Below are 41,719 nucleotides of genomic sequence, written 5' to 3'. Positions count from 1 at the left end.
CGACCACCGGCAGAGCACGAGCAAGCCCACTACGATCGGCTCCAACCCGTGCACCAACCAGAGCCGGCCCACCAATAACCGACCGGCCCGAAACCCGTGACGGTTCAGTGGTGACCGGTCGGCGGTTTGTACGGTTGGGGATGTGATTGAGGGGACGCTGGCGTTTCGGCTGCTCAAGGCGTCGAAGTCCGCCCGGCCGGCGATCTGGCCGGTGCTCGCCGAGGTGGGGCTGCACCCCGGGCAGGACCTGCTGCTGTCCCGGCTCTGGGAGGCCGACGGGATCACCCAGGCGGAGTTGATCGCGCGGATCGGCGTCGAGCCGCCGACCGTGACGAAGGCCCTGCAGCGGTTGGAGCGGGCCGGCTTCCTGCGTCGCGAACCGGGCCCGGGGCGGACCAGGACCGTTCACCTCACCGAGGCCGGGCGGGCTCTGCAGGCTCCGGTCGAGCAGGCCTGGCAGGAGGCCGACGCTCTCATCACCGCCCGCTTGGGCGAGGCCGACGCAGCCCGACTCGCCGAACTGCTCGGCCGGGTGGCCGACCTGGATTAGCCGGCTAATATAGCGGCATGAAGATCGGACTCCACGTCATGAAGTTCGGCATGCCCGACGGGCCGGCCGCCATCGGGCCGACCCTGAGCCGCGTCGTCCGCGACGCCGAGCAGGCCGGAATCCACAGTTTCTGGCCGATGGACCACTTCTTCCAGATCGGGATCGGCGGGCCGCCGGAGGACCCGATGCTCGAGGTCTACTCGACGCTGGCCTGGGCGGCCGGCCAGACCACCACGCTGCAACTCGGCGCCCTGGTCACCGGCGTGCACTACCGCCACCCGGGCCTACTGCTGAAGACCGTCTCGACGCTGGACGTGCTGTCCGGCGGCCGGGCTTGGCTGGGCCTCGGTGCAGCTTGGAACGAGCATGAGTCGCGCGGGCTCGGCGTACCCTTCCCGCCACTGGCCCAGCGGTTCGAGATGCTCGAGGAGTCGCTGCAGATCGCGCACCGGATGTTCGCCGGCGACGAGAGCCCGATCGAGGGCCGGCACTACCGGCTGGAGCAGCCCCTGAACCATCCGGCGCCGTTGCACCGCCCGCCGATCATGATCGGCGGCATGGGTGAGCGGAAGACGATGCGCCTGATCGCCGAGTACGGCGACGCCAACAACTTCTTCGAACTGCCGGCGCCCGGAGCGCTGAAGCAGAAGCTGGACGTGCTGCGCCGGCGCTGCGACGAGGCCGAGCGCCCGTACGACGAGATCGTCAAGACCACCACGGGCATGCTCGGCGAGCGCGATCTGGACGCGGCCCGGCGGCGGTTCGAGGCACTGGCCGAGCTGGGCGTCGACCTGGCGATCGTCGACCTGCCCGACCCGTCGGATCCGAGCACGTTCGACTACCTGGCCAAGCTCGTCGAGGAGGTCGCACCGCTCGGCCGTCCGACGCCCGCCCTGCTCGGATAGCCCTCAGAACAACCGCGGCGGCTCACCCGGCTCCAGCACGTCCGGACCCGCGTCGGGAGCGTCCTCCGGGACGGCCGGTGTGCCCTGGCCGGCCAGGTAGCCCTCCAGATAGCCGCGGGCCTTGGCGGCCTCCGGGTAGCGGTCGACCAGGGCCCAGAACTCGGGCGAGTGGGCGCCGTGGACGAGATGGGCCAGCTCGTGCAGCAGGACGTAGTCGACCACCCAGGACGGCATCGGCTGCAGCCGGTGGGAGAGCCGGATGGTGCCGGTGCTCGGCGTACAGGATCCCCAGCGCTGCTGCTGGTTCTGCACCCAGCTGACCCGGGTCGGCCGCGGCGGATAGCCGAGCGCCGGGGCCAGGAACCGCTCGGACAACTCGGCGGCCCGGCGGCGCAACTCGGCGTCGCCGGCCGGGGCCCGGTCCCGGGTCTCCCGGTCCAGCACCTTCTTGACCATCTCGCTGACGAACCGGGATTCGTCGGCCTTGGACATCCGCTGCGGGATCAGGACCACGATCGCGTCCCGCTCGCGGTACGCGGTGACCGTGCGCTTCCGCCGCGCGCTGCGCCGCACCACCACGTGCGGTTCGCCCTGCTCCACCCCGCCTCCTCGTTCAGAGAGCTCCCAACTGCTGCTTCAGATTGAACACCTCGGGTACGACAGTCGCAGCCTCGTCGACGCGCCGCTCGAGGTCGACGAAGAACTCCTGCATCGACGCCTCCCAGCGGGCGGCGACCTCCGACCGGGCCAGGTAGGCGGCGCTCGCCTCGTCGGAGTCGGTCTCGTAGTAGCCGATCAGCAGACCGTCATCACGCAGGAACAACGAGTAGTTGCGCCGGCCGGAGGCCTCGATCTCGCGCAGCATCTCGGGCCAGACCGGGTCGTGCCGCAGCCGGTACTCCGTCAGCCGCGCCGGATCGACCTGCACCGTGAAGCAGACCCTCGCCATCGCTCTCCTCCCATCGCCGGGTTCGGCCTCGTCCGGACACGGGCGAGGGGGCCGCCCGGTGTCGTCATCCGACACCGTACGACCCCCTCACACCGAGTTCCGCGCCGCTAGTTGGACGCCGCCAGCCGCTCGGTGGCGACGGGCGCCTCCTCGGCCTTCCGGGCCTTCTCGAGCTTCACAGTCTTCTCGGTCTTCTCGGTCTCCTCGGAGACCTTCGACTCCTCCGCAGCTGCGGATTCCTCGAGCCGAGCCTGCTGCTTCGACCAGACGTGGAGTTCGCCGCACCAGAGGCACTGAGTCGCACCCTGTTCCAGCTTCATGGCATCCCACGCCGCCTTGTCGAGGTCGATCCCGGTCGGGATGTCCTTGTGCGTAGACGGACAGTTGATCACGACCTGTGACATCGCCTCTCACCTCCTCCCCTGTTTCGGGGCCCCCGGTCATTCGATGTGTGAGCGCAAGCCGAAGGACCACCCTTGTTCGGGACCCCACCATCGACCAGCTCGGGGTCGCTTCCCCACCAGGCGCCGGTCCCGAATTCATCACGCGCGGAAGATTCTAATTGCTGGTCTCAGTCTGCAGGAAATTCCTTCGTACCACCGGTCCTAGAGGTCTTGAGTCTCCATTTGGCTTCTGACCAGCGAAGGCGCACCAAACCTCAAGATTGTCCACAGTCCGCGACGCTCAATTCACAGGGCTACCCACAGGATTGTCCACAGATTGTTCGGCGCCCGGCGGCGACGCGTGTTGACGGCAGCCGACCGAAGCCATAGCGTTCACTCCACGAAGCCTCCAGTTGGTCGGCGCGCTCGCAGGGGAAGGCAAGCGCACACCGAACTCTGGAGGCTTCGTTTTGCGTTGTTTGAGCCTGGATCCGCGCCCGATAACACGCCGCGCGCCAACACGCCAGTCCGCGTCCGCTCGCGTAAAGTAACCGGCGACCGAGCGCTGCAGGCCGCAACGCGGTCCCGCGGACAAACGACCAGGTCTGCGGAGGATTTCGAGCAAGGAGACGAACGATGGCTGCAGAAACCTACAGCGGTGAGTTCTACTGCGTGAAGTGCAAGGCCAAGCGTGAGGCGACCGGCGAGGTGCACGTCAACGACAAGGGCACCCGGATGGCCAAGGCCAAGTGCCCCGAGTGCGGCACCAACCTGAATCGCATCCTCGGGAAAGCCTGAGCAAACCTGGCTCCGGCCGGGATCTGCGGCTCAGGCCGCACCCGATGAACGGCCGCGGATCGCCTGCTTTCGAGCGACGTTCCGCGGCCGCGGCGTTTTCCGGGTACGAGATCGACCCTGTGGACAACCGCTCCCGGGTGATGCGGCCCGGGTGAGGATGGCTCCGTGAAGCCGTCCACCGTCGCGCCCGCCCGCCCGCGACTGGTCAGGTATCCGGGGCTGACCAGGTCGACCGTGTTCCTCCGCCGCAGCCCGGACGCCGTTCAGGTCGGCATCGACACCGACACCGCGCGGCTGCTCTCCGGCGTCTCCCCCGCCCTGGCCGACGTGCTCTCCCAGATCGACGGGCGGCAGACGCTCGGTTCGCTGCGCCGGGCCGCGCGACGGCTCGCCGTACCGGAACGGCAACTGGACGAGGCCCTGGCCGTGCTGCGGCAGGCCGGGCTGGTCGTCGTGCGGTCCTCGGCCACCCCGCCAGACCTCGCGAGTACGCTCTCGGGCGCCCGGATCGGCCTCGTCGGCAGCGGGCCCCTGGCCACCCGGTTGGCCGAGTCACTGGCCCGCTGCGGCCCCGCCGAACTGATCCGCTCCGCCGCAGAGATCCGGTCCCGCGACCCGGGCGCCGCGCCGCCGGACCTGACCGTGGTCGCCACCGGCACCGCAGAGCCGGACCGGGTGCTGACCGCCGGACTGGTCCGGGCCGACCAGCCGCACCTGATCGTCCGGGCGGCCGGGGACCTCGCCGTGGTCGGCCCGTTCGTGCTGCCCGGCCGGTCGGCCTGTCTGCGGTGCATCGACCTGACCCGGGCCGGCGCCGATCCCGGCTGGCCGGAACTGCTCGCCCAGCTCTGCCGGCACCGGTCGGATACGCCGGAACTGGCGGCCGGCTGGGCCGCCGGGACCGCGCTACTGCAGGTGCACGCCGCCCACCGGTACGTCCTCGGGCGGCCGGACGCCGAGCCGCCCGAGACGCTCGGTGCCACCCTCGAACTGGACGGCACCGACCTTGCGCCCCGGCTGCGCCGCTGGCCCGGCCATCCCGGATGCGGCTGCGGTTGGGGCGGCCCGGCAGAATGACCTCCATGACCACCCCACGGCCAGCCGACGACCAGCCCGGCCCTCCGCCGGAGAGCGGCCCCGAGGCCGCCGAGTCGGGCGACCTGGCCAGGTCGGCCTGGCGCCGCGGCGCGCGGCTCGCCTCGTTGCCGCTGGGGTTCGCCGGTCGGGCCACGGTCGGGTTGGGCAAGAAGCTCACCGGCACGCCGGCCGAGGCGGTCAGCGAGGAGATGCAGCGGCGGGCGGCCGACCAGTTGTTCCGCGTCCTCGGCGAGCTCAAGGGCGGCGCCATGAAGTTCGGTCAGGCGCTCAGCATGTTCGAGTCGGCCCTGCCGGAGGAGGTCGCCGCACCGTACCGGAAGCATCTGTCGCGGCTGCAGGACTCCGCGCCGCCGATGCCGACCTCGCGGGTGCAGTCGGTGCTGGCCCGCGAGCTGGGCGGCGAGTGGCGCAGCCGGTTCCGCTCCTTCGAGCCGCGGCCGGCGGCCGCGGCGTCGATCGGCCAGGTGCACCGAGCGGTCTGGCAGGACGGCCGCAAGGTGGCGGTGAAGGTGCAGTATCCCGGTGCCGATGAGGCGCTGCGGTCGGATCTGAAGCAGCTGCGCCGGCTGTCCCGGGTGATCTCGCCGCTGGTCGGTGGCCTCGACGTCGAGCCGCTGGTGGACGAGCTGACCGACCGGATCGCCGAGGAACTCGACTACACCATCGAGGCGTCGTCGCAGCACCAGGCCGCGGTCGGCTTCGCCGGCCATCCCGACTTCGCGGTGCCGGAGGTGATCGCACAGACTCCGCGGGTGATCGTCACCGAATGGCTGGACGGAGTCCCGATGTCGCGCGCCGAGGGCTTCGACGAGGAGCGCCGGAACCGGATCGCCCTCCGCTACGTACGGTTCCTGTTCGCCGGCCCGTCCACCGTCGGGCTGCTGCACGCCGACCCGCACCCGGGCAACTTCCTGATCCTGCCCGACGACCGGCTCGGCGTGGTCGACTTCGGCCTGGTCGCGCGGTTGCCCGAAGGGCTGCCGCCGGCGATGGGCCGGATCCTGCGGATCGCCCAACGCGGTGACGCGGCGACCGTCGCGGCCGGCCTGCACGAGGAGGGCTTCGTCGCCGCCGACGTCGACCCGTCCGATCTGCTCGACTACCTGAGCCCGTTCGTGGAGCCGGCGACCGTGCCGGAGTTCCAGTTCACCCGGGACTGGATGCGGGAGCAGTTCCAGCGGGTGAAGGACCCGTCGTCGTCGAACGGGGTCGCGGCCCGGCTCAACCTGCCGCCGACGTACCTGCTGATCCACCGGGTCTGGCTCGGCGGGATCGCGGTGCTGTCGCAGCTGAACGCCCGAGCGCCGTTCGCTTCCGTACTCGAGGAGTTCCTGCCCGGGTACGCGGAGCCGAGCCCGAACTGAGCGTCATGGAACGCTGTGCCGAGTGCGGCCGGGAACCCGAGACCGGTGAAGCCACCTGGACCTGGAGCCGGGAACGGCTCGAGGACGGCAGCATCGTGATCTTGTGCCCGGCTTGCGCGCGCGAGCATGCGCGGAGCATCGAGGCCAAGCTCGACCCAGAGTGGTGGTGATCAAGAAACCCGCCGTACGGCCATGGAAGGCCCGGGCCACCGTCAGTTGATCATGCTCGCGAGCGAGCGATGTCGATCATGACAGGGCCCGCGCCAACCAGAGCCGCACGGCGTGGACGAACCGGGCCGGCGCCGAAACGCCGGCCCCCGCGACGGCGGCGGACGGACCTGCCGATTCCAGGTCTACGTCCGCACGCCGCCGCTCGGCGATGCCGTTCATGCCGCCTGACCCGCCCCGGCTTCGGTGTACGGGTCGACCGGGTACTTCCGGGGACGACCACGCGGGCGCTTCCGCGGCACCACGACACCGGACACGAACAACTCGCCACCCCAGACGCCCCACGGCTCACGCCGCTCCAGGGCCCCGGCCAGGCACTCCGCCACGACCGGGCACGTCTTGCAGAGGGCCTTCGCCGACTCGACGTCCGCCGGGGACTCGGCGAAGAACACCTCCGGATCAACCTGCCGACAAGGCAGTTTCTCCAGTTCCTGCGCTGAACCAAGTGACTCCAGCACTGAGACAGTCACTTGTTCACCTCCTTGATCAATTCGGCCTACTTCGGATCGACCGGTGATGTCGATCCGGAACTTCTGGGCCGGGAATCACAAAGGCCGTGATTCCCGGTGGTCTGGGAGTCACGGCCTGGAGGCTGCGCGGTGTTTTGCTACACCGGCGGACTACAGGAACTTCGTCCCAGTTGGGTCGGCTTGGTGGCGGCCTTGCCACGGTTGGACTGCAGATGGGTCATGCCAGCGGAGACCCGGAGACCCTGCACCGGACCGCCGATCACGACCGTGCTCAGCGGAGCCGGCATGGTGGCGGTGGTGCGCGGGCCGTAGGCAGCCGGTGCGCCCATGTCCGCACCGGAATCGGCGACGCAGACTGCACCGGTGGCGATCGTGCGAACAGCGCCGACCTTGTCTTCACGACAATGGGTCGGCAGCACGACGGAGGCGCGCAGAGCAAGATCAACCTGGAAGGTGTTGATCTTGTTCGGGATGATCAAGGTTTTGGTATCCATCTGCGTGCCTCCTTTCGATGAGATTGTGTCTTCTGAGCTGTTGCTCTCCGGCCGAACCCGTCCGTACCGGCCGGTGAGCCTTGCTCAGCTTAGAGAACCGTCTGCCGCGGGTGCAAACTCTTTTCGCAACAATCTCAGATTATTTGACAAATCCCCGTCCGGCGCCGCGGAACCGCTCGTTCCGGGGGTCGGATCGGCCAGGACGGCAAGGACTTCCGGCCCGTACTTCTGGGCCTTAGCCAGGCCGAGACCGTGGATCTTGATCAGGTCGGCGGGCGTCGCTGGGCCTGCTTCGGCGATCGCCACCAGGGTCGCGTCGGTGAAGACGCAATAGGCCGGTACGCCCTGCTCGGCGGCCGCCTCCTTGCGCCACGCCTTCAGCGCCTCCAGCGTCGCCTCGTCATAGGTCGAGGGACAGTCGGTGTGGCGGCCGAGCTTGCGTTCGGCCGCGCCGGACAGCGGCCGGCCGCAGCTGCGGCACCGGGCCGACAGCTCGGACCGGCGGCTCCCGGTCGATCCGCCGGACCGGTTCGCCCGCCGGTCCCCCGGCGACAGCACCGGGGCGAGGAACCGGGACGGCTTGCGGGTCGCTCCGCCGCCGTTGCGGGTCCGGGCCCAGGAGACCCGGAGCCGGCGCCGGGCCCGGGTCACGCCGACGTAGAGCAGCCGACGTTCCTCGGCCAACTGGTCCGGGGTGTCGGCCAGCACGAACGGCAGCGACCCCTCCTGGATCCCGTACAGCGCGACGGCATCCCACTCCAGGCCCTTGGCCGAGTGCAGCGTGGACAGCGTGACGCCCTGCGCGGCCGGCACCTGCTGCGCCTCGGCCCGCCGTTCCAGCTCGGCCGAGATCGCGGCCAGGCCGACCGGCCCGCCCGCGGCGGTGGTCAGATCCTCGGCGACCGCGACCAGCGCGGCCAGCGACTCCCAGCGTTCCCGGACCGCGCCGGCACCGGACGGCGGCTCGGGCGTCCAGCCGAGCACGGAGAACAGGGCCTTCAGCCGATCCGCCCCGCCGACGCCGTCGTCCGCGCCGTCGAGGGTCCGTGCCTCGGTGCGGACCTGGAGCAGCGCCTGCCGGACCTCCGGACGCTCGTAGAAGCGTTCCCCGCCGCGGACCAGGTACGGGATCCCCGCCTCGGCCAGAGCCTGCTCGATCGGCGGGCTCTGTGCATTGATCCGGAACAGCACCGCCATGTCCCGGTAGGCGATCCCGGTGTCGGCCAGCCGGCGCAGCCACTCGGCGATCCCGGACGCCTCGGTCGGCTCGCTGGCCGCCTCCGCGTACTCCACCGCCGGTCCGGACGGCTGCTGCGCGATCAGCGTCACCGCGCCGAGCTCGCCGCGGCCGCCGCCGGCCGGGGCCGCGTCCATGATCGCGTTGGCGGCACCGACCACCTCGGGCGTCGAGCGGTAGTCGCGGACCAGCCGGATCACCGTCGCGCCGGGATGGCGGCGGGCGAACCCGGTCAGGAAGTCGGCCTGCGCGCCCGCGAAGGAGTGGATCGTCTGAGCCGGGTCGCCGACCACGCAGAGGTCGGCCCGGTCGCCGCGCCAGAGGTCGAGCAGGGCCTGTTGCAGCGGGCTGACGTCCTGATACTCGTCGACCACCAGATGCCGGTAGGTGCTGCGGACCTGTTCGGCGACCTCCGGGTTGTCGGAGATCAGGGCGGCGGCGCAGAGCAGGATGTCCTCGAAGTCGATCCGGCCCCGCTCCCGCTTGACCTCCTCGTAGCCGGCGAACACCCGAGCCACGGTCTCGTGGTCGAACGAGGCCAGCCCGCGGTGCCGGGCGGCGGCCACCTGGGCGTAGTCCTCCGGCCCGACGTTGCTGACCTTGGCCCAGCCGATCTCGCCGATCAGGTCGCGCAGCTTCGGGGTGTCGACGGCGACCCGGAGCCGGCCGGCCGCGTCGGCGACAGCACCCATCCGGTGGTCCAGCACGGCCGGCAGCTCGCCGCCGTACACCTTGGGCCAGAAGTACTGGGCCTGCCGCAGCGCCGCGGAGTGGAAGGTGCGCGCCTGAACGCCGGGCACGCCGAGCTCCTGCAGCCGCCCGCGCAACTCCCCCGCCGCGCGCTGGGTGAAGGTCACCGCCAGCACCGAGGTCGGGCGGTAGACGCCGGTGGCGACCCCGTACGCGATCCGATGGGTGATCGCGCGGGTCTTGCCGGTGCCGGCGCCGGCGATCACCGCGACCGGCCCGCGCAGGGTGGTCGCCACTTCCTGCTGCTCGGGGTCCAGCGCAGCGAGCAGACGATCGGGATCCACGGCCACCCGTTCACCCTAAACCGCCCCACTGACCATCGACCGGTCACCAACGCAGCGGTTCTCACGGCGCGTCGCTGCAGAACTGACCGGTCGGTGCGGCTTGCGGCCGACCGTTCGCCTGAGTGTCGGCCACGGGTCCTAGGGTGGCCTGATCATGAGCCTGCACCTCCATCGCGCGGAGCGCGCCGACCGCCTGGTCGCGGCCCTCGGTGACGTGCTCGGGCGGCCGCTGGCCGACCCGTTCGCCACCGAGATCGTCTGCGTGCCCACGCACGGCGTCGAGCGGTGGTTGTCGCAGCAGCTCTCGCACCGTCTGGGTACGGCGACGGGCAGCGCCGACGGGGTCTGCGCCGGGGTGGAGTTCCCGTCCCCGCACCGGCTCGCGGCCCGCGCCACGGCCGCGGTCACCGGCATCGAGCCGGGAGCCGATCCGTGGCAGCCGCACCGGGCCGTCTGGCCGCTGCTGGCCGAGATCGACGCGGCACGGTCCGAGCCGTGGGCGGCGCCGCTGTGGGCGTTCCTCGGCCCCGACCGCTCCGGCTCGGCCGAAGCGCTGGAGGAGGATCCGCGGGGCGGTCGGCGGTGGTCGATCGCTCAGCACCTGGCCGAGCTGTTCGGGGCGTACGCGAGCAGCCGGCCGACCATGGTGCTGGACTGGCTGGCCGGCCGGGACGCCGGCGCGGACGGCACCCTGCTCGGGGCCGACCGCCGCTGGCAGGCGGAGTTGTGGCGACGGTTGCGCCGCCGGATCGATCTGCCCAGTCCGGCCGAGCGGATCGGGCCCGTCTGCGAGCGGCTGGCCGAGGACCCGGGCCTGAGCGACCTGCCGGAGCGGCTGTCCGTGTTCGGCCCGACCCGGGTGCTGCCCGACCATCTGCGGCTGCTGACCACGCTGGCCCGGCACCGCGACGTCTACCTCTGGCTGACCCAGCCGTCCCCGGTGCTCTGGGACCGGATCGCCGCGGCGGCCGCGGAGGCGGAGGGATCGCTGGTCGGTCCGCGGGCCGCGGACCGGACGGTCGACCTGCCCCGGCACCGGCTGCTGGCGTACCTCGGCCGGGACAGCCGGGAACTCGAGCTCACCCTGCTCGAGGAGCTGAAGTCGACCGAGGTGACCCACGAGCACCACCCGGCGCCCGACCGGCCGGGTGAGCCGACGCTGCTCCGGCTGCTCCAGGACGACCTGGCCGGCGACCGCGAGCCGGACGCGGTCTCCGAGGATCGCCGGCTCGCCGAGACCGACGAGAGCATCCGGCTGCACGCCTGCCACGGCCCGGACCGACAGGTCGAGGTGCTCCGCGAGGTGCTGCTCGGGCTGCTCGCCGACGACCCGACCTTGGAGCCGCGGGACGTGATCGTCATGTGTCCCGACATCGAGACGTTCGCGCCGCTGATCTCGGCCGGGTTCGGGCTGGCCGACGCGGCCCCGGACCAGGCCCACCCGGGGCACCAGCTGCGGGTCCGGCTGGCCGACCGTTCGCTGCGCCAACTGAACCCCCTGCTGAACACGCTGTCGACGCTGTTCGACCTGGCCACCTCCCGGATCGAGGCGGCCGCGGTGCTCGACCTGATCTCGACCGAGCCGGTGGCCCGCAAGTTCTCCTTCTCCGACGACGACCTGGCCCGGATCGCCGACCTGGTGGAGCGGTCCGGCGTGCGCTGGGGGCTGGACGCGCCGCACCGGGCCGCGTTCGCCATGTCCGGCTTCGGGCAGAACACCTGGGCGGCAGGGCTGGACCGGCTGCTGCTCGGCATCGCGATGGACGAGTCCGGCCACCACTACCTCGGTACGGCGCTGCCGCTGGACGACATCGACTCCTCCGACGTCGACCTGGTCGGCCGGCTGACCGAGTGTGTGGAGCGGATCCGGAAGGCGGTCACCGACTTCGGCCGGCCGTGGCCGCTGCCGGACTGGATCCGGCTGGCCCGGGAGGCGATCCAGGCGCTCACCGCGGTCGGTCGCGTGGACTCCTGGCAGCTCGGCCACGCCTACGCCGAACTGGCCCGGATCGGCGACTCGGTCGACCCGGCGACGGCCGAGGACACACTGCTCCGGCCGGCCGAGATCCGGGCCCTGTTCGCCGACTCGTTCCGCGGTCGTCCGAGCCGGGCCAACTTCCGGACCGGGACGCTGACCATGTGCACGATGACGCCGATGCGGTCGGTGCCGCACCGGGTGGTGGTGCTGCTCGGCGTCGACGACGGGGTGTTCCCGCGGCACTCCTCCATCGACGGCGACGACGTCGTCGCGGCGCAGCCGTGGATCGGCGATCGGGACCCGCGGACCGAGGACCGGCAACTGCTGCTGGACGCGATCCTGTCGGCCGAGGAGCGGCTGGTGGTGATCTATTCGGGCGCCGATCCGCGGACCGGCGCCGACCTGCCGCCGGCGGTCCCGATCGGCGAGCTGCTGGACACCCTGGACCGGACCGCGACGCCGGCCGCCGGCCATCCCTCGGTCCGTTCCATGATCACCACCCGGCATCCGTTGCAGCCGTTCGATCCGGGCAACTTCGCCACGGATGATCATGGTCGCCCGTTCAGCTTCGACCGGCAGGGGCTGCGCGGCGCCCGGGCGGCGATCGGACCGCGGCAGCAGCCGGCCTCGCCGTACGCGATCGGCGAGCTGCCGCCGCGGCCCGCCGACGACGTGATCGACCTGTCCGACCTGTCCCGGTTCTTCGCCCATCCGGTCCGGGCCCTGCTGCGGATGCGGGCCGGCCTGTTCCTGTACGAGGACGACGAGCAGCCCGACGACCAGATCCCGATCCAGCTGGACGGGCTGGAGTCCTGGTCGGTGGGTGACCGCATGCTCCGGCTGCTGCTGCAGGGGGCCGACCTTGATCAACTCACGGCGGCCGAGTGGCGCCGCGGCACGCTGCCGCCGCAGCGGTTCGGCAGCGCGGCGCTGGGCCCGGTGGTCGATCAGGTGCGGGAGCTGGCCGCCGGTGCCGAGCCGTACCTGACCGGGCCGGCCCGCGGAGTCGACATCACGGCCGAGGCCGGCGGCGCGGTGATCACCGGAACCCTGCCCGGGATCCGTGACGACGGTCCGGTGTCGGTCAGCTATTCCCGGCTCGGGCCGAAGCACCGGCTGGCCTCCTGGATCGACCTGCTCGCGCTCACCGTGACCGAGCCCGACCGGCCGTGGCGGGCCGTGACGATCGGCCGGCGCGGTCGTTCGGTGCTCGGGCCGGTGCCGGCCAAGATCGCCGGGCTGCTGCTCGGCGACCTGGTCGACCTCTACCGGACCGGGCTGCGCGGGCCGCTGCCGCTGCCGCCGAAGGCGTCCTGCGAGTACGCCCGGCTCAGCCTCGCCGGGCGCCCGATCGCTCCCCTGCTGAGCAAGATCGGCCAGCTCTGGGCCGAGGACCTTGATCCGTCCTACGAGCAGGTGATCGGCCCGACTCTGGAGGACTTGATGGCGGAGCCGGCCCGGCCCGAGGAGCGGCGCGGCGACATCGACGAGCAGAGCCGGTTCGGCACCCTGGCCCGGCGGGTCTGGCAGCCGTTGCTGCGCGGGGAGGAGCTGCGGTGATCACCGAGGCGTCCGACGCGCCGGCACCAGCCGAGGCCGTACCGTTCGATCTCACCGGCCCGCTGCCGACCGGGACCACGGTGCTCGAGGCCAGTGCCGGCACCGGGAAGACGTACACGATCGCGGCCCTGGCCGCCCGCTACCTGGCCGAGGGTCTGGTCGAGCTGGATCAGCTGATGCTGGTCACGTTCGGCCGGATGGCCACCAACGAGCTGCGGGACCGGGTCCGGGAGCGGCTGGTCCAGGTGGAGCGGCGCCTGGCGGCGGTCCTGGCTGGCGCCGACCCGGCCGACGGCGACCCGGTGGAACGCCTGATCTGTACCGGTCCGGAGGCCGAGCTACGGGTCAGGCACACCCGGATCGCCCGGGCCCGGGCCGACTTCGATGCGGCCACGATCGCGACCACACACGAGTTCTGCCTGCGGATGCTGGACGGACTCGGCGTGATCGGCGACCGCGAACCCGACGCGATCTTCGTCGAGCACCTGACCGACCTGGTCCGGCAGGTGACCGGCGACTGCTACCTGCGCCGGTACGCCAGCGGTGCGCGGATCGCCCCGCTGCCACCGGACCAGGCGCTGCGGCTGGCCGAGACCGTGGTCAACGCGCCGCACGCCGGGCTGGTGCCGGAACGCGCGATCGGCCTGCCCGTGGACGCCGCCGCGGAGCAGGTCGACTTCGCCCACGAGGTCCGCGCCGAGGTGGCCCGGAGGAAGGGGCTCGGCCGGCTGTTCAGCTACGACGACATGCTGACCCGGCTGCACCGCTCGCTGACCGACTCCGACCAGGGCGAGGCGGCCTGCGCCCGGCTCCGGCAGCGCTACCGGGTGGTGCTGATCGACGAGTTCCAGGACACCGACCCGATCCAGTGGGACATCGTCCGGACCGCCTTCCACGGCCACGCGACGTTGATCATGATCGGCGACCCGAAGCAGGCGATCTACGCGTTCCGCGGCGCCGACGTGTTCAGCTATCTGGACGCGGTCGGGGTGGCCGACCGGATCGCGACGCTGGACGTGAACCGGCGCAGCGACGCGGCCCTGGTCGACGCGCTGCAGTCGGTGTTCGGCGGCGCGGCCCTCGGCGACGAGCGGATCGTGGTCCGGCCGGTCCGCGCCCACCACACCGAACGTCGGTTGATCCCGGCCGAGGCTCCGGCGGCGCCGGTCCGGCTGCGGGTGCTGGAGCACGATCCGGAGGCGACCCGGATGCCGATGGTGCGGTCGGTGCGGCCCATGATCACCAAGGACCTGGTCGCCGACGTCACCCGGCTGCTGAACTCCGGGGTACGGCTGCGCGACCTGGAACCGGGCCGGGTCGGGGACGACGAGCGGGTCGGGCCGGGCGACATCGCGGTGCTGGTTCGCCGGAACCGGCAGGGCGAGGAGATCCGCGACGCGCTCACCGAGGCCGGGGTGCCGGCGGTGGTGCTCGGGGCGACCAGCGTGTTCGGGTCGCCGATGGCGCACGAGTGGCTGACCTTGCTGCGCGCGCTGGAGCAGCCCCGGCAGGCCCGGGTCCGGCAGGCGGCGCTGACCTGCTTCGTCGGCCGTACCGTCGACGATCTGGTCCGGGCCGACGACGTCGCGCTGACCGAGCTGTCCCAGCAGCTGCGCTGGTGGAGCCGGACGCTGGAGCGGCGCGGCGTGGCGGCCCTGCTGGAGACCGTGATCACCGACACCGCGGTCGGCGCCCGGCTGCTCGGCCGGACCGACGGCGAGCGGCAGCTGACGGACCTGCGGCACATCGGCCAGACCCTGCATGCGGCGATGGTGTCGGGCCGGCTCGGCGTCAGTGCCCTGGTCGAATACCTGGTGGACCGGATCGCCGACGCGCAGCGCGACGGGACCGAGGGCACCCGCCGGCTGGAGAGCGACTCGAAGGCCGTGCAGATCCTCACGGTGCACCGCAGCAAGGGCCTGGAGTTCCCGATCGTCTACCTGCCGGAGGCCTGGGACCGCCACGTCGGGGACGACGAGGGTCAGGTCCTGCAACTGCACCAGCCGACGAGGCCGGCCGACGGCTCCGGCCGGCTCCGGGCGGTGCTGGACGTGGGCGGACTGACCGGGCCCGGCCGGTCCGAGCGGCTGGCCCAGGCCCGGCGGGAGGACGGCGGCGACGACCTGCGGCTGTTCTACGTGGCGGCGACCCGGGCCAAGTGCCAGTTGATCACCTGGTGGGCGCCGACCCGCAACACGGCGCCGTCCGCCCTGCAACGACTGCTCTACGGGCCTCGGATCGAGGGCGTCGAGCCGGAGCCGGCGTATCCGGTGTCCGGTGACCCGACCACGCTCGACCACCTCGGGCCGGGCGTCGCGGTCGAGGTCGTCGAGCCGCGCGACGCGCTGCCCCCGCCGGCCCGCCCGGTGCCGCCGGAGCGGCTGACCGTCCGGTCCTTCGACCGTTCGCTGGACCTGCTGTGGCGCCGGACCTCGTACTCGGGGCTGACGGCGGCCGCGCACGGCCTGGCGGCCGACGGGGCCGGGGTCGGCAGCGAGGCCGAACCGGCCAAGGAGGACGACGAGACCACGACCGCGCTGCCGGTCGGCGACGGCCCGGACGCCGCGGAGCCGCACGCCGAGGAGGCGGCCGGCCTGGACCGGGCGTCGCCGATGAGCGGGCTGCCGAGCGGCGCCGACTTCGGCACGGTCGTGCACGCGATCTACGAGGACGTCGACCCGGGCGCCGACGACCTGGCCGCGGAACTGCGCCGGGCCGCGGCCGAGCAGCTGAGCCGGATCCCGGCCGGGACGATGACCGTCGAGGGCCTGGTCGAGGCCCTGCTGCCGACGTACCACACGCCGCTCGGCCCGCTGGCCGGTGACCGCACGCTCGGCGACTTCGGCGCCACCGACCGGCTGGCCGAGCTCGACTTCGAGTTCCCACTCGCCGGCGGCGACCGCCCGACCGGCGAGCTGATGCTGCCCGAGCTGGCCGGACTGCTCCGGCGCCATCTGCCGGCCGACGATCCGCTGGTCGACTACCCGCGGCACCTGGAGCTGCCCGAGCTGGCCGGTGAGTCGCTGCGCGGTTACCTGGTCGGCAGCATCGACGCGGTGCTGCGGGCCGGCGAGCCCGGCGATCCGCGTTATCTGGTGGTCGACTACAAGACCAACTGGATCGGTGAGCCGACCGACGAGCTGCCACTGCGCCGTTACCGGCCACGCTCGCTGGCCCGGGCGATGATCGGCGCGCACTATCCGCTGCAGGCGCTGCTCTACTCGGTGGCGCTGCACCGCTACCTGCGCTGGCGGCAGCCCGGCTACTCCCCCGATGATCATCTCGGCGGCGTGCTCTACCTGTTCCTGCGCGGCATGGCCGGCCCGGACACCCCGGCGATCGACGGCGTCCGGTGCGGCGTGTTCAGCTGGCGACCGCCGCCGGCCATGATCATCGAACTGTCCGACCTGCTGGATCGGGGGCGCGCATGACCGAGACGGTGATCTTGGACCCGGCCGACCCGAGCCTGGTCACCGGCGCGACCGGACTGTTGCAGACGTTCAACGCGGCCGGCGTGCTCGGCCCGGCCGACGTCCACGCGGCGACGGCCATCGCGCGGCTGGCCGGCGAGACCGACGACCGGGTCCGGCTCGCCCTCGCGCTGACGGTACGGGCAGTCCGGGCGGGATCGGTCTGCATCGACCTGGCCGACGTGCACACGACCTCGTTCGACACCTCGGAGGTACGGATCGACGTCGCCGGCCTGCCCTGGCCCGAGCCGGCCGCCTGGCTGGACGCCGTCCGGGCCAGCCCGATGGTCGCCGACGGCCATGATCACGAAGGCGGCCGGCCGCTCCGGCTGGCCCACGGCCTGCTCTACCTGGAGCGCTACTGGCTGCAGGAGGAAGAGGTCCGGACCGAATGGCTCAGCCGCGAGGAACGGACGCCGCCGGAGCTCGACCGGGACCGGCTGACCGGTGCGCTGGACCGCCTGTTCACCGGCGAGGGTCTGCCGGTCGGTGAGCCGGACCAGCAGCGCCGGGCCGCGGCGGTCGCGGCTTTGCGCTGGGTCAGTGTGATCGCGGGCGGTCCCGGCACCGGCAAGACGACGACCGTGGCCAGGGTGCTGGCCCTGTTGCTGGACCAGCCGGGGCTGGACCACCGGCCCGGCCGCGGGCTGCGGATCGCACTGGCGGCGCCGACCGGCAAGGCGGCGGCTCGGCTGGAGGAGGCGGTCCGGGAGGCCGCGGCACAGCTGCCCACCGCGGACCGGGACCGGCTCGGTGAGCTGAGCGCCTCGACCCTGCACCGGCTGCTCGGCTGGCTGCCCGGGTCCCGCGGCCGGTTCCGCTATCACCGCGGCAACCACCTGCCGTACGACGTGATCGTCGTCGACGAGACCTCGATGGTGTCACTGACCCTGATGGCCCGGTTGCTGGAGGCGGTCCGGCCGGACGCGCGGCTGGTGTTCGTCGGCGACCCGGACCAACTGTCCTCGGTCGAGGCCGGCGCCGTGCTCGCCGACATCGCCACCGCGCCCGGGCCGGACGACGCCGCCCTGGCCGACGGGCTGGCGGAGCTCGGCCTGGACGGCGAGCCGGCTCCACCGCACGGCGTCGTCCGGCTCAGCCACACCTGGCGGTACGGCGGCGCGATCGACACCCTGGCCCGCGCCATCCGGGCGTCGGACGCGGACGCCGCGATCGACGTCCTGCGGTCCGGGGCCGACGACGTGATCTTCGTCGAGAGCGACCTGGCCTCCACGACGGCCCTTCGCGCCGACCCGGCCGGGCTCGAGCCGCTCCGGGAGCGAGTGCTGACCGCCGGCCGGACCAGCCACGACGCGGCGGCAGCCGGCGATGTGGAGGGCGCGCTGCGCGGTCTTGATCAACATCGGCTGCTCTGTGCCCATCGGCAGGGCCCGTACGGGGTGGCCCGCTGGGGTGCCGAGGCCGAGCACTGGCTGATCGAGGCGTACGGGTCGTGGGCGGTCCCGGCCGCGCCCGGCAACCCGGTGACCGGCCGGGACCGAACCGCGGAGTGGTATCCGGGCCGCCCGTTGTTGATCACCGCGAACGACTACGAGCTCGGGCTGTACAACGGCGACACGGGAGTGGTGGTCGCGACCGAGCACGGTCCGCGGGCCGCGTTCGCCCGCGGCGCCGAGCCGACCGTGGTGTCCCCGGTCCGGCTGGACGCGGTGCAGACGGTGCACGCGATGACCGTGCACCGGGCCCAGGGCAGTCAGTTCGGCTGCGTCTCGTTCATCGTCCCGCCGCCGGACTCCCCCCTGCTGACCCGAGAACTGCTCTACACGGCGGTCACCCGGGCCACCGACAAGGTTCAGGTGTTCGGCACCGTCGAGGCGATCCGCCGCGCCGTGCTGCACCCGGCCAACCGAGCCAGCGGCCTACGTCCGAGGCTGCGCCGCGCCGACCCCTGAGCCGGTCGCCCGGCCGTGGTCGCCACGGGTCAGCGGCCCCGCCAGGGCGTCAACTCCCGGAGCCGGTCGACGGGACGCACGGACCCATCGCCGACGGCGGCCGCCAGTTCGGTCTGGGTGGGGAACGGGTCCTCGAAGTGGTCCAGCCAGTTCACGGTGAGTTCGTGCAGTTCCCGCTGCGCCTGCTCGACCCCGACGATCCCCTGCTGATCGGTCTGGCCGAACAGGTTGCGCAACTGGTGCGGATCCTCGTGCCGGTCGTACAGCACGTCATAGGTCCGGAGCAGCCGGGTCCGCCCCAGATCGGAGGCGATCGAGTCGACCGCTCCCGGACTCCGGTCGACGTTCTCGATCGCGTACGTCCAGCGGCGGGTGACCACGCCGCGCCACGGCGTCGGGAAGTAGAACGTCGGCACCGACTCCACGGCGTCGTCGTCGCCGGCATGGATCGCTGCCGTCAGGTCCGCGCCCTGGCACTCGGCGGGCACCGGCAGCCCCATCAGGCCGAGAATCGTCGGCATCAGGTCGAGCGTGCCGACCAGGAGTTCGCGACGCGTTCCGGCCAGCTCCGCACCCGGGAGCTTGATGATCAACGGGACCACCAGCGAGACGTCCTCCGGTGTGCTCTTGTGCCAGTGGGCCAGGTAGGCGCCGAACGTCTCGCCGTGATCACTGGTGTAGACCACGATCGTGTTGTCCAGCAGTCCGCGCTCGGACAGCCGGTCGACGATCCGGCCGACGTGATGATCGACTTCGCTGCACATCGCCAGGTACCCCTGCACCATCCGCCGGGTCCGCGGGTTGTCCGGGATGGTCGGCCGCAGTTCGAGCTCGCCAGGGTCGTACAACGCCTTGAACTCCGCCGGCGCGTCGTACCAGGAGTAGGTCTCGGCGTCGCCGCCCGCGTGGTTGTGCGGCGGGTGGTACGACACGAACAGCGCGAACGGATCGTCCGCGGACTGATCGTCGAGGAACGACAGCGCCTGATCGGTCTGGCCCTCGACCTCCCAGGTCCCGAACAGGTGCCGCCGGTCGTCCTCGCCCCAGTAGAACGCGTGGTCCGGGTCGTAGTTGACGTCGCAGTTGTTGGACAGGAACATCGCGTCGAAGCCGTGCCGGTCCGGACCGGGCGGCACCGGCCGGTTCCGGTCGCCACCGTAGAGGTGCCACTTCCCCACGTACCCGCAGGCATAGCCCGCCCGGCCGAGCACCTCGGCGAAGGAGTCGCCGATCTCGGTCGCCAGCCGGCGGTCGTTGTCGAAGCAGTTGTTCCGTAGCGGGTGTTGGCCGGTCATCAGGATTCCGCGGTACGGCGTGCAGACCGGCGAGTTGGAGATGCAGTTCTCGAAGACGACGCCCGCCTCGGCCAGCCGATCCAGGTTCGGCGTCCGCACGCTGCCGACACCGTACGTTCCGACCATGTCCTTGGCCTGCTGGTCCGAGAAGACGAAGACCAGGTTGGGCCGGTGATCACGCGTCATGGATTCGGCTGCCCTGTCAGGGCAGTTCGTCGTCGCGCCAGGCCTGCACCAGCCGGGACGCGATCGAGCTCCGGCCGGGCAGCGCGATCTCGCCGGACTCCAGCTTGGCGGTGAGTTCGTCCCGGGTGAACCAGGCCGCGTACGCGATCTCCTCACCGTCGATGCTGATCTCGGCGCTGAGTGCCCGGGCCGAGAAGCCGAGCATCAGCGAGCGCGGCATCGGCCACGGCTGGCTGCCGAAGTACGTGACGTCGGTGAGCCGGACGTCGACCTCCTCCGCCATCTCCCGGTGTACGGCCTGCTCCAGCGACTCGCCCGCCTCGACGAAGCCGGCGAACACCGAGATCCGGTTGCCCCACTTGGCGTTGCCGCCGAGCAGCAACCGGTCGTCCGGGTCGCGGATCGCGACGATCACGGCGGGGTCGGTGCGCGGGAAGTGCTCCTGTTCGCAGGATGGGCAGAACCGCGCCGAGCCGCCGTTGATCACCGACGTCGGCCCGCCGCAGCGCGGGCAGTGCGGCTCGCTCCGATGCCAGTTGATCATGGCGGCGGCGGTCGCGGCGATGTCCCGCTCGTTGTCGGTGAGCTGGTGCGCGACCTCACGGAAGTCGTGCACCTCCCCCTCGGTCAGTGCCTCGACGGCGAAGATCGGCGCGTCGTCGAGCAGGCCGAGCAGCCGGTGCCGCTGCGGGTCGTACTCCACGAACGGCTTCACCAGCCGGAGCTTGCTGCCGCCCGAGTTGGTGGTGAACCGGCTCTGGTCGTCCAGCTTGAGCAGCTTGGCGTCCGGGGATCGCCACAGGTGGGCCACCCATTCCGTGGAGCGCCGATGCTCGTCCACCCGGTCGAGGTCGCTGCCCGTCGCCCAATTGATCACGACATCCAGCCTAAGGGAATCGCCCGGCCCCTGCCTCGGCCGCCACAGCCGGCCCTGTTCCATGATCAAGTCTGATTTATGAGACAATCAGTCTCTTGATACGGACGGAGAAGAGCGTTGAGTACGTACACGCACGGACATCACGAATCGGTGCTGCGGTCGCATCGCTGGCGTACCGCGGAGAACTCGGCCGGCCACCTGCTGCCGTACCTGAGTCGGGATCAGCAGCTGCTCGACGTCGGCGCCGGGCCCGGAACGATCACGGTCGACCTGGCCGGCCGGGTCGCCGGGGTGACCGCGACCGAGGTCGGCGAGACCGAACTGACGCTGTCCCGCGAGCTCGCGGCAGAGCGCGGCGCGACCAACATCGCGTTCTCGGTGCAGGACGTGCACGCGCTCGACCTGCCCGACGACGCGTTCGACGTCAGCCATGCGCACCAGGTGCTGCAGCACGTCGCCGACCCGGTGCAGGCGCTGCGCGAACTGCGCCGGGTGACCCGGCCCGGCGGGCTGGTCGCGGTCCGGGACAGCGACTACCGGGCGTTCGCCTGGTGGCCGCTGCTGCCCGAGCTGGACGAGTGGCTGGACCTCTACCAGGCGGCCGCGCGGGCCAACGGCGGCGAGCCGGACGCCGGTCGACGGCTGCTCGGCTGGGCCCAGCAGGCCGGCTTCACCGACATCACCGCGACCTCGTCCACCTGGTGCTTCAGCACGCCCGAGGATCGGGCCTGGTGGGGTGGCATGTGGGCGGACCGGATCCTGCAGTCCGCGCTGGCCCGGCAACTGGTCGACACCGGCCTGGCCACGACCGACGACCTGACCCGGATCTCGGCCGCCTGGCGCACCTGGGCCGGCCGCGAGGACGGCTGGTTCTCCATCCTGCACGGCGAGATCCTCGCCCGCGCCTAGGGATCGGTGATCCGGGCCAGGAAGAGGATCGCTCCGCTCGGCCGGTCCCGGATGATCGCCAGGAACGGCCGGTCGACGTGCACCGGAATCGGCGGCGCGACGGCCATCCCGGCCCGCCCGATCATCGCCGTCGCCGCCGCGCCTTCGGCGCCCTCCTCGTCGACGGCGAGGACGGCCCGGTGGACCACTTCACCGATCTTGATGGGTACGTCACTGAGACCCGACAGGTCGGCGTCGGCGAACAGGGTTCGGATGCCGAGGCCGGCGAGCTGCCGTGCCAGCAGCGCGCTGCCGCTCGCCTCGAAGCGGGGCAGCCTGAGGTCGACCTGCTCCGGCCGGACCGAGTCGTAGACGGCCTGCAGGTCGCCGGCGCTCGGCTCGGTCAGTTCGCCGTCCGGCAGCAGGACGTCCAGCACCAGGTCGCCCGGACCGCGGCCCGAGTCGGCCCGGCTGACGTACGTGACGAGCTGCCAGCCGCCCGCCGCCCCGTAATCGAGGCGACCGCGATGCATCATCGTCGACACGTCCCGCGCGCCGGCAGGGGTCTGGAACGGCAGCAACCGGGTGGCCGACCGAGCGAACGGCTGCAGCCAGCGCAGCCGGACATGAAGCGCGTTGACCAGGACAGCCAATGTCCCGCTGTCGATCATGCCCTGGCCGAGCAGGTCCTTGATCAATCCGGCCGTGGTCTTCGCCACGTCGGCGTTGATCGCCGCCCGGGCGCCCTCGGGATCGCCGGCGAAGTCGGCCACCCGCAGCACGGCGGCGTCGTACGACGGCTTGATCGGGACGTTCGTGTCGACCCAGACCGTGTTCGCGATCCGTACGCCCTCGGGAAAGTCGACGCCGCCCGGGGTGTCGTCCAGGACAGCGATCAGTTCGTCCCGGGTCCGGCCAGCTGCGCCGGCCAGGGCCAGCCGCAAGGCCTCGGTGATCGAATACGGCGACCAGGCGAGGTTGCCGTGCTGGGAGGCGGCGATCAGAGCGTGCAGCCGGGTGACGAACCCCAGTCCGGCCGGCCCGCTCACCGCTGCACGTCCCCGGTCCGGCCTCGTTCCTCCGGTACCGGTTCCGGTTCGTCCAGCAGCTCGTCGGCCTCGAAGTCGTCCAGCGTGAACCCGCCGGTCCGCTCCGCGGTGAGCGCCCGCTGCTCCCGGGCCGTGTCGTCCAGCGGGTGCGCGGACGGTTCGGTGACCTCGGGCAGCGGCTCCATGCTGACGCCGGGCAGCGTCACGATCGCGGGATCGAACTCGACCGGCACCAGGTTGGGCTGGTGCTGCCCGCGCTGCGGCTCCACCAGCAGCATCGCGTGCTCGGGAAGGTTCTGCAGCACGCTCGGTTCGACCACGTACTCGTGCACGCGCTGGTTGGCCTTCGCCTCGCTCCAGTTGGTGCCCTCGGCGAAGGACCGGGTCGCCGACCAGTTCCGTGACGACGACCAGTTGCGGCCCTCGTTGGTGTTCTCGCTCTTCGAGTAGCCCTTGGACGAGTTGTGCGACTCGTCCGGCGCGAACAGTTCCGCCTTCCGGTTGGAGCTGCTCCCCCAGTTCCGGTTCCAGCCGACCGAGGTGCCGACGTTGACCCCCATCGACTCGCTGTGCCCCCAGGAGTCGCCGGTGGTCCGGGTCTCGTTGGACCCGACCGACACCGTGATCTGGCTGATCACGAACTTGTGCTCACGGCCGATGTGGTCGGCGGCCCGGCCGGCCTCGGTGGCGTTGCCGAGCCGCATGAACCCTGCGATGCCGCGGCCGATGAAGTTCTCCGCTTCGCCGCGCAGGTTGCGGAACATCAGCGTGGTCCGGATCCCGCGCCGTTCGCAGGCGTCCGAGAGCCGCTCCAGGTGCCGCAGCTTGATCGCGTCGGCGCCGACGACGATCACCTCCGGCACGCTGAGGTACGGGTTCGCGGTGATCCGGTGGGTCAGCCACTGCACCAGCAGGTCGGTCAGGAAGTCCGCGGCGGCGTTGTTGCCCTCGCTGGCCAGCGCCATGCAGGTCAGATAGCCGAGGTCGCGCGGCTGGGCCTGCGCGCCGAGCTGCTCCAACGGCTGCAGGTACGACTCGAGCCGCTGCAATCGCTCCGCGGCCTGCCGCCGGTACTCGGCCGGGAACACCTCGTCGGCGATCCGGTTCCGCTCCCGGGCCGTCAGCACGCCGTCGTCGTCCGGGTGGTCCATCAGTGCCCGCAGCCCGGCCGCCAGCCGGGCCAGCGTGACCGACTCGCCCAGCTCGGCGGCCAACGCGTTGAGCACCCGGCCGTCCATGGTCCGCTCGGCCCGGGCGGTCGCCTCGTCGTCGCCGTACATCGACTCGATCAGCGCATTGACCAACTGGCTCGGGTTCAGGTCGGCCAGCAGGGTGGTCGTGGCCAGGTCCTTCGGCAGCAGTTGCGCGTCGATCGGGACCTGCGCCGCCTCCGCGGCCCGGACCAGTTCTTCGCTGACCACCTCGCGGGACAGGTCGAGCAGGATCACCGGATGCCGGGCCAGCGCCGACGTCCCGTACACGGTGAGAAAGGCCTGCCAGGACCAGATGTTGCCGCCGAAGATGTCCAGCCGCCGGGTCTCCGGCGGCGTCGTGACGGCGCCCCATTCGGGCAGCTTGCCGACCCGCTCCTGCTCGGCCAGGTCCCAGTCCAGCTGGCGATCCAGCCAATCCGCCCGACGCCGTACGTCCTGCTCGGCGACCTCCGTGCTGAGCCTGGACGCGGACTTGACCAAGCGGCTGCGCCCGGTCCAGCCGAAGATCACCGTTCCGAGCGCGAGCACGACCGAGACGACCACGCCACCGAGGAAGAAGCGGAAGAAGTCGCCGCCCGGGACGAACAGAGCGTTGTAGAGCCCCAGCCCCAGCGAGATCAGCGTGCCGACCCAGAACAGGATCGCCGCCAGATTGCGCCGGCTCCGGAAGCGATCGGCCGCCGCCTGGGAGACGTTGCGGATCCAGTACGGCAGCGGCGTCGGAGCGGGTTCCGGCTCCGTGAACGGCTGGCTGAATCCGGTCCGGTCGCGGAACTGCCAGCCCAGCCGCTCGCCCGGCTCGAACAGCCGCGAGCGAGCCTCGAGGTCGCGGTCGCTCGAGTTCGCAGAGGTCATAACGGGACTCCGGATGCCGGGTCAGGGACTATGGATTCACAAATTATCAGTCGCCGGGACCCGTCGGGGAGGTCGATCGAGCGGCGCCCGGCGGGCTATCGTGCCTGATCATGACGAGCGGGAGCCGACGGTCGATGGCGGGCGGCCTGGACGGCTTGGCCGGCTGCATCCTGTCCGAGATCCCCCGGCCGACCGGTGCGGCAGACGGCGCGGGCGACGCGCCGCCGACCGACCGGCAGCGACGACTCGCCGCCCTGGTCTCCGCCTATCACGCCGAGTCCGGGCCGGTGGCCGTGAGCTGGCACCGGGCGTCGGCCGCCGGCCCGGTGGAAGTACGGATCGCGGGCGCCGGGCTGGTCTCCCCCGCGGTACGGGACGACGAGCCGGCCCTGCTGAGCCTGCCGGCCGGTGGTCGCGGCCGGTCGGAGCGGCCCGGCGAGTTCGCCGAGGTGCTGCGCGGAGTGCCGGCCTGGACCTCGATCTCCGTGGTCAGCGACCCGTTGCTGGTGCAGGACCGAGCCGAGCCGTCCGGCCCCGAACCGCTGCGCCCGTCGCTGGAGGACTGCCTGCTCGGTGTCTGGCACGGGCCGTTCAGCTGGGTGCTGGTGGCCGAGCCGGTCGCCGGCGAGGACCTCGACGAGGCGATCGCGGCGGTCGGCAACGAGAAGCGGCGGGCCGCGGCACGGGGCGAGGCGTCACCGGACTACGCCGTGCTGACCAGCCGGCTCGAGGCCCGGCACCGCGAGCTGTCCCAGGCGGTGACCACCGGACTGTGGCGGATCGGCTTCGCCGCCGGCGGCCGGACCCCCGAGGCGGCCCGGCGGATCGCGGCTCTGGTCTGCGCGTCGGCCGACACCGTCGAGCTGCCGTACGCGCTGAGGCCGGGGCGCGCCGCCACCGACCTGGACGAGGCACTCGCCCCCGACGAATCGACCGGGACCCTGGTCGGAACGCCGATGCTGGCCGCGATCGCGACGCCGCCGTCGATCGAACTGCCCGGCGTACGGTTCCGGCTGCGGCCCGAGTTCGACGTCACACCGGAACCCCTGATCGGCGGTGAAAGCACCGGGCCCGGTCTGGCGCTCGGCACCGTGCTCGACCGGAACCGGCTGCCGGCGGGTCCGCTGGCCGTACCGCGGTCGAGCCTGAACCGGCACACCTTCGTCTGCGGCGCGACCGGCGCCGGCAAGTCGCAGACCATTCGCGGCATGCTGGAGAACGCCGCTGGCGCCGGTCTGCCCTGGCTGGTGGTCGAGCCCGCCAAGGCCGAGTACCGGCTGATGGCAGCCCGGTTGGCCGGCACCGGTCAGCGAGTGATCGCGATTCGGCCCGGTGATCCGGACGCCGTGCCCGCCGGGCTCAATCCGCTCGAGCCGGGCGTCGACGCCGACGGCCGCCGCTATCCCCTGCAGACCCACCTGGATCTGGTCCGGGCCCTGTTCCTGGCCGCGTTCGAGGCGGACGAGCCGTTCCCGCAGGTGCTGTCGGCCGCGCTGACGCGGTGCTACGAGGAGGCCGGCTGGGACCTCGCGCTCGGCGAGGCGGCCGAGCCGGGCACCGATCCGGCGTATCCGACTCTGGGCGATCTGCAGCGGACCGCGATGGCCGTGGTCGAGGACATCGGGTACGGCCGCGAGATCACCGACAACGTCCGCGGCTTCATCTCCGTACGGCTGGCCAGCCTGCGCCTCGGCACCACCGGCCGTTTCCTCGAGGGCGGTCATCCGCTCGACGTGGACGCACTGCTCCGCTCCAATGTCGTCTTCGAGATCGAGGACGTCGGCGACGACCGCGACAAGGCGTTCCTGATGGGCACCGTGTTGATCAGGTTGGTCGAGCACCTGCGACTGCTGCAGAAACATGATCAACAACGACTCTCCGGGCTGCGGCACCTGAGCGTCTTCGAGGAAGCCCACCGCCTGCTCCGCAACGCCACCGAGGGACCCGCCGCCCATGCCGTCGAGATGTTCGCCGACCTGCTCGCCGAGATCCGGGCGTACGGCGAAGGCTTGATCATCGCCGAACAGATCCCGTCCAAGCTGCTGCCCGACGTGATCAAGAACACCGCGATCAAGATCGTCCACCGCCTCCCCGCCCAGGACGACCGCGACGCCGTCGGCGCCACCATGAACATCACCGAGGCCCAGTCCGACTACCTGGTCACCCTCACCCCCGGCCAAGCCGCCGTCTTCACCGACGGCATGGACTACCCCCTCCTCGCCGCCATGCCCGACGGCACCGCCCGGGAACAGGCCGAGGCCGTCCCCGACGGCCCCGCCGCTCTGGTCGGACGCCGCAGCTCCTCCTGCGGCGCCGACTGCCGTGACCGATCCCCCTGCACCCTGCGCCAACTCCGCACCGCCGAACGCCTCCTCGACACCGACCCCTTGATCACCATCTGGGCCGAACTGGCCGTCGTCGCCCACCTGACCGGCTGGCCCACCCCGGAGCCGAGGGAAGGCCTGCGTGATCGTCTGATCACGATGGACGCTCGTACCCGCGACTGCGCCCTCTCGCATGCCGTCGATCGAGCCGTCGCGGCTCGCTCCTCCATGCTGCCGGCCGGAACTGCCGTCTTCGGCGAGCGAGTCATCGCCACGCTGCGGACCATGATCGACAACGGCGACGGCCCGGTCAAGGACGAGCTCGACCTGACCTGGGTCGCCCGCCCGTACCGTTGGTCGGCCGTTCACGGCGAACTGGTGGTCATGGCCAGGGAACAACTTGCTGACGGCGAAGTGAGGATCCGCCAGTGGGAGCAGGCACTCGGCGAACCGATCCTCGGTGACACCCTCGCCGAGAAGCTGCGACTCGCGCGCGAGCGAGCCGAGCGCGACCTCGACCACCGCGACGAGGTCGCGTTCCGAGTCGGCATCGGGGAAGAGGCCGAGCCGCGGCTCTTCACCGCCATCGGAGCCGGACTCCATGATCCGGACTGGAAGGTGCGGCTCGACGCGGCGTTGACCGAGTTCTCCGATGCCACATGGCCCGGCGAACGCTTCGCCGAGGCGGCTCGAGCGGGTAATCCGCGTGGTACGGAGACGGAAGCAGGTGTGTGATGCCTCTCGACACGAACGGACACAGCGACAAGCCGGATGATCCGGCAGGCAAGGCCCCCGACACGACGGTTCTGAACGCCCACGTACGCCCACGCACCGCCGTCATGACAGACGCGAACGGTCTGACCGCTGCAGAGCTCCGCTTCCTGCGTAACCAGCGCGTGGAGGAGGCCAACGCAGATTCAACGGCAAAGGACGACATACAGAGCGCGCGCGAACATCCGGGCCCGCGGAACGCCGAGAACGTGCGCCCGGATCGGCCGATCACCGAGCGCGACGATCCTTCGGACGAGCCGGTGAGACGCGACGACCGCGACTCCCACCACGAGGAGTCGGACTCGAGTCCTACGCCTTCGAGTGATCAATATCGAACGGCCATCATGACCGACGCCAACGGTCTCACTGCCGCCGAACTCCGGTTCCAGCGCAACAAACGAATAGATGAGGCGGGGGCAAGATCCGCCGGGTACGCCGATGCTAACCGGGAGCGGACAGACTTCGGGACGGAGTCGGCCACAAGTCCAGATGGATCAGCCCCAGATCCCGATAAGTCAGCGGCCGAAAACTCCGGCTCCGGGAAACCTGACCGCCTTGGACAGGAAGTCCATGCCGACCCAAGATCGCCAAGTGACCGACCGGGCACTTTGGCAGCAACCGACGACAATGATGATCCCGAGGAGGCATCCGAAACCGACATGGAGCCGAGGGCTTACGCGGCAGGGGCCGCCGAGGTGGATGGATTCGGCATCGAAGTCGACACGGCCCCCGGCCTGTCTGCAGGCGAGCCGCCGCAGGAACCGCACTCGCAAGACTCTCGGCAAGCCGACGGCCCGACCGCAGGCCTGACGGAAAGCCACGCTCAGGCTGGACGTGCGGTTGACACCGGCGCCGACCATTCAGCAGTCGACGAGATCGATCCGGCTCGGCCTGCCCCTGCCCAGCCCGACAGCTCTGTGCCAGATGAGCATGACGAGGTGCGGCCGGATCCGGAACACGGCTCCACCGGACTGAGCGAACTCGAGGCCGAGCTTCCATTGGAAGGCGCCGACCGGAAAGTCGACGCCATCGATCCACATGCAACAACTGACTATTATCCAACTTTCCCTCCGACGACCTATGACAGGTATCTCGTCCGCGATCAGCAACATCCAATTCCGTTGTTCGACGGGCCCCCGATTCGCGAACAGACCAAGCAAGGATCACTCGGGGATTGTGGCATCGTCTCGACCTTGGGGGCCATAGCTGGCCACCGACCCGAGGCAATTCAGAACTGCATCAAGGAAGCCGGAGCTGGGGAGTACAGAGTCACACTTCACGAGGTCACCCCGGCGACCTTCAGTGATCCGGTGGCAAGACCGACCGGCAACACCGTGACCTACAAGCTCAGCGACGAACTTCCTGTTCGGAGCGACAGGTCCGGACAGCCTCTTGCGGGCATGAAGGCCGAAACCTCAAGCTGGGCAGCCCTCCTGGAGAAAGCCGTCGCCGCACAGGACCAAACATGGACCGGAACCGAGCAAGCAGCCTGGGACCAGGCATGGCTCGATTACCGCAAGGCCGCTGTCGACACCGCACGGACTCGAGCCAATCTCCAGCCGTCCCCCGCGAAGGGCCCGTCCGGCTACAACCGACTCGACATAGGCTCGAACCCATTCCAACGAGCAGATCTCCTCGCACAGGTCACAGGTTCCGAGGCAGAGGTTCGATCGATACCCGGCGAAAGCGAAGGCGAGCAGACCCTGCTTGATGAGTTCAAGGATCGTCTTTCGGATGGCAAACCGATCCTCGTAGGATCGAGAGGGAAGATCCCAGGTGAAGCACATCCATTCTCTCGGCGCGTGTTCGCTTTTAGCCATGCCTACGAGGTCGTAAAAATCGAGGACGACAAGATACACGTCCGCAACCCCTGGGGATCTGACGAGTATGGGAATTCATCCGATCCCCCTCCCATGGATGCCAGGACGTTCTGGAATTACTTTCGACGATTCCAGTCCGACGGCAGTCAAGCCGGCTACTACACTACCTTGAAGTGAGGAACACGATGAGTGATGGCCTTCCCGAGACGATCGTCCTTCGGGCGACAATCCGCGAAGATTTTCCTGACCATGGGAGCATCGTCGGCGACAGCGACGTGGATGAGAGTGGGCATCGAGTCATCGGATTGGGGATAGCGGACAAGGCTGGAGCCCGTGACCTCGAGAACCTGACCGAAGGAGATTCCTTCGAATTCGCGGGCGCAACTTGGCAGGTGGCGAAGATCTTCGGGTCAAGGTCAGTTGAATCCGGTAACGATGACACGGTCGGCGGCGGAACTGCCGTGGCTGAGCTCACGCGGATCCCAGTGGATCACGGCAGCAAGTAGGACAGCTGCCGAGGGCGGGAATCAGTGGTCAGCACCGAACTGCCAGGCGGGCCTTGGTCGTCGACCCACCCCGGCCGCCTGAAGTTCAACTCTTCAGCACCCCGGTCAGGCGGTCGTACTCGTACACGGTGCTCCGGCTCTGGCCGGGCCGCTGGCGGTCGGTGACGGTGAAGACCATCAGGCCTCGTTTGACGTCGTCGGAGGTCCGGATGGTCAGCCAGGGTTTGCCGTCCCGGGTCACGTTGATCTCGTTGAGGAAGGTCGCGTCCCGGCCGGGCTTGATCGAATAGGTCCGGTTCTCCGGATTGATGATGTCCAGGCCGCCGTCCTCCCGGATGACGGTGGTGGCGACCAGGTTGCCGGCGAAGTCGTACATGGGGGCCGGGTCGCCGACGTAGAACTTCAGGCGGCCCTGGCCGCTGACGTCCATGCCGTTGTAGAAGTTCTTGCCCAGCTGGTCGAACCAGAAGTGCGGGAGGTACGCCTTCGCGCTGGTGTTCGGGCCGGCGTAGTAGGCCAGGTGCCAGTGCGGCGGGTTGTCCGGGTGCAGCGTGTTGTTGGTCTCGAAGCCCATCAGGTACCAGGTGTGACCCTTCCCGGCGGCGGTGGCGGCGAGCCCGGAATCCCTCAGGACCGCCTCGGTCGCGACCAGGTAGCTGATCACCGAGGTGACCTGGCCGGCCGGCCAGGCGACCGTCGTCCACGGACCGGTGACGCGGTCCGGATCGTTGTGTTCGATCCGCCACTGGACGCCGGGCACGGTCGGGATCGAGCTCCAGACCTGGATGGTCGGCTGCTCGGCGTTGGTCGTCGCGGCGGTCACCGGCACGGTGAAGGTCACCGTGTCACGGTCCGGCCGGGCGAAGCTCAGGTGGCTGTCCCGCCACACGATGTCGCTGATCTTGATGCCGGGCCACCGCACGGTCACCGTGATGCCCGCCTCGCTGCGCGGCCCCTGGATGAACGTGTAGTACTCGGCCCGGCTCGCAACGTGGAACTTCTCCCCCGCCACGAACGCGTAGCCCTCCGGCAGGGTGACCTCGGGGACGCTCGGTGTGCCCGGGCCGGCCCGCACGATCCGGATTCCCGCGTACGAGAGCTCGGCGGCCGACGACAGCGTGGCCGGACCGACCATCCCCAGCACCATCGCCAGGGCAGCGCCAAGAACCAACAAGCGGCTTCCCATGGAGGAAAAACAATCACATGCCGCGCCCCCGTTCAATGGGTACGGCGAGCGCGCGAGACAGGGTTCGGCCGCCGTTCACCGGAAGACTCGGCGGCCGACATGCGTGGCACCCGGCGCCGAAACCTGACCGGCCGCGTACGCTCGGAGCCCGTGAACCGCGATCTTCTCGCCGAGTTCGGACTCGATCCGGACGTCCTCCATCTGAACCACGGCGCCTTCGGCTGCGCCCCGATCGTCGTCCGCCGCGCCGCCGAGGCCTGGCGGGACCGCGCCGAGCTCAACCCGCACCGCTTCAACGGCCGCGAACTTCCGACGTTGATCAAGAGCTCGCGGGAACGGGCCGCCGCCTTCCTCCGTGTCGAGCCGGACGCGATCGGCCTGGTCCGCAACGTGTCCGAGGGCGTCTCCTCCGTGCTCGCCTCGCTCGACCTCGCCCCTGGCGACGAGCTGGTCCTGTGCAACCACGGCTACGGAGCGGTACGGATCGCCGCCCAGAACTGGGCCGACCGGCGCGGCGCCGTGATCAAGATCGCGGAGTTCGATCTTGGTGCGAACGACGCCGAGATCGTCGCCGCGTACACCGCGCAGGTCGGTCCGCGGACCCGCCTGGTGGTGGTCGACCAGATCACCGCACCGACCGCGACGGTGCTGCCGGTGGCCGAGATCGCCGCGGCCGTCGACGCACCGGTGCTGGTCGACGCCGCCCACGTGCCCGGCACGCTGGACACCGACATCGCCGCTCTCGGCGCCGCGCACTGGGTCGGCAACCTGCACAAGTGGGCGTTCACGCCCCGCGGCACCGCCGCCCTGTGGACCCGGTCCGACCTGCGGGAACGTACCTTCCCGAGCACGATGAACTGGCAACTCAACGAGGGTTATGCGCCGGCCTTCGACCACCCGGGTACCTGGGACTACGCCGGCTGGCTCGCCCTCGGCGACGGTCTCGACTTCTGGGAGCGGCTCGGCGGCTGGGACCAGGTGCAGCGCCAGGCCGAGCTGGTCGGCACCGGCCAACGGCTGCTCGCCGAGGCGTTCGGCACCTCGCTGGACGGCCTCGCCGCGCACCCGGCGCCGACGATGCGGCTGGTCCGGTTGCCCGACACGCTCACCGACGCCGAGCAGACCGGCCGGCTGGCGACCCGGCTCGCCGAGGAGTACGCGATCGAGGCCGCGGTATCGTTCCGGGACGGGCGGCCCCAGGTGCGCCTGGCCGCGGCGCCGTACAACACCGTGGACGACTACGACCGACTGGCCGCGGCGGTGACCAAGATCATCGCCGACTGATCCCTCGCCGACCGGGGTCTTGATCGATCAGGAATCGAGAAGTGCCCGGCTCCTTGCCGCGGTTAGCGTGAACGCGTCGTCCACGTCAACCACACAAGGAGAATCCGATGACCGACTCGTCGAACGAGGGCATCAAGACCGTCCTGCATCCCGTCACCGATCTGGCCGCCGCCAAGAAGGTGTACGCCGCGCTGCTCGGCCTGGAACCGCAGGCCGACTCCCCGTACTACGTCGGCTTCGACGTCGCCGAGCAGCACATCGGGCTGGTGCCGGCCGGCGGGCCGCAGAGCCTGGCGGCGCCGGTGGCCTACTGGCACGTCGGCGACCTCGAGGCGAAGCTGGCCGAGGTCGTCGCGGCCGGCGGCACCGTGCAGGAGGAACCGCACCAGGTCGGCCCGGGCCGGCGGGTCGCGACGTTCACCGACCCCGACGGCAACGTCCTCGGCCTCCTCGAGGACGAATGACTGATTAGATCGGCACCAGGACCCAGCTACCACGATGGAGACACGATGAGCACGGCGACGAGGACCCGGAAGCAGACCGCCGGCACGGCGGCCCCGGACCGGCACCCGGCGGACAGCCATGATCTGATCCGCGTCCACGGGGCCCGGGAGAACAACCTCAAGGAGGTCAGCCTGGAGATCCCGAAGCGCCGGCTGACCGCGTTCACCGGCGTCTCCGGGTCCGGCAAGAGTTCCCTGGTCTTCAACACGATCGCGGCCGAGTCGCAGCGGATGATCAACGAGACCTACAGCACCTTCGTGCAGGGCTTCATGCCGACCTTGGCCCGGCCCGAGGTGGATGTCCTGGACGGGCTGACCACGGCGATCATCGTCGACCAGGAACGGATGGGCTCGAACCCGCGCTCGACCGTCGGCACCGCGACCGACGCCGACGCGATGCTGCGGATCCTGTTCAGCCGGCTCGGCAAGCCGCACATCGGCTCGCCGAAGGCGTACTCCTTCAATGTGGCGTCGATCAGCGGCGCCGGCGCGGTCAACTTCGAGAAGGGCGGCCGCACGGTCAAGGAGCGCCGTGACTTCAAGATCATCGGCGGCATGTGCCCGCGCTGCGAGGGCGTCGGCCGGGTGTCCGATTTCGATCTCAGCCAGCTGTACGACGACACCTTGTCCCTCAACGAGGGCGCGCTGCTGGTGCCGAACCACACCGGGGACAGCTGGTACGGCACCATCTACAAGCAGTCCGGCTTCCTCGACGCGGACAAACCGATCCGCAAGTTCACCAAGAAGGAGCTGGAAACCCTGCTCTACAAGGAGCAGACGCGGATCAAGGTGAACGGGGTCAACGTCTGGTTCATGGGCCTGATCCCGCGGATCCAGCAGTCCATGCTGTCCAAGGAGCGGGAGGGCATGCAGCCGCACATCCGCGAGTTCGTGGACCGGGCGATCACCTTCCAGACCTGTCCCGAGTGCGACGGCTCCCGGCTGAGTGAGCTGGCCCGGTCCTCCAAGATCAAGAAGATCAACATCGCGGACGCCTGCGCGATGGAGATCACGGAACTCGCCGACTGGGTCCGCGGGCTGAAGGAGCCGTCGGTCGCGCCGCTGCTGACGAAGCTGCAGGAGACGCTGGACTCCTTCGTCGAGATCGGCCTCGGCTATCTGTCGCTGAACCGGTCCTCCGGCACCCTGTCCGGCGGCGAGGCGCAGCGGACGAAGATGATCAGGCATCTCGGCTCGTCGCTGACCGACGTGACGTACGTCTTCGACGAGCCGACCATCGGCATGCACCCGCACGACATCCAACGAATGAACAACCTGCTGCTCCGCCTGCGGGACAAGGGAAACACCGTCCTCGTCGTGGAGCACAAGCCGGAGGCGATCGCGATCGCCGACCACGTGGTCGATCTTGGTCCCGGTGCCGGCGCCGCGGGCGGTGAGATCGTCTTCGAGGGTACGGTCGAGGACCTGCGGAAGAGCGACACCCTGACCGGCCGGCACCTGGACGACCGGGCCTCGGTCAAGGAGTCGGTCAGGTCAGCGCAGGAGTTCCTGGAGGTGCGCGGAGCGAACGCCAACAACCTCCGCAACGTCGACGTGGACCTCCCGCTCGGCGTCCTCTGTGTGATCACCGGCGTGGCCGGCTCCGGCAAGAGTTCCTTGATCAACGGCTCCGTGTCCGGGCGGGACGGCGTCGTGACGATCGACCAGGGCGCCATCCGCGGCTCCCGGCGGAGCAACCCGGCCACGTACAGCGGACTGCTGGAGCCGATCCGGAAGGCCTTCGCCAAGGAGAACGGGGTCAAGCCGGCCCTGTTCAGCGCGAATTCCGAAGGCGCCTGCCCCACCTGCAACGGTGCCGGCGTGATCTACACCGACCTGGCGATCATGGCCGGTGTCTCGACCGTCTGCGAGGAGTGCGACGGCAGGCGCTACCAGGCCGAGGTGCTCGAGTACAAGCTCGGCGGCAAGGACATCAGCGAGGTGCTTGCCCTGTCCGTCGCCGACGCGGCCGAATTCTTCGCGACCGGCCCCGGCGCCACCCCCGCCGCGCAGAGGATCCTGGACCGGCTCGCCGACGTCGGCCTCGGCTACCTGACCCTCGGCCAGCCGTTGACCACGCTGTCCGGTGGCGAGCGGCAGCGACTGAAGTTGGCCACGCAGATGGGCGAGAAGGGCGGCGTCTACGTCCTGGACGAGCCCACCACCGGTCTGCACCTGGCCGACGTCGAACAACTGCTCGGACTGCTGGACCGGCTCGTCGACGCCGGCAAGTCGGTGATCGTCATCGAGCACCACCAGGCCGTGATGGCCCACGCCGACTGGATCATCGACCTCGGCCCCGGCGCCGGCAATCAGGGCGGCACGATCGTCTTCGAAGGCACCCCGGCCGACCTGGTCGCCGCCCGCTCGACCTTGACCGGCGAACACCTCGCCGACTACGTCGGCGCCTAGCGCCGCAAGGCCATCCCCGACCGAGGGGTCAGGGCGTTGTGGGGTCGCCGGCGAGGAGGTGCTCCAGTTCGGGGCGGCCGGGGAGGTCGGCGGGGTGCTGCAGGCGGTCGTCGCGTACGTAGTAGAAGGCGGCGTCGACCCGGTCGAGGGAAAGGCCGGTGAGTTCGGCCCACGCGACGCGGTAGATCGCCAGCTGCAGCGGGTCGGCGTCGCCGATCCGGCTGGTCTTCCAGTCCAGCACCTGGAAGCGCGGCCCGTCCTCGTCCTCGGCGAGGCGATAGACGGCGTCGATCCGGCCGCGGATCAGCCGGCCGCCGAGGAGCAGGGTGAACGGCGCTTCGAGCGCGTACGGGATCACGGCGCCGAACCGACCGGCGGCGAAGCGCTGGCAGAGCTCGCGCAGCTCGTCGTCGTCCGCGGCGCCGCTGTCGGCGCGGTCGGGCAGCTCGTCGGGGTCGATCAAGGGCAGCTGGCCGACGCCGCCGGTCCGCAGGGTGCCGGAGAAGTGCTGTTCGACCCACTGGTGGAAGCGGGTGCCGAACCGGGCGGCGCGCGACGGCGGGCGCGGCATCGGCCGGGCCAGGTCGGCGGCGAAGCCGGTGGGGTCGGCGTTCAGCCGCAGCACCGCCGACGCCGACAGGGTCTCCGGCAGCCGTACCGAACGATCGGGGGTCCGGGCCGCCCGCTGCTCGGCCAGCAGCCGCTCGATGTCGTCGTCCCAGGCCGCCACGATCTCTTCGTGATCAAGGAGCAGCGGCTCGGTCGAACCGTCGTATGTCCCGCTCCGGGCCCTCCGCTCCCGGGCCTCGCCGACGGCGGTCGCCGCGGAGCGGCGCCGGCGCAGGGCATCCGGATCGTACGGCTTCGGCCACGGCTGCGGCGCCGCGGCGACGACCAGCGGATTCGCCTCGCCGGGCGGCGGCGCCTCGGCGACCAGTTCCCCCTGCCGGGCCGCCTCCGCCATGATCGTCTGCAGGTAGGTCGAGATCACCCGGGGCTTGATCAACTCCGCCCGCCACCAGTGGCCGGACCCGATCAGCAACTGCTTGGCCCGGGTCGCCGCCACGTAGGCCAGCCGGTCCTCGGACAGGAGTTGCTGCTCGGTGAGCTCCCGCTTGTAGCTCGCCATCGCCGAGTTCGTCGTGTCGCCGAGCTGCGGGATCGCGTCGGCGTCGCCGCGCAGGTCGGCCGGCAGCACGGCCGGGTTGGTCACCCAGTTGTCGGTCACCCGGTCACTCGGGAAGGTCCCCTTCACCAGCGCGGGCAGGAAGACGACCTCCCACTCCAGGCCCTTCGCCTTGTGCACGGTGAGCAGCTTGACCGCCTCGCGGTCGGTCGGCACCGCCTGATCGAGCCCGTTTCCTTGATCGATCTCGGCCTGCAGGTACGCCAGCAGCCCGGACAACGACGCCTCGCCGTCGACGTCCACGTAGTCCGCCACCGCATCGAGGAAGGCGCCGAGTTGATCACGGCGGGCGGACCGGGCGAACTCCGGCGTCGCGGTCAGCTCGACGTCCAGGCCGAGAATCCCGATCACCCGACGGACCAGATCGAGCACCGGCTCCTCGGCATGCCGACGCAGGTACGCCAGCTCGCCGGACAACTGGCGGAACCGGGTCAGCGCGGCCGCCGAGTAGCCCGGGTTCCCGTCCGACCCGAACCGCGGCTCGGCATCGTCCGGCCGCGTGCCCGGCTCGTCGAACGGACTCTCCAGGGCGTCCAGCAGGCTGACCACGTCGGTCGGGTCGACGTCGGCGACGGCGAGCTCGAGCGACGAGACCAGGTCGTCCCCGTCCTCGGCCCCGGAATGATCATGGTCGCGGGCCAGTGCCTTGGCGCGCCGGCCGAGCAGGGCAAGATCACGAGGACCGAGATTCCAGCGCGGGCCGGTGAGCAGCCGGATCAGGTCCGGGTTGGCCGTCACGTCGTCGACCGCCCGCAGGGTCGCGATCACGTCGGCGATCTCGGGCAGGTTCAGCAGGCCGCCCAGGCCGACGATCTCGACCGGGATGTCCCGGCTGGTCAGCTCGGCATAGATCGGTCCGATGTCGGCGTTGCGGCGGGTCAGGATCGCGATGTCGGCCCAGGCCTGCACCTGCTGTTCGGACCTGATCATGATCACCTGGTCGGCGATCCAGCTGACCTCCTCCGGCCACGACTCGAACGTCGCCGCCCGTACGGTGCCGGGCCCGGCGCTCTCCGGTGCCTGCAGCAGGCCCATCCCCTGCGCGGCGTCCTCGGCGCCCGGAAGCGTCTCCGCCCGCAGGGGTCGGCTGAGCACGTTGGCCACGTCGAGGATGGTGTGCCCGCTGCGCCGGTTCACGGTCAGCGCGTAGCGCGGGCTGCGCTGGCCCTTGACGGTACGGAATTCTCCGGCGAACTGCAGGATGTTGCTCGCCGCGGCGCCGCGCCAGCCGTAGATCGCCTGGAACGGGTCGCCGACCGCGGTGACCGGGTGGCCCAGCCCCTCGCTCGGCGTACGGCCGGAGAACAGGCCGCGGAGCATGATCGCCTGGGCCGCCGACGTGTCCTGGTACTCGTCCAGCAGCACCACCTTGAACGCGGCCCGTAGCGACGCCGACACCTGCGGCACCTCGGCGGCGAGCCGTGCCGCGATCGCCATCTGGTCGGCGAACTCGACCACGCCGAGATGCCGCTTCAGCTCCTGGTAGTCGCGGACCAGGCTGGCCAGCTCGAGCCGCTCCTCGGTGGCGATCATGGCCCGCTTCACGTCGGCGTACACGTTGCCGCGGTTGTTCAGCGGTGCCGACGCCAGCCCGGTCAGCACGTCCCGGGCGTGCCGGTCCAGCTGCCCGGAATCGACCAGGTGCTGCTGCAGGTCGGCGTCCAACCGGAGCACCCGATCGGTCACGGTGCCCGGCCGCAGCCGCGAGATGAACTCGAACGGACCCGCGGCGGCCCGGACCACTCGCGAGGCCAGCCGGTAGCGGGTCGCGCCGCTGATCATGGTCGGGTCGGAGTCGACGCCGATCCGCAGGCCGTGCTCGGACACCAGCCGGGCCGCGAACGCGTCGTACGTCATGATCAACTGCTCGCCCGACTCGTCGATCCCGCGATCGCTGACCACGCCGGCCCGGACCAGGGCCGTCCGGACCCGGTCGGACAGCTCGGCCGCGGCCTTGCGGGTGAAGGTCAGCCCGAGCACCTCCTCCGGGCGCACCGCGCCGATTCCGACCAGCCAGACCACCCGGGCCGCCATCACCGTGGTCTTGCCCGAACCAGCGCCCGCGATGATCACGCTCGGCTCCAGCGGCGCCGTGATCGCGGCCAGCTGCTGGTCGGAGAACCGGATGCCGAGCGCCTCGATCAGGTCGTCGGTGCCCTCGAACCGGCGAGCGGCCGCCACCGGGCGCAACGCGTGAACCGTCATGGAATCACTCGCTGCCCACCGGACTGGGCCGGGCAGCTGCCGGCGAACGGGCAGTACCGGCAGGACCCGTTGACCGTCGCATGGAAGGTCTCGGTACGGATCGTGCGGGCCGCCCGGAGCAGCCGTCGGTGCACCCAGGTCGGCTGCCCGGCCAGTTCCGGATCGCCCTCGGGTTCGGGGTCCGAGACCGGGAAGGGTACGTCGTCGAGGGAGGCCTGCTGGAACACCTTCGGCAGCTCGGCCCCGTCCGCCAGCCGCAGGTAGACCAGCTCTGCGCCCGCCGGCCGGGCATCCGGGCCGGCCACCTCGGCGAACGCGCCCTGGGCGACGGCCAACTGGTACGCCCCGAGTTGATCTTGCAGTGCGACGTCGACCGCGGCCGGCTGGGACCGGCCGGTCTTGAAGTCGATGATCCGGATCCGGCCGTCGGGATCGCGTTCCACCCGGTCGGCGACGCCGGTCAGCCGGACCCGGTCGGGTCCCAGGTCGATCTCGGTGCTGAACTCGACCTCGGTGCCGAGCAGCTGCTGACCGGTCCGGGCCTGCTGCCAGGCGGCGAAGCGTTCCAGGGCCGACTCGGCCTCGACGCGTTCGGTGGCGGACAGCCACTTGGCGTCGAAGTCGAGCTGGTCCCACACCGTCTCCAGGTGGTCGGCCAGCCGGTCCGGGTCGACACCGTCCCGGGCGCCGTGCTCGGCGAGGACGTGGATCACCGAACCGAAGCCGGCGGCCGAACCACGGGCCTGCTCGGCCTGGACCCGACGGGACAGGAACCACTGCCGCGGGCAGGCCAGGGCCGAGGCGAGCTGGCTGCCGGACAACTGGATCGGCGCATCCGGCGCGACAACCGGCGGAACCGAACCTTCGTTCCCTGAGCTTGTCGAAGGGCCCGGGCGATCCGGGCCTGGCCCTTCGACAGGCTCAGGGGACGGGTTGTCGTCGCTGAGCGGCAGCATCCCCCACCAGCGCTGCGGATCGGCGGCGGGCACCAGCGGCCGGCCGTCGTCGTCGCGGGCGTCGGCCAGCCGGGCCAGCCGGAGCGCGGCCTGCTCGCGGAGCACCGGCGGCAGGTCGGCGTTGACGCTCGCGGCGCGCAGCTCGCCGACCAGGGCCGGCAGCGTCAGCGGCCGGCGGGGCCGGCCGGGCAGGTCCCGTACGGTCACGCCGAGCTCGGCCAGGAACCGCGACGGCTGGTCGCCCTCCCCCTCGGTGCCGGCGACCGCGGTGATCACCAGCCGGTTCCGGGCCCGGGTGCAGGCGACGTAGAACAGCCGCCGCTCCTCGGCGATCCGGATCGCGGTCGGTACGTCGTCGGCCAGGCCGTGCCGGGACAACCGGTCCGGTTCGAGCAGGGAGCCGCGCCGTCGGACGTCGGGCCAGACGCCCTCCTGCACGCCGGCCACCACGACCAGCGGCCACTCGAGTCCCTTGGACCGGTGCGCCGTCAGGACCCGTACTGCCTCGCCGCGCAGATCCGCCTCGCGCAGCGTGTCGGCCGGGATCTGCTGCCCCTCCACCTCGGCCAGGAATCCGGTGACGCCGCGCAGTCCGACCACGTCCTCGGACCGGCCGGCGACGTCGAACAGCGCGCAGATCGCATCCAGGTCACGGTCCGCGCGGCGGGCCGGCTCACCACCGCCGGCCGCCTCGCGGCGCAGCTTGTCCGGCCAGCCGGTGCCGGTCCAGAGCAGCCAGAGCGCCTCCTCCGCGGAGCCGCCGTTCATGATCAACTTCTCGCAGTCGATCAGCAACGCGGCCAGGCCGGCGGCCCGGTCGCGCTCCGGCGCGGCGGGCAGCTCGGCCAGCAGGTCGGGGTCGTTGAGGGCCCGGGCGATCAGCTCGGCCGACAGCCGGGGCAGGCCGGCTCCGGCGAGTTCGGCCCGTTCGGCGGACCGGAGCGCGCGACCGAGCCGGCGCAGGCCGAGGCTGTCCAGGCCGCCGAGCGGCGAGGTGAGCAGGGTCTGGGCCTGCTCCTGGTCGATCCGGCGGCCGGTCGCCGCGACCTGCAGCGCCAGCAGCAGCGGCCGGACCGCGAGCTCGGCGGACAGCGGGATCTCGTCGCCGGCCACCTCGATCGGGATCCCGGCCGCACTGAGCGCCCGGCTGAGTGGCGGGATGCTGCGCCGGCCGGACCGGACCAGCACCGCCATCTCGGACCAGCGGACCCCGTCCCGCAGGTGCGCACTGCGCAGGATGTCGGCGATGTGCTCCGCCTCAGCTCCGGTGCTGGCGCAGGTGAAGACGTCGATCCGGCCCGGTGGCAGGTCCGGCGTCGGCTCGGGGTGCCGGTAACTCTGGTACACCTCGGGCGGCAGCGGCCGCGGCAGGCTCATCCGGTCGGCCAGGTTGCGGCTGACCGACAGCAGCGCCTTGCCGAACCGCCGGGTCCGGCCGAGCGCGATCACCGGTGCCCGGTCACCCGACGCGGTCGGGAAGGCGTCGCCGAAGTCGAGGATGCCGCGCGCCTCGGCGCCCCGGAACGCGTAGATCGACTGGTCCGGGTCGCCCACCGCGACGACGTCGCGGCCGTCGCCGGCGATCGCCTGCAGCAGCCGGACCTGGGACGGGTCGGTGTCCTGGTACTCGTCGACGAACACGGCCGCCAGTTCGGACCGTACGGTGTCGCGGATCACCGGGTCGGCCAGCAGGATCCGGCACCGGTGCACCAGCTCCGCGTAGTCCATCACCCGTTCCGAGTCGAGGACGTCGAGGTACTCGTCGAAGAAC

Annotated in this window: 29 protein-coding genes (1 of these 29 only partly in view); 16 read left to right on the top strand and 13 right to left on the bottom strand. The window is 71.0% G+C overall.

The genetic code is table 11. The features are described 5' to 3' along the window. The first annotated feature begins 142 nt into the window (after positions 1 to 142). Entirely contained in the window at positions 143 to 550 is a 408-nt protein-coding gene (locus tag AC6CCG_RS32940; protein WP_496659091.1) for a MarR family winged helix-turn-helix transcriptional regulator, read from the top strand. A 17-nt stretch (positions 551 to 567) separates the two neighbouring features. Then, positions 568 to 1,455 carry an LLM class F420-dependent oxidoreductase gene (locus tag AC6CCG_RS32935; protein ID WP_496659090.1) on the top strand — a complete coding sequence of 296 codons (888 nt, stop codon included), beginning with the start codon at positions 568 to 570 and terminating at the stop codon, positions 1,453 to 1,455. A gap of 3 nt (positions 1,456 to 1,458) precedes the next feature. Here the strand turns inward: AC6CCG_RS32935 and AC6CCG_RS32930 are convergent, their stop codons facing one another. From AC6CCG_RS32930 to AC6CCG_RS32920, 3 genes are all read right to left on the bottom strand, one after another. Next, positions 1,459 to 2,055 carry a M48 metallopeptidase family protein gene (locus AC6CCG_RS32930; protein ID WP_496659089.1) on the bottom strand — a complete coding sequence of 199 codons (597 nt, stop codon included), beginning with the start codon at positions 2,053 to 2,055 and terminating at the stop codon, positions 1,459 to 1,461. Positions 2,056 to 2,068: 13 nt separating this feature from the next. Next, positions 2,069 to 2,404, bottom strand: a complete 336-nt coding sequence (locus AC6CCG_RS32925) for an L-rhamnose mutarotase (RefSeq protein ID WP_496659088.1) — start codon at positions 2,402 to 2,404, stop codon at positions 2,069 to 2,071. Between the two features lie 107 nt (positions 2,405 to 2,511). After that, a complete protein-coding gene (locus tag AC6CCG_RS32920) occupies positions 2,512 to 2,808 on the bottom strand; it encodes a hypothetical protein (RefSeq protein ID WP_496659087.1) in 297 nt (98 codons plus the stop codon). 615 nt (positions 2,809 to 3,423) lie between these two features. On the opposite strand from AC6CCG_RS32920, the gene AC6CCG_RS32915 reads away from it, so the two are divergent. The 4 genes from AC6CCG_RS32915 (at position 3,424) to AC6CCG_RS32900 (ending at position 6,217) form a co-directional block, all read left to right on the top strand. Beyond that, positions 3,424 to 3,585 (top strand): DUF5679 domain-containing protein, encoded by a 162-nt coding sequence (locus AC6CCG_RS32915; RefSeq protein WP_170304471.1) that lies wholly within the window; start codon positions 3,424 to 3,426, stop codon positions 3,583 to 3,585. A gap of 165 nt (positions 3,586 to 3,750) precedes the next feature. Beyond that, positions 3,751 to 4,662, top strand: a complete 912-nt coding sequence (locus AC6CCG_RS32910; RefSeq protein WP_496659086.1) for a hypothetical protein — start codon at positions 3,751 to 3,753, stop codon at positions 4,660 to 4,662. Between the two features lie 5 nt (positions 4,663 to 4,667). Continuing rightward, positions 4,668 to 6,047, top strand: coding sequence for an ABC1 kinase family protein (locus AC6CCG_RS32905; protein ID WP_496659085.1), 1,380 nt, complete (start codon positions 4,668 to 4,670; stop codon positions 6,045 to 6,047). Between the two features lie 5 nt (positions 6,048 to 6,052). Beyond that, entirely contained in the window at positions 6,053 to 6,217 is a 165-nt protein-coding gene (locus tag AC6CCG_RS32900) for a hypothetical protein (protein ID WP_496659084.1), read from the top strand. Between the two features lie 216 nt (positions 6,218 to 6,433). Here the strand turns inward: AC6CCG_RS32900 and AC6CCG_RS32895 are convergent, their stop codons facing one another. The 3 genes from AC6CCG_RS32895 to AC6CCG_RS32885 form a co-directional block, all read right to left on the bottom strand. Then, positions 6,434 to 6,745 carry a WhiB family transcriptional regulator gene (locus AC6CCG_RS32895; protein ID WP_496659083.1) on the bottom strand — a complete coding sequence of 104 codons (312 nt, stop codon included), beginning with the start codon at positions 6,743 to 6,745 and terminating at the stop codon, positions 6,434 to 6,436. Between the two features lie 137 nt (positions 6,746 to 6,882). After that, positions 6,883 to 7,224 (bottom strand): hypothetical protein, encoded by a 342-nt coding sequence (locus tag AC6CCG_RS32890; RefSeq protein WP_496659082.1) that lies wholly within the window; start codon positions 7,222 to 7,224, stop codon positions 6,883 to 6,885. Positions 7,225 to 7,323: 99 nt separating this feature from the next. Beyond that, positions 7,324 to 9,516 (bottom strand): ATP-dependent DNA helicase UvrD2, encoded by a 2,193-nt coding sequence (locus tag AC6CCG_RS32885; RefSeq protein WP_496659081.1) that lies wholly within the window; start codon positions 9,514 to 9,516, stop codon positions 7,324 to 7,326. 148 nt (positions 9,517 to 9,664) lie between these two features. Between AC6CCG_RS32885 and recC the strand changes: the two genes are divergently transcribed. The 3 genes from recC to recD are packed head-to-tail and all read left to right on the top strand — an operon-like array spanning position 9,665 to position 18,431. After that, positions 9,665 to 13,048 carry an exodeoxyribonuclease V subunit gamma gene (recC, locus tag AC6CCG_RS32880; RefSeq protein WP_496659080.1) on the top strand — a complete coding sequence of 1,128 codons (3,384 nt, stop codon included), beginning with the start codon at positions 9,665 to 9,667 and terminating at the stop codon, positions 13,046 to 13,048. Further along, the gene (locus AC6CCG_RS32875) at positions 13,045 to 16,479 is read left to right on the top strand and encodes a UvrD-helicase domain-containing protein (RefSeq protein WP_496659079.1); all 3,435 of its coding nucleotides are present in this window, start codon (positions 13,045 to 13,047) and stop codon (positions 16,477 to 16,479) included. The genes recC and AC6CCG_RS32875 overlap by 4 nt, the downstream gene beginning before the upstream one ends. Then, positions 16,476 to 18,431 carry an exodeoxyribonuclease V subunit alpha gene (gene recD / locus AC6CCG_RS32870; protein ID WP_496659078.1) on the top strand — a complete coding sequence of 652 codons (1,956 nt, stop codon included), beginning with the start codon at positions 16,476 to 16,478 and terminating at the stop codon, positions 18,429 to 18,431. The genes AC6CCG_RS32875 and recD overlap by 4 nt, the downstream gene beginning before the upstream one ends. Before the next feature lie 29 nt (positions 18,432 to 18,460). Here recD and AC6CCG_RS32865 read toward each other — a convergent pair whose 3' ends face one another. Together AC6CCG_RS32865 and nudC are read right to left on the bottom strand one after the other, a co-directional pair. Beyond that, positions 18,461 to 19,912: a sulfatase family protein gene (locus tag AC6CCG_RS32865; RefSeq protein WP_496659077.1), complete on the bottom strand. Its 1,452-nt coding sequence runs from the start codon at positions 19,910 to 19,912 to the stop codon at positions 18,461 to 18,463. 16 nt (positions 19,913 to 19,928) lie between these two features. Then, positions 19,929 to 20,789, bottom strand: coding sequence for an NAD(+) diphosphatase (gene nudC, locus AC6CCG_RS32860; RefSeq protein WP_496659076.1), 861 nt, complete (start codon positions 20,787 to 20,789; stop codon positions 19,929 to 19,931). Between the two features lie 117 nt (positions 20,790 to 20,906). On the opposite strand from nudC, the gene AC6CCG_RS32855 reads away from it, so the two are divergent. Continuing rightward, entirely contained in the window at positions 20,907 to 21,698 is a 792-nt protein-coding gene (locus AC6CCG_RS32855) for a class I SAM-dependent methyltransferase (RefSeq protein WP_496659075.1), read from the top strand. Here AC6CCG_RS32855 and AC6CCG_RS32850 read toward each other — a convergent pair. Both AC6CCG_RS32850 and AC6CCG_RS32845 read right to left on the bottom strand, forming a co-directional pair. Beyond that, positions 21,695 to 22,726, bottom strand: coding sequence for a serpin family protein (locus tag AC6CCG_RS32850; protein WP_496659074.1), 1,032 nt, complete (start codon positions 22,724 to 22,726; stop codon positions 21,695 to 21,697). The two genes, AC6CCG_RS32855 and AC6CCG_RS32850, sit on opposite strands and share 4 nt — an antisense overlap. Beyond that, positions 22,723 to 24,795, bottom strand: a complete 2,073-nt coding sequence (locus AC6CCG_RS32845; protein ID WP_496659073.1) for a hypothetical protein — start codon at positions 24,793 to 24,795, stop codon at positions 22,723 to 22,725. The genes AC6CCG_RS32850 and AC6CCG_RS32845 overlap by 4 nt, the downstream gene beginning before the upstream one ends. 110 nt (positions 24,796 to 24,905) lie before the next feature. Between AC6CCG_RS32845 and AC6CCG_RS32840 the strand changes: the two genes are divergently transcribed. Genes AC6CCG_RS32840 through AC6CCG_RS32830 form a run of 3 tightly spaced genes read left to right on the top strand, consistent with a single transcriptional unit; the run spans position 24,906 to position 30,216 of the window. Then, positions 24,906 to 27,854 carry an ATP-binding protein gene (locus AC6CCG_RS32840; RefSeq protein ID WP_496659072.1) on the top strand — a complete coding sequence of 983 codons (2,949 nt, stop codon included), beginning with the start codon at positions 24,906 to 24,908 and terminating at the stop codon, positions 27,852 to 27,854. Then, positions 27,854 to 29,887, top strand: coding sequence for a C2 family cysteine protease (locus AC6CCG_RS32835; protein WP_496659071.1), 2,034 nt, complete (start codon positions 27,854 to 27,856; stop codon positions 29,885 to 29,887). The genes AC6CCG_RS32840 and AC6CCG_RS32835 overlap by 1 nt, the downstream gene beginning before the upstream one ends. Further along, positions 29,884 to 30,216, top strand: coding sequence for a hypothetical protein (locus AC6CCG_RS32830; protein ID WP_496659070.1), 333 nt, complete (start codon positions 29,884 to 29,886; stop codon positions 30,214 to 30,216). The genes AC6CCG_RS32835 and AC6CCG_RS32830 overlap by 4 nt, the downstream gene beginning before the upstream one ends. 85 nt (positions 30,217 to 30,301) lie before the next feature. Here the strand turns inward: AC6CCG_RS32830 and AC6CCG_RS32825 are convergent, their stop codons facing one another. Next, on the bottom strand, positions 30,302 to 31,402 hold the full coding sequence (locus AC6CCG_RS32825; RefSeq protein ID WP_496659069.1) for a hypothetical protein: 1,101 nt from the start codon (positions 31,400 to 31,402) through the stop codon (positions 30,302 to 30,304). A 150-nt stretch (positions 31,403 to 31,552) separates the two neighbouring features. On the opposite strand from AC6CCG_RS32825, the gene AC6CCG_RS32820 reads away from it, so the two are divergent. The 3 genes from AC6CCG_RS32820 (at position 31,553) to AC6CCG_RS32810 (ending at position 35,601) form a co-directional block, all read left to right on the top strand. Continuing rightward, positions 31,553 to 32,686, top strand: a complete 1,134-nt coding sequence (locus AC6CCG_RS32820) for an aminotransferase class V-fold PLP-dependent enzyme (protein ID WP_496659068.1) — start codon at positions 31,553 to 31,555, stop codon at positions 32,684 to 32,686. A 107-nt stretch (positions 32,687 to 32,793) separates the two neighbouring features. Next, positions 32,794 to 33,150, top strand: a complete 357-nt coding sequence (locus tag AC6CCG_RS32815) for a VOC family protein (protein WP_496659067.1) — start codon at positions 32,794 to 32,796, stop codon at positions 33,148 to 33,150. A gap of 45 nt (positions 33,151 to 33,195) precedes the next feature. Continuing rightward, complete coding sequence (locus tag AC6CCG_RS32810; protein WP_496659066.1) at positions 33,196 to 35,601, top strand: ATP-binding cassette domain-containing protein; 2,406 nt, start codon at positions 33,196 to 33,198, stop codon at positions 35,599 to 35,601. 28 nt (positions 35,602 to 35,629) lie between these two features. On the opposite strand, the gene AC6CCG_RS32805 is transcribed toward AC6CCG_RS32810, so the two are convergent. Together AC6CCG_RS32805 and AC6CCG_RS32800 are read right to left on the bottom strand one after the other, a co-directional pair. After that, on the bottom strand, positions 35,630 to 38,992 hold the full coding sequence (locus AC6CCG_RS32805) for an ATP-dependent helicase (RefSeq protein WP_496659065.1): 3,363 nt from the start codon (positions 38,990 to 38,992) through the stop codon (positions 35,630 to 35,632). After that, positions 38,989 to 41,719 carry the 3' portion of an ATP-dependent helicase gene (locus AC6CCG_RS32800; protein ID WP_496659064.1) on the bottom strand. The gene runs 587 nt beyond the window's last position, so the window shows 2,731 of its 3,318 coding nt (coding positions 588–3,318); its start codon lies beyond the right edge, outside the window; it ends in the stop codon at positions 38,989 to 38,991. Before AC6CCG_RS32800 ends, AC6CCG_RS32805 begins: the two co-directional genes overlap by 4 nt.

Source organism: Microlunatus sp. YIM B11417 (assembly GCF_059617205.1).
The sequence above is the reverse complement of the archived record's forward strand: the minus strand, read 5'-3'. Positions and strand labels throughout refer to the sequence as shown.

Bases quoted from the DNA above. Each gene is read 5' to 3' on its own strand.
- AC6CCG_RS32935 (WP_496659090.1), top strand. From the start codon at position 568: ATGAAGATCGGACTCCACGTCATGAAGTTCGGCATGCCCGACGGGCCG.
- AC6CCG_RS32925 (WP_496659088.1), bottom strand. From the start codon at position 2,404: ATGGCGAGGGTCTGCTTCACGGTGCAGGTCGATCCGGCGCGGCTGACG.
- AC6CCG_RS32920 (WP_496659087.1), bottom strand. From the start codon at position 2,808: ATGTCACAGGTCGTGATCAACTGTCCGTCTACGCACAAGGACATCCCG.
- AC6CCG_RS32915 (WP_170304471.1), top strand. From the start codon at position 3,424: ATGGCTGCAGAAACCTACAGCGGTGAGTTCTACTGCGTGAAGTGCAAG.
- AC6CCG_RS32905 (WP_496659085.1), top strand. From the start codon at position 4,668: ATGACCACCCCACGGCCAGCCGACGACCAGCCCGGCCCTCCGCCGGAG.
- AC6CCG_RS32900 (WP_496659084.1), top strand. From the start codon at position 6,053: ATGGAACGCTGTGCCGAGTGCGGCCGGGAACCCGAGACCGGTGAAGCC.
- recC (WP_496659080.1), top strand. From the start codon at position 9,665: ATGAGCCTGCACCTCCATCGCGCGGAGCGCGCCGACCGCCTGGTCGCG.
- recD (WP_496659078.1), top strand. From the start codon at position 16,476: ATGACCGAGACGGTGATCTTGGACCCGGCCGACCCGAGCCTGGTCACC.
- AC6CCG_RS32865 (WP_496659077.1), bottom strand. From the start codon at position 19,912: ATGACGCGTGATCACCGGCCCAACCTGGTCTTCGTCTTCTCGGACCAG.
- AC6CCG_RS32845 (WP_496659073.1), bottom strand. From the start codon at position 24,795: ATGACCTCTGCGAACTCGAGCGACCGCGACCTCGAGGCTCGCTCGCGG.
- AC6CCG_RS32840 (WP_496659072.1), top strand. From the start codon at position 24,906: ATGACGAGCGGGAGCCGACGGTCGATGGCGGGCGGCCTGGACGGCTTG.
- AC6CCG_RS32835 (WP_496659071.1), top strand. From the start codon at position 27,854: ATGCCTCTCGACACGAACGGACACAGCGACAAGCCGGATGATCCGGCA.
- AC6CCG_RS32825 (WP_496659069.1), bottom strand. From the start codon at position 31,402: ATGGGAAGCCGCTTGTTGGTTCTTGGCGCTGCCCTGGCGATGGTGCTG.
- AC6CCG_RS32815 (WP_496659067.1), top strand. From the start codon at position 32,794: ATGACCGACTCGTCGAACGAGGGCATCAAGACCGTCCTGCATCCCGTC.
- AC6CCG_RS32810 (WP_496659066.1), top strand. From the start codon at position 33,196: ATGAGCACGGCGACGAGGACCCGGAAGCAGACCGCCGGCACGGCGGCC.
- AC6CCG_RS32805 (WP_496659065.1), bottom strand. From the start codon at position 38,992: ATGACGGTTCACGCGTTGCGCCCGGTGGCGGCCGCTCGCCGGTTCGAG.